45 protein-coding genes and 1 riboswitch (1 of these 46 cut by a window edge) are annotated in these 56344 nt (G+C 67.0%); of the genes, 19 read left to right on the top strand and 26 right to left on the bottom strand.

Annotation, left to right across the window (positions count from 1 at the left end; all coding sequences use genetic code 11):
• Positions 1 to 350 carry the 5' portion of a LysR family transcriptional regulator gene (locus ACF8ML_RS19875; RefSeq protein ID WP_047326704.1) on the bottom strand. 562 nt of this gene lie to the left of the window's left edge, so 350 of the gene's 912 nt are visible here — the first part of the coding sequence; its start codon is at positions 348 to 350; the stop codon falls past the left edge of the window.
• Between the two features lie 151 nt (positions 351 to 501).
• Between ACF8ML_RS19875 and ACF8ML_RS19870 the strand changes: the two genes are divergently transcribed.
• Together ACF8ML_RS19870 and ACF8ML_RS19865 are read left to right on the top strand one after the other, a co-directional pair.
• The gene (locus ACF8ML_RS19870; protein ID WP_392407740.1) at positions 502 to 1503 is read left to right on the top strand and encodes a Bug family tripartite tricarboxylate transporter substrate binding protein; all 1002 of its coding nucleotides are present in this window, start codon (positions 502 to 504) and stop codon (positions 1501 to 1503) included.
• On the top strand, positions 1500 to 2792 hold the full coding sequence (locus ACF8ML_RS19865) for a hypothetical protein (RefSeq protein WP_392407739.1): 1293 nt from the start codon (positions 1500 to 1502) through the stop codon (positions 2790 to 2792). Before ACF8ML_RS19870 ends, ACF8ML_RS19865 begins: the two co-directional genes overlap by 4 nt.
• Positions 2793 to 2839: 47 nt before the next feature.
• Here the strand turns inward: ACF8ML_RS19865 and ACF8ML_RS19860 are convergent, their stop codons facing one another.
• Genes ACF8ML_RS19860 through ACF8ML_RS19845 form a run of 4 tightly spaced genes read right to left on the bottom strand, consistent with a single transcriptional unit; the run spans position 2840 to position 8938 of the window.
• Positions 2840 to 7438 (bottom strand): IPTL-CTERM sorting domain-containing protein, encoded by a 4599-nt coding sequence (locus ACF8ML_RS19860; RefSeq protein ID WP_392407737.1) that lies wholly within the window; start codon positions 7436 to 7438, stop codon positions 2840 to 2842.
• A gap of 8 nt (positions 7439 to 7446) precedes the next feature.
• On the bottom strand, positions 7447 to 7968 hold the full coding sequence (locus ACF8ML_RS19855; RefSeq protein WP_392407736.1) for a phage tail protein: 522 nt from the start codon (positions 7966 to 7968) through the stop codon (positions 7447 to 7449).
• 5 nt (positions 7969 to 7973) lie between these two features.
• The gene (locus ACF8ML_RS19850; protein ID WP_016451310.1) at positions 7974 to 8465 is read right to left on the bottom strand and encodes a phage tail protein; all 492 of its coding nucleotides are present in this window, start codon (positions 8463 to 8465) and stop codon (positions 7974 to 7976) included.
• Positions 8465 to 8938, bottom strand: a complete 474-nt coding sequence (locus tag ACF8ML_RS19845; protein WP_016447529.1) for a phage tail protein — start codon at positions 8936 to 8938, stop codon at positions 8465 to 8467. Before ACF8ML_RS19845 ends, ACF8ML_RS19850 begins: the two co-directional genes overlap by 1 nt.
• A 137-nt stretch (positions 8939 to 9075) precedes the next feature.
• Here ACF8ML_RS19845 and ACF8ML_RS19840 point away from each other — a divergent pair, with 137 nt between their 5' ends.
• The gene (locus ACF8ML_RS19840) at positions 9076 to 9447 is read left to right on the top strand and encodes a DUF6916 family protein (RefSeq protein WP_267177929.1); all 372 of its coding nucleotides are present in this window, start codon (positions 9076 to 9078) and stop codon (positions 9445 to 9447) included.
• Here the strand turns inward: ACF8ML_RS19840 and ACF8ML_RS19835 are convergent.
• From ACF8ML_RS19835 to ACF8ML_RS19810, 6 genes are all read right to left on the bottom strand, one after another.
• Positions 9434 to 9958: a GNAT family N-acetyltransferase gene (locus ACF8ML_RS19835; RefSeq protein WP_392407734.1), complete on the bottom strand. Its 525-nt coding sequence runs from the start codon at positions 9956 to 9958 to the stop codon at positions 9434 to 9436. The two genes, ACF8ML_RS19840 and ACF8ML_RS19835, sit on opposite strands and share 14 nt — an antisense overlap.
• Positions 9948 to 10307, bottom strand: coding sequence for a DUF6916 family protein (locus tag ACF8ML_RS19830; protein WP_133072408.1), 360 nt, complete (start codon positions 10305 to 10307; stop codon positions 9948 to 9950). The genes ACF8ML_RS19835 and ACF8ML_RS19830 overlap by 11 nt, the downstream gene beginning before the upstream one ends.
• Before the next feature lie 94 nt (positions 10308 to 10401).
• A complete protein-coding gene (locus ACF8ML_RS19825) occupies positions 10402 to 11331 on the bottom strand; it encodes a dihydrodipicolinate synthase family protein (RefSeq protein WP_392407733.1) in 930 nt (309 codons plus the stop codon).
• A gap of 11 nt (positions 11332 to 11342) precedes the next feature.
• Positions 11343 to 12515: an L-rhamnonate dehydratase gene (locus tag ACF8ML_RS19820; protein WP_016447524.1), complete on the bottom strand. Its 1173-nt coding sequence runs from the start codon at positions 12513 to 12515 to the stop codon at positions 11343 to 11345.
• A 28-nt stretch (positions 12516 to 12543) separates the two neighbouring features.
• Positions 12544 to 13572, bottom strand: a complete 1029-nt coding sequence (locus ACF8ML_RS19815) for a 4-hydroxythreonine-4-phosphate dehydrogenase PdxA (RefSeq protein ID WP_392407732.1) — start codon at positions 13570 to 13572, stop codon at positions 12544 to 12546.
• Positions 13573 to 13579: 7 nt separating this feature from the next.
• A complete protein-coding gene (locus ACF8ML_RS19810; RefSeq protein ID WP_392407731.1) occupies positions 13580 to 14551 on the bottom strand; it encodes a Bug family tripartite tricarboxylate transporter substrate binding protein in 972 nt (323 codons plus the stop codon).
• Positions 14552 to 14665: 114 nt separating this feature from the next.
• Here ACF8ML_RS19810 and ACF8ML_RS19805 point away from each other — a divergent pair, with 114 nt between their 5' ends.
• Positions 14666 to 15622 carry a LysR family transcriptional regulator gene (locus ACF8ML_RS19805; protein ID WP_047473884.1) on the top strand — a complete coding sequence of 319 codons (957 nt, stop codon included), beginning with the start codon at positions 14666 to 14668 and terminating at the stop codon, positions 15620 to 15622.
• Here ACF8ML_RS19805 and ACF8ML_RS19800 read toward each other — a convergent pair.
• A complete protein-coding gene (locus ACF8ML_RS19800) occupies positions 15619 to 16548 on the bottom strand; it encodes a LysR family transcriptional regulator (protein ID WP_154833813.1) in 930 nt (309 codons plus the stop codon). The genes ACF8ML_RS19805 and ACF8ML_RS19800 overlap by 4 nt on opposite strands.
• Before the next feature lie 126 nt (positions 16549 to 16674).
• On the opposite strand from ACF8ML_RS19800, the gene ACF8ML_RS19795 reads away from it, so the two are divergent.
• The 3 genes from ACF8ML_RS19795 to ACF8ML_RS19785 all read left to right on the top strand — a co-directional run bounded on the left by ACF8ML_RS19795 (position 16675) and on the right by ACF8ML_RS19785 (position 22737).
• Entirely contained in the window at positions 16675 to 17457 is a 783-nt protein-coding gene (locus ACF8ML_RS19795) for a putative hydro-lyase (RefSeq protein WP_154833814.1), read from the top strand.
• 233 nt (positions 17458 to 17690) lie between these two features.
• Entirely contained in the window at positions 17691 to 21323 is a 3633-nt protein-coding gene (locus ACF8ML_RS19790; protein WP_392407730.1) for a hydantoinase B/oxoprolinase family protein, read from the top strand.
• A 124-nt stretch (positions 21324 to 21447) separates the two neighbouring features.
• Positions 21448 to 22737 (top strand): MFS transporter, encoded by a 1290-nt coding sequence (locus tag ACF8ML_RS19785; RefSeq protein ID WP_017406734.1) that lies wholly within the window; start codon positions 21448 to 21450, stop codon positions 22735 to 22737.
• A 28-nt stretch (positions 22738 to 22765) separates the two neighbouring features.
• Here ACF8ML_RS19785 and ACF8ML_RS19780 read toward each other — a convergent pair whose 3' ends face one another.
• Positions 22766 to 23275, bottom strand: coding sequence for a DUF1993 domain-containing protein (locus ACF8ML_RS19780; RefSeq protein ID WP_310041351.1), 510 nt, complete (start codon positions 23273 to 23275; stop codon positions 22766 to 22768).
• A 116-nt stretch (positions 23276 to 23391) separates the two neighbouring features.
• Between ACF8ML_RS19780 and hxpB the strand changes: the two genes are divergently transcribed.
• The 4 genes from hxpB to ACF8ML_RS19760 all read left to right on the top strand — a co-directional run bounded on the left by hxpB (position 23392) and on the right by ACF8ML_RS19760 (position 28791).
• The gene (hxpB, locus tag ACF8ML_RS19775; RefSeq protein WP_310041352.1) at positions 23392 to 24087 is read left to right on the top strand and encodes a hexitol phosphatase HxpB; all 696 of its coding nucleotides are present in this window, start codon (positions 23392 to 23394) and stop codon (positions 24085 to 24087) included.
• Between the two features lie 162 nt (positions 24088 to 24249).
• Entirely contained in the window at positions 24250 to 24870 is a 621-nt protein-coding gene (locus tag ACF8ML_RS19770; protein WP_016451324.1) for an RNA polymerase sigma factor, read from the top strand.
• Positions 24867 to 25901 (top strand): FecR family protein, encoded by a 1035-nt coding sequence (locus ACF8ML_RS19765; protein ID WP_392407729.1) that lies wholly within the window; start codon positions 24867 to 24869, stop codon positions 25899 to 25901. The genes ACF8ML_RS19770 and ACF8ML_RS19765 overlap by 4 nt, the downstream gene beginning before the upstream one ends.
• Positions 25902 to 26172: 271 nt before the next feature.
• Positions 26173 to 28791 carry a TonB-dependent siderophore receptor gene (locus tag ACF8ML_RS19760; protein WP_392407728.1) on the top strand — a complete coding sequence of 873 codons (2619 nt, stop codon included), beginning with the start codon at positions 26173 to 26175 and terminating at the stop codon, positions 28789 to 28791.
• Positions 28792 to 28987: 196 nt separating this feature from the next.
• Here ACF8ML_RS19760 and ACF8ML_RS19755 read toward each other — a convergent pair whose 3' ends face one another.
• From ACF8ML_RS19755 to ACF8ML_RS19745, 3 genes are all read right to left on the bottom strand, one after another.
• Positions 28988 to 30070, bottom strand: coding sequence for a metallophosphoesterase (locus ACF8ML_RS19755; protein WP_392407727.1), 1083 nt, complete (start codon positions 30068 to 30070; stop codon positions 28988 to 28990).
• Between the two features lie 95 nt (positions 30071 to 30165).
• Positions 30166 to 30666: a dihydrofolate reductase gene (locus ACF8ML_RS19750; protein ID WP_017406729.1), complete on the bottom strand. Its 501-nt coding sequence runs from the start codon at positions 30664 to 30666 to the stop codon at positions 30166 to 30168.
• 21 nt (positions 30667 to 30687) lie between these two features.
• Positions 30688 to 31512, bottom strand: a complete 825-nt coding sequence (locus tag ACF8ML_RS19745; protein ID WP_034400291.1) for a thymidylate synthase — start codon at positions 31510 to 31512, stop codon at positions 30688 to 30690.
• 176 nt (positions 31513 to 31688) lie between these two features.
• On the opposite strand from ACF8ML_RS19745, the gene ACF8ML_RS19740 reads away from it, so the two are divergent.
• Complete coding sequence (locus tag ACF8ML_RS19740; RefSeq protein WP_016447509.1) at positions 31689 to 32270, top strand: hypothetical protein; 582 nt, start codon at positions 31689 to 31691, stop codon at positions 32268 to 32270.
• Between the two features lie 78 nt (positions 32271 to 32348).
• Here the strand turns inward: ACF8ML_RS19740 and ACF8ML_RS19735 are convergent, their stop codons facing one another.
• Both ACF8ML_RS19735 and ACF8ML_RS19730 read right to left on the bottom strand, forming a co-directional pair.
• On the bottom strand, positions 32349 to 33779 hold the full coding sequence (locus ACF8ML_RS19735) for an FAD-binding oxidoreductase (protein WP_017406726.1): 1431 nt from the start codon (positions 33777 to 33779) through the stop codon (positions 32349 to 32351).
• A 44-nt stretch (positions 33780 to 33823) separates the two neighbouring features.
• Positions 33824 to 34222: a DUF2069 domain-containing protein gene (locus ACF8ML_RS19730; RefSeq protein WP_016451330.1), complete on the bottom strand. Its 399-nt coding sequence runs from the start codon at positions 34220 to 34222 to the stop codon at positions 33824 to 33826.
• A gap of 101 nt (positions 34223 to 34323) precedes the next feature.
• Here ACF8ML_RS19730 and ACF8ML_RS19725 point away from each other — a divergent pair, with 101 nt between their 5' ends.
• Positions 34324 to 35676: a YihY family inner membrane protein gene (locus tag ACF8ML_RS19725; RefSeq protein ID WP_374007220.1), complete on the top strand. Its 1353-nt coding sequence runs from the start codon at positions 34324 to 34326 to the stop codon at positions 35674 to 35676.
• Here ACF8ML_RS19725 and ACF8ML_RS19720 read toward each other — a convergent pair.
• Positions 35673 to 36026 carry an Mpo1-like protein gene (locus ACF8ML_RS19720; protein ID WP_016447505.1) on the bottom strand — a complete coding sequence of 118 codons (354 nt, stop codon included), beginning with the start codon at positions 36024 to 36026 and terminating at the stop codon, positions 35673 to 35675. The genes ACF8ML_RS19725 and ACF8ML_RS19720 overlap by 4 nt on opposite strands.
• A gap of 216 nt (positions 36027 to 36242) precedes the next feature.
• On the opposite strand from ACF8ML_RS19720, the gene ACF8ML_RS19715 reads away from it, so the two are divergent.
• A complete protein-coding gene (locus ACF8ML_RS19715) occupies positions 36243 to 37064 on the top strand; it encodes an alpha/beta fold hydrolase (RefSeq protein WP_392407726.1) in 822 nt (273 codons plus the stop codon).
• A 13-nt stretch (positions 37065 to 37077) separates the two neighbouring features.
• On the opposite strand, the gene ACF8ML_RS19710 is transcribed toward ACF8ML_RS19715, so the two are convergent.
• Entirely contained in the window at positions 37078 to 39510 is a 2433-nt protein-coding gene (locus ACF8ML_RS19710; protein WP_392407724.1) for an acetamidase/formamidase family protein, read from the bottom strand.
• Between the two features lie 160 nt (positions 39511 to 39670).
• On the opposite strand from ACF8ML_RS19710, the gene ACF8ML_RS19705 reads away from it, so the two are divergent.
• Positions 39671 to 41146, top strand: a complete 1476-nt coding sequence (locus tag ACF8ML_RS19705) for an acetamidase/formamidase family protein (RefSeq protein WP_034367320.1) — start codon at positions 39671 to 39673, stop codon at positions 41144 to 41146.
• Positions 41147 to 41194: 48 nt separating this feature from the next.
• Here the strand turns inward: ACF8ML_RS19705 and ACF8ML_RS19700 are convergent, their stop codons facing one another.
• Complete coding sequence (locus tag ACF8ML_RS19700; RefSeq protein WP_209671881.1) at positions 41195 to 42004, bottom strand: alpha/beta fold hydrolase; 810 nt, start codon at positions 42002 to 42004, stop codon at positions 41195 to 41197.
• A gap of 22 nt (positions 42005 to 42026) precedes the next feature.
• Complete coding sequence (locus tag ACF8ML_RS19695) at positions 42027 to 43325, bottom strand: O-acetylhomoserine aminocarboxypropyltransferase (protein WP_017406117.1); 1299 nt, start codon at positions 43323 to 43325, stop codon at positions 42027 to 42029.
• A 106-nt stretch (positions 43326 to 43431) separates the two neighbouring features.
• Here ACF8ML_RS19695 and ACF8ML_RS19690 point away from each other — a divergent pair, with 106 nt between their 5' ends.
• A complete protein-coding gene (locus tag ACF8ML_RS19690) occupies positions 43432 to 43884 on the top strand; it encodes a CBS domain-containing protein (protein ID WP_012206758.1) in 453 nt (150 codons plus the stop codon).
• Positions 43885 to 43984: 100 nt separating this feature from the next.
• On the opposite strand, the gene ACF8ML_RS19685 is transcribed toward ACF8ML_RS19690, so the two are convergent.
• Positions 43985 to 44356: a helix-turn-helix domain-containing protein gene (locus ACF8ML_RS19685; protein ID WP_231574343.1), complete on the bottom strand. Its 372-nt coding sequence runs from the start codon at positions 44354 to 44356 to the stop codon at positions 43985 to 43987.
• A gap of 325 nt (positions 44357 to 44681) precedes the next feature.
• On the opposite strand from ACF8ML_RS19685, the gene aroC reads away from it, so the two are divergent.
• Positions 44682 to 45779 carry a chorismate synthase gene (aroC, locus tag ACF8ML_RS19680; protein WP_392407723.1) on the top strand — a complete coding sequence of 366 codons (1098 nt, stop codon included), beginning with the start codon at positions 44682 to 44684 and terminating at the stop codon, positions 45777 to 45779.
• A gap of 66 nt (positions 45780 to 45845) precedes the next feature.
• Here aroC and nrdR read toward each other — a convergent pair whose 3' ends face one another.
• The 3 genes from nrdR to ACF8ML_RS19665 all read right to left on the bottom strand — a co-directional run bounded on the left by nrdR (position 45846) and on the right by ACF8ML_RS19665 (position 48838).
• Complete coding sequence (nrdR, locus tag ACF8ML_RS19675) at positions 45846 to 46301, bottom strand: transcriptional regulator NrdR (RefSeq protein ID WP_012206755.1); 456 nt, start codon at positions 46299 to 46301, stop codon at positions 45846 to 45848.
• Positions 46302 to 46323: 22 nt separating this feature from the next.
• Complete coding sequence (gene glyA, locus ACF8ML_RS19670; RefSeq protein ID WP_016447497.1) at positions 46324 to 47571, bottom strand: serine hydroxymethyltransferase; 1248 nt, start codon at positions 47569 to 47571, stop codon at positions 46324 to 46326.
• A 34-nt stretch (positions 47572 to 47605) separates the two neighbouring features.
• Positions 47606 to 47781, bottom strand: a riboswitch (ZMP/ZTP riboswitch).
• Positions 47782 to 47917: 136 nt separating this feature from the next.
• The gene (locus tag ACF8ML_RS19665) at positions 47918 to 48838 is read right to left on the bottom strand and encodes a lytic transglycosylase domain-containing protein (protein WP_016447496.1); all 921 of its coding nucleotides are present in this window, start codon (positions 48836 to 48838) and stop codon (positions 47918 to 47920) included.
• A gap of 767 nt (positions 48839 to 49605) precedes the next feature.
• On the opposite strand from ACF8ML_RS19665, the gene ACF8ML_RS19660 reads away from it, so the two are divergent.
• Together ACF8ML_RS19660 and ACF8ML_RS19655 are read left to right on the top strand one after the other, a co-directional pair.
• Positions 49606 to 53418, top strand: coding sequence for a DUF748 domain-containing protein (locus tag ACF8ML_RS19660; protein ID WP_392407722.1), 3813 nt, complete (start codon positions 49606 to 49608; stop codon positions 53416 to 53418).
• Between the two features lie 154 nt (positions 53419 to 53572).
• Positions 53573 to 56197, top strand: a complete 2625-nt coding sequence (locus tag ACF8ML_RS19655) for a DUF349 domain-containing protein (RefSeq protein WP_043792014.1) — start codon at positions 53573 to 53575, stop codon at positions 56195 to 56197.
• Positions 56198 to 56344: the final 147 nt, after the last annotated feature.

Here is a 56344-nt window from a genome sequence, read left to right as displayed (position 1 = left end):
AAGCTGCGCACCACGGCCGGGATCACGCTCAGGCCCAGGGCCGGCGTGCAGCCTATGCGCAGCGTGCCGGCGCCGGACTGGCGCAGTGCGGCCAGGTCGCGCTCTATGCGTTCGCGCCCCAGGAAATGCTGCTGCACGGTGGCGAACAGTTCCACGGCCTCGGCCGTGGGGCGCAGCCGGCCCTTGTGCATGTCGAACAGCTTGAGCCCTGCGGCCGCCTGCATCTGGGCCAGCAGCCGGCTGACCGAAGGCTGCGTGGTGTGCAGCAGCCGCGCGGCGGCCGTGGTGGTGCCGGTCTGCATGACGGCACGGAAGGCTTCGATCTCTCGGGAGCTCAGGGGTCTGGACATGGCGATTCGGTCCTGCTCGGGGTGGCTGGCAATGTATATCTTTTCTGTATAGAGGCCACGGAAAAATGCATTTTTCCAAAGATGCCCCGCTTTCTACACTGGCCTCATTGCATCGTTTGCCCAGGCGCGGCAGCGCCATCGAAAGGATTCCATGATCAAGACAAGCGCAGGCCGCAAAGCCGCCATGCTCGCTGTGGCCATCTCCGCCTCGTTGGCTGGCACGGCACCAGTCGCCGCCATCGCGCAGGATGGCTTTCCCCAGCCCGGCCGGCAGGTGCGCATCATCGTGCCGTTCACTGCAGGCGGCAGCTCCGACGTGCAGGCACGCATGCTGGCCGACCGCCTGAGCAGGCTCTGGGGCCAGCCCGTGGTGGTGGAAAACAAACCCGGCGCGGGCGGTCATCTGGGAGGCCGATATGTGGCCGATCAGCCGGCCGACGGCTACACGCTGATGGTGGGCTCCATCGGCCTGCATGCCGCCTATGGCGTATACAGCAAGCTGGCCTATGACCCCGCAAAGGATCTGCGCGTGGTGACCGTGCTGGCCGAGATGCCGCATGTGGTGGTGGCCACGCCCAGCCTTGCCGCCAGCAACCTGGCCGAGCTGACGGCGCTGGCCAAAAAGGCGCCTGGCACGGTCAACTTCGGCTCGGCCGGCGTGGGCTCGTCGGTGCACATGATGGGTGAGCTGTACAAGCTGCAGGCGGGCGCGCCCATCGTGCATGTGCCTTATCGCGGCAGCTCGGCCGCGATCAACGACCTGCTGGGCGGCCAGATCCAGCTCATGTTCGAGAACCCGCCCACGGTGCTGTCGCACATACGCGGCGGCAAGCTCAAGGCGCTGGCCGTCACGGGCAGCCAGCGACTGCCGGCCCTGCCGGACGTGCCCACGGCGGCCGAGTCCGGGCTCAAGGACTTTGTGGCCACCTCCTGGACCACGGTGGCCGTCTCCTCCAAGGTGCCCGAGGCCATCGTCAAAAAGCTCAATGACGACATCCGAAAGGTCGTGGCCACACCCGAGTTCCGCAAGGGCCTGCAAGAGCAGGGCATGAGCGCCGTCGCCAACAGCCTGCCTGAGGCGCAATCCTTCGTTGCCCGCGAAAAGCAGCGTTGGGACCGCGTGATCGCCGAAGGCCACATCTCCGCCCAATGAAACGCTCCATGACTTCGAAAACCCCCGCATCCTTCGTCCCCTGCCGCCGCCTGGGCGATGGCCGCCAGCACCACTTTTTCGGCTACTACAACAAGTCCAGCTGGGACCGCAGCAATCGCCTGGTGCTGGCGCAGCAAACGCCGTGGATGGACCAGTACCTCACGCCCCAGGCGCGGGCGTCCATCGGCTACTTCGATACCGAAAACGGCGACCGCTTCCACGCCGTGGGCGAGACCGGCGCCTGGAACTGGCAGATGGGCAGCCAACTGCAGTGGCTTGACGGGCTGGCGGGCCGCCAGCTGATCCACAACGACAGGACGGCAGATTCCGGGGGGCGCTATCCGGGGTTCGGCTCCGTGGTCATCGATGTGGACAGCGGCGCGCGGCGCACCCTGCCCATGCCTGTGTATGTGGTGGCGCCCAGCAGTGCCTGGGCGCTGTGCGTGGACTACCGGCGCCTTTACATCACGCACGAAACCATTGGCTACAGCGAAGAGGATGGTCCTTTCGCGTTGCCCTTGGCGCCCGAGGACGACGGCATCTGGCGCATGGAGGTCGCGACGGGCGAGGCAAGGCTGCTGGCCAGCTATGCGCGCCTCAAGGCATTTCATCACCGCACATCGATGGACAAGGCCATCCACTGGGTCAGCCATATCGAGGTCAACCCGTCTTCCTCGCGCATTCTTTTCCTGCACCGCTGGACCGAACGCGTCAAGGACGAAACCTGCTTTCTGCACCGCCTGATCACCATGGCGCCCGACGGCTCCGACATGCGCCTGCTCGAATGCTCGGACCATCCGCTGCCCCAGCTGGCCGACGACTTCGACCCGATGGCCGTGGGTACGTTCGACTACGAAAAGTCCGAATACCAGATCTCGCATCCGCTATGGCAGGACGACAGCCACATCATTGTGTGGGGCCCGCATGCCGGGGAGATCCACTATCACCTCTATGACGATGTGGAGGGCGGTGGCGTGCAGGTGGTGGGCGCAGGCGTGCTGGTGGAGAACGGCCACATGAGCTTCTCGCCCGTGGACACGCGCTGGCTGCTCAGCGATACCTACCCCGACGACCGAACGCACGAGCGCTTCCTGTTCCTGTACGACATGCACACGGGCGAGCGCCACGACCTGGGCAGCTTCTACGCCTCGCCCGATCTCAGCAAGGAAAACCGCTGCGACCTGCACCCGCGCTGGAGCCGTGACGGGCGCCAGGTCTGCATCGACTCCGTGCACGAGCACCAGCGGCAGATGTATGTGCTGGATGTGTCGGGGATCGTGGAGGCTTGACTCGGGTAGTCGGGGGCGCGTGAGCAGCCCCGGCTACAGCGTACGACTCAGCGCGGCTTGCGCATTCGCGTGCGGCGTCCGGCCAGGGCTGCGACGCCCAGCATCAGCGCTGCCAGCGTCCACTGGCCCCATTGCGAAAGCGTGGGAATGGCCGCGGGGCTGCCGCCGGCAGCGGCGGCCAGCACGGCCACGCCACCCGGGTCACTGATGAAGGCGTTCACATCCAGGTCGTCATCGCCGTTCCTGCCGTCCTCAATCGTTAGCGTCACGCTGTTGTCGCTGGCGTTGAACTGCGCGCCGGTGAAGTGATACCAGTGCGGCGTTGCGTTGTCGGACGTGGGGCCGTACTTCCAGTACTGTGCATTGCGGGGCAGATTGTTCGGGAACGTGAGCTTGATGCTCACCGTGGATCCCGGCGCACCGTTGTGGACAGCGAAATCGAACAGGCCCAGCGGGAACTGAAGATTGGCAGGCGGTGCATCGGCAGGTGACCTGATGTGCCCCTGCAGCGGGATGAAGCCCGCAGTCTGCGCCGGGCCTGTTCCCATGGGTGTGAAGACCCATGGGCTTCCCGCAGCAATCTCTGCTGAGACCGTCGTTCCGCCCACGGTACCGGTGATGGTGCTCAGAGAGTGGGGGGGCAGGGTGATCGTGAAGGTCTGGTTCACGGGCGTTGCCGCGGCGTACTCGGCATCGCCGGCCTGGCTGGCCTGCAGCGTGCAATCTCCCGTGCGCATCAGCCGCAGCGAGGTGCCGGTGACCACACAGGTCTGAGGAGTGAGGCTGCTGAAGCTGATCGGCAGGTTGGAGTTGGTTGCGGCGGCGTTTGCCAGCGACAGGGCCTGGGGGCTCAGATAACGCAGGGACGAGAAATCGAAGGTGATGTTCTGGATTGCCTTGCCGACTGCAATCTGTACCGAGCCGGTGGCCTGTGCATGGTTGGCATCGGCCGCCTTGGTCGCCGTCACCGTGCAGCTGCCTACGGCCGTGCCGGTGACGGTGTTGCCGAACAGCGCGCAGTTGCCAGCGCCTGCCGTCAGCGCCAGCGTGAGTGCACCGCTGCCGCTGCCGCCAGTGACGGTGACCGTGCTGGAGTCGCCTTTGGGAATGCTGGCGGGTGATGCCACCACGGACAGGGCCACCTGGCTTGCCTGTGACACCGTCACCGAAGTGCTGGCCGTGGCCTCTTCATGGTCGGCATCCGCTGCCTTGGTGGCCGTGACCGTACAGGTTCCGACACCCAGGCCGGTGAGCGTGGAGCCCGCGATGCTGCAGGGGCCCGCGACGCTCAAGCCGATGGCGCCGGTGCCCGAGCCGCCCGTGGTGCTCAGTTGCGAAATGCCGCCAAAGCTGATGGCTGCAGGACTGGCCTGCACCGACAGTGCTGTCTGTCCAGCCTTGGCCACGATGACGGTGGTGCTGGCGCTGATGGCCTGGTGGTTGATGTCGCCAGCCTTGGTGGCCGTGATGGTGCAACTGCCGGCGCCAATGGCACTCAACTGGTTGCCCGTCACCGCGCAGAACTGGGCACCACCCGTCACGGCGTAGGTGACGGCGCCGCTGCCCGAACCCCCAGTGGTCGCCAGGGTTGCCGTGGCGCCGAAGGTTAGGGTCGAAGGCGTGGACTGCACGCTCAGGGTGACCTGGGCTGCAGGGGTCACGGTCACCACGGTGGTGGCCAGCGTGTCCTGGTAGTTGGCATCGCCCAGCTTGGTGGCGGTCACTGTGCAGGAGCCCGTGCCTTCCGCAGTGAGCGTGTTGCCGTTGACGGAGCAAAAGGCGGCTCCATCCGTGATGGAAAAGCCCACGGCGCCGGCCCCTGCGCCGCCACTGGTTGACAGCGCGGCCGTGCTGAAGGCCGCCAGCGTGCTGGGCGTTGCCGTCGCCGTCAGCGCAGGCTGCTGGGCCTTGATCACCGAGATGTCCACGGTGGTCGTGGCGGCCAGGTAGCTGGCGTCTCCCGCCTTGGTCGCCGTCACGGTGCAATCGCCCACAGCCGTGGCTGTGACCGTGTTGCCTGTCAGGGTGCAATAGGCCGCGCCTGCAGTTACGGCGTAGCTGATGGCGCCTTCGCCAGAGCCGCCGTTGGCGCTCAGCGTGGTGGTGCCGGCATAGGGCAGGGTCTGCAGTGCTGCACTTGCCGTCAGTGCAGCCTGCGGGCTCTTGTCATTGGTCAGCGAGAACGAGGTGCTGGCCGCCCCTGCCTGCGCGGTCACGGTATAGCTGCCGGCGAACAGGTTGGCCGTGGCACTCAGCGATGCGATGCCCTGGTCGTTGGTCGTGACCGAGGTTCTTGTGGCAAAGGTGGTGGATGGCCCCGATGCGGCAGGCGCATTGAAGTCCACCATGATGCCGGCAAGCGGCTGGTCGTCGATGTCGGTGACCTTGACCGACAACGGCGTGGCAAAAGGCTGCTGGATGCGGGTGGACTGTTGAGAGCCAGTGAGCACCGCCATGGCCGCAGGTGGGCCGAAAGGATCGATGCGAAATACCAGACCATTCGAAAGGCTCTCGTTTGCGCTGAGAGCGCTGTTCGCAGGGTTGGTCAGGCCGTTGGTGCCCGATGTGGTGGTGGCGCCGCCCACGGAAAGAAGGGTCCTGCCCTGCACATTGGTTGCGGCCAGGCTGCGCATGGCCTCGTTTTCCGAGGTGCCCAGGAACCCTGCATAGTTCCAGTTGTTCGGATCGCTGGTTGCGATGCTGACCAGGAAGCCGTCCTGCTTGCCTCCTGGCGTGGTGGACAGGCCGCTTTGTGCCTTGACGGGAAAGCCTGCGCCATTGCTGGTGCTGCCCGTGGCGAACCACTGCACGCCGTCGCCGGCCAGCCCTTCCACGCTGTCGTAGCCATTGCCACCCAGGTAGGTGGCGTCCAGCACCTGGTCTCCTGATGCATTCAGACGCAGCACAAAGCCGTCCATGCCGGTGCTGCGCGCGGTCTGCGGCCCTAGGCCCTTGCGCAGTCCGCCGTTGTCGGCAGGAAAGTTGTCTGACCCGGTCTCCCCGCCCACGAGCAGTGAGCCGTCATACATCAGGTTCAGTGCCAGTGCACGGTCCGCACCGGCCCCCGAGCCTGTCAGCAGCGTGAAGTAGTCGAAGGCGCTGCCGTCGGCCCGGATCTTGGCTACGAAGCCGTCTGATCCATCGATGGCGCGCGAATTGATTTGTGTCCTGAGGCCCGTGGCGCCCGGCATCCCCGAGACAGAGTCGGTAGCGCCAGCCACATAGGCCGCGCCGGTGCCGTCCACGGCAATGGCATATCCGATGTCGGCGCCGCCGTCGCCGCCGATGTATCCGGCGTACTCCAGCCCGCTGCCTGAAGCGTCGATGCGGGCCACGAAGGCATCCCGCATTTCTGACTGCGCAGGGCCGGAGCCGTGGTTGAGCTGCGGCCCGTTCACGGCAGGAAAGCCTTTGCCTTCCGTGAATCCGGTCACATAGACCCGGCCAAGGGTGTCCAGAGCCAGGGCATTGGCCTGATCGTCACCCGTTCCACCAATCAGGCCCGAATACAGAATGCCGGCACCGTCTGGTGCCAGGCGCATGACGAAGGCATCCCTATCCGTCGTGCTCTTGCTGCGCCGAAAGCGTTGGTTGGCATCTGTGCCAAGCAGGGGGAAGCCGGTGGATTCCGTGCTGCCCGCCAGGTGGATGCGGTTTTGTATGTCCACGGCCAGGCCGTTGCAGGCGTCGTCTTCCGATCCGCCCACATAAGTGACGCTCATGGGGACACCCTTGGGATCGAATCTGACGACGAAGGCATCCTCGCCACCTTTGCTGCTGCCCGCGTTGGGCAGGTCGGACGATTGCGTCACGCCACAGGCGTAGGTGTTGCCGTCGCTGTCTCGCGCCACGGCGTTGACCTGGTCGGCCGAGTTGCCTCCGACCAGGCCCGAGTAGCCGGTCCAGGCCGGATCGATGACCAGCGGCAGGCCTTTGTCATGGCTGCCCAGCTCAAAGCCCACGCGCCAGGTGGTGGCGTCCACCTGCTCCAGCCGATAGCGGGCGGGCACGTCCACGCGGCCATTGCCCCGGGGTTGGTAGACCAGCGGTGCATCGTCGGTGAAAAGGTCGTTGCCTATGCTCCACTGCAGCGCTCCCGTGGGCAGGATGCGTGCATCCGTCGCACCTTCCACGCGCAGCCAGACCTGTGCGGCATCGGCACCAGGAGCCAGTTCAAACTGGTACTTCAGACCGCCGGGCTCGCCCTGGAAAACGGCATCAATGCCGGGCCAGACACTGCGGTAGCCCAAGGCACCGAAGCTGCGCAGGCCCGTGCGCCATTGCGCGGCTTCGCCGACCAGCCAGTGGTAGAGCGTGGGCGAAGGGTGCAGGCCCTGCGGGGCCGACATCGATGCGTTCTCGAAGCTGTAGCGCAGGCGCGAATCCGGGCGCAGGCTCAGGCTCCGGGCCACGCCGGATGCGGCCACCGACCGGCCTTGCACGCCGTTGATCTGGCCGGGCAGGTCGATGCTCATGCCTTGCGCATCGAAACTGATGCGCTTGCCTGCGGCCATGGCGCGAAAGCCGGCACCGGGTATCTCTATGAAGCGGTTGTCCCTGCCGGAGAATTCGCGTTGGACCAGGGGATCGGCCTGGACCCCCGTGATCAGGGCCAACATGGTCAGGGCCGCAATGGAACTGCGCATAGGTGTACTCAGCTCCGTGCGGGGAAGATGCCCTGCAAGGCGATGATGAAGTTCATGACCAGGTAGGGCGGAAGATTGTTGTGTGGCTGGCTGCCGCCCGCAGGTTGAGGGGGGGCCATGGTGACCGCAGAGGTGTTGGAGGCTGGCGCGATGTAGGGGCGCGTCGGTGCGGTGCCCAGGACGGCGCCTGCCGGGCTTGCTACAGCGGGATCCGCAGGCGTGCCCGCTCGGGCCAGATGGCTGTGGACGGGAATTTCCGATGCCTGCAGCGTCACGGTTTCAACACCGCCGGATTCGCCCAGATCGCGCAGTGACAGTCCAGGTCCTTGGCCCGGGTGCATGGGCATGCGGCCCTGCAAGTCGGGAAGCGCGAAGTTGGACTTGCCATTTCCACCGTATGTCGTTCCCAGCAGGGAAAACAGCGCTGTGCTCTGAGAAATCGGCATGAGCTGACCATCGCAAAAGGCCCAGCCCTGGGGTGCGAAGTTGAATCCGCCAATGCGGATTTCGGCGACGAAGGGATCGGACATGGTCTTCAGGTCGGAGAAGGAAAGAGGCCTTGCATGGCCATGCAAAAGCTCAGTGCCAGATAGGGCGGCATATTGAGGTGTGGCTGGCCGCCGCCCACATTGGCCAGCAGGGCTGGCATGGTCGTATCACCGCTTTGCGCATAGTGGCCGCGCGCCGCTGCAGGCAGGTTGCCGTTGCCCGATGTCGCCTGGCCCGTAGTGCCGGAAGCGGCCATGGCGTGGCTATGCTGCGGTATCTCTGACAGGGTCAGGGTGTGGGTTTGCTCGCCTGCTCTCTCTCCCTGCGTATGGCCGGCTCCCATGTGCATGGGCATGCGGCCGCGCAGGTCGGGCAGTGCAAAGTTGGTCTGCCCGTCGCCACCGTAGGTGGTGCCCAGCAGCGAGAACAGTGCCTGGTTCTGGTTGATGGGCAGCAACTGCCCATTGCAAAGAGCCCAGCCTTTGGGGGCGAAGTTGAAGGAGAAGACGCGAACCTCTCCGAGAAAGGGGGTAGACATCAGGTGGGGGAGGGATAGATGCCGAACAGCGAGATGATGAAGTTCACGCAAAGGAAGGGCGGCATATTGGTATGCGGCTGCGACCCTCCTACCGAACTCACCATCGATGCAGCCATGGGCGTGGCGGGGACGCCGTTCACAAAGGCCTTGTGATCCCTGTGCTTGGCAAACACTGCGTCGGCGGGCGAGGCCAGAAAGCCTGTGCCCGAGGACGCGGGAACGCCGTGCGTGTGGGCTGGAATCTGATTGACGGTCAGCGTGACGTCTTCGACTCCAGCGGCCTGAGCCAGCGGGAATCCGTTGCCTGCGTGCAGGGGGATGCGGCCACGCATGTCTGGCAGGGCGAAGGTGCTTTGGCCATCACCGCCGTATGTCGTGCCGATCAGAGTGAAAAGGGTTTCGTATTCCGAGATGGGCATTTGCTGCCCTTCGCAGAACATCCAGCCTGCCGGCGCGAAGTTGCCGGCAAACATGCGGATTTCCCCAACAAAGGGTTGAGCCATGACAGGGTGGGGTTAGTAAACGTTAATAATTGCAAAATAGTTTAGTATGGCAACCTGTTTCGCAGCAAAAATATTTTGCTTCTGTTGCTTGGGCAGGAAGGGCCACGATGAAGACAGGACGCCGTGCTTTCATGCAGGTTGCAGGGGCCTTTCCCGCTGCAGCGGCTGCTTCCAGCATTCCGATGGGCGTCAGCGCTGTGGCCATGGAGTTGCGCCGCAGCCACTTTCAGCCGCTGCTTGGCCACAATTTCTCGGTCGCCGGGGAAGCGGCTGAGTTACGTTTGGTTGCGCTGAGCGCGCTGCCGCACGCTCTGCAGAGTGACCGGTCTTTCAGCGCCCTGTTTGAGTTGTCCCGCCCAGGTGCCTTGCCACAGAACACCTGGGAAATCGCTCACCCGGCTCTGGGACGCCACGCTGTCTTCCTGAGTCCCAGCGACGCGCAAGGCGGTCTGCTGGAAGCCGTGTTCAACCGCGGCTGAGCGCCGCGGTCCTGCGCATGCGCAGGTAGATGCCTTCCTGGTCCTGCTCGACAAAGCCCAGGCGCGTATACAGGCGCCGGGCTGGATTGTTGGCTTCCACGAACAGCTGCATGTCGCGCCCTTCTTGATCTGCCCAGCCGGCCAGCCATTGCATGAGGGCCGTGCCCAGTCCCTGGCCTTGAACAGCGGCGTCGAGCGAGATGTCCATCACTCCCAGCGACCCGGGTGCGAGATTGAGGTAAAGCCGGCCTATAGGCAGACCTGCCCTCTCGATCACGAAAAACGCGCCGTGTGCGTAGTGCTTGCGGTAGTGCTGGTCCTGCAAAGCGAACTGCGAATCGCAGAAGGCATGCTTTTCGGCTTCGCTCCAGGGCACGGGCGCCAGTTCGGCAGCGCGTACCTGGCGGTACAGGGCGCGGAGAAAAGCGTAGTCGGCTTCTTCGGCCAGGCGCAGCCGCACATCCTCCAGATACAGCGGCGGCAGCTCGGGCACGAACGGCTCAGACGGCATGGGAAAAGCAGGCCTCGTAATCGACATGGCCTGCCGACTGCGCAATGGGCGTGATGAAGATGGCGTAGTCACCGAGCTGCGCATGGCGCACGCGGTAAGTGCGCTGCGGCAGCTGCGGCTGGCGCGGACCGCGAAACACCAGGGAGAACTGCAGCATGCCGGGCGTGTCGGCCGATGTCTGCGTTGCGCTGAGCACTTGCATGTCGATGCCGATGGTGTGCTCGCCCTCCGCCATGAAGAAGCTCACGGTCTGCTGGGCCAGGGACTGGGCGTCGTTCCAGGACAGGGCTCTGGCATACAGCGCGTCGTCCAGTTCGACGTTGGACGGGGACAAAGAGGTTGCGGACATGGGCGGCAGTCTGATCGGTGGGGCTGGCAGGCACAGAGCGGCAGCATAGCCCATGCACAGGCGGCGGTTTTCTTCTGCTGAGACCTCAACTGCCTCAACCCCCCCAGCGCAGCACCAGCGGATCGAGCCGCCGTGCAATGTCCAGCAACTGGCGGCGCACCTCGGGGTGCATGGGCGGCCAGGGCGCGCGCGGCGCGTCGCAGGCGATCACGCCGCCGGCCTTCATCAGCGCCTTGGCGGCCAGGAAGCCGGCCTGGCGGTTTTCGTGGTTGATCAGCGGCAGCCAGCGCTGGTAGAGGGCGAATGCGGTGTCGGGGTCGCCGTTTCTGTGCGCTTCGATGATGGGGCGTATGCCGTCGGCAAAGCCGCCGCCCGTCATGGAGCCCGTGGCGCCGGCCTCCAGGTCGGCCAGCAGGGTGATGCCTTCCTCGCCGTCCCAGGGGCCTTCGATGGCCTCGCCGCCCAGGGCGATGAGTTCGCGCAGTTTGCCGGCGGCGCCTGCGGTTTCCATCTTGAAGTAGCAGACCTGCTCGATCTCGCGGGCCATGCGCGCGAGGAAGGCGGGGGACAGCGGCGTGCCTGCGGCGGGCGCGTCCTGCACCATGATGGGAATGGCGATGGCATCGGACACGGCCTGGAAGAAGCCCTGGATCTGGGGCTCGCCGAAGCGGAAGGTGGCGCCGTGGTAGGGCGGCATGACCATCACCATGGCCGCGCCCATGTCCTGCGCGCGGCGGCTTCGCTCGGCGCACACGCGCGATGAGGTGTGCGTGGTGGTGACGATCACGGGCACACGGCCCGCCACATGTTCCAGCGCCGTGCGCGTGAGGGTCTCGCGCTCGTCATCGGCCAGCAGGAACTGCTCGGAGAAGTTGGCCAGGATGCACAGGCCATCCACGCCCGAGTCGATCATGAAGTCCAGGCAGCGCTTCTGGCTGGCCAGGTCCAGCGTGCCGTCCTCGTGGAAGGTGGTGGGTACCACGGGGAAGATGCCGCTGTAGCGCGGCCGAGAAATTCCGGGCATGGCGTGCTCCCTCATTCGACGATGCGGAACTGGTCCAGGTACTCGGTCTTGAGCGTGAGGCCCAGGCCCGGCACATCGTCCCTGAGCTGCAGGAAGCCGTTCTCGGCCACGGGTTCGCCGTCGAAGATGTACCAGAACAGCTCGTTGCCCACTTCCACGTCGAAGATGGGAAAGTACTCGGCCATGGGCGAGGCCAGCGTGCTCATGGTCAGGTGGTAGTTGTGCATCTGGCCCGCATGCGGGATGACGGGCACGCTGAACGCCTCGCACAGTGCATTGATCTTGTGCGCGGCCGTGATGCCGCCCACGCGGTTGGTGTCGTACTGCACGACGCTGACGGCCTTTTTGTCGAGCAGCTGCTTGAAGCCGTAGAGGCTGAACTCGTGCTCGCCGCCCGAGATCGGAATGCCGCTGAGCCGGCTGAGTTCGGCGTAGCCGTCGATGTCGTCGGCGATCACGGGCTCCTCCAGCCAGCGCGGCTCGAACTTCTCCAGCTTGGGCAGCATGCGCCTGGCGTACTCCAGGTTCCAGCCCATGTAGCACTCCAGCATCAGGTCGCAGTCGTAGCCTATGACTTCGCGCACGGCCTCGACCGAGCGCAGGTTCTCGCGCACGCCTTCCTGCAGATGGGCCGGGCCGTAGCCGAAGCGCATCTTGAAGGCCTTGAAGCCCTGGTCCAGGAATTTTTGCGCCTCTTGCTGCATGGCCTTGAGATCGGTGCGGTAGAGCTTGCTGTAGTAGCAGGGAATCCTTTCCTTGGTGCGCCCGCCCAGCAGCTTGAACACAGGCTTGTTCACGCTCTTGCCCAGGATGTCCCAGATGGCCAGGTCCACGGCCGAGATGGCGGCCATGGTCACGCCCTTGCGGCCCCAGGCGTGCGTGGCGCGGTACATGCGCTGCCACAGGTATTCGTAGTCCCACGGGTCGTGGCCGATGACCAGGGGCGCCAGGTACTCGTCGATGATGGCCTTGGCGATGCGCGGCGCCAGCGCCACGTTGCCCAGGCCGACGATGCCGTCATCGGTCTCGATCTCCACCACCGTCCAGGAATGGAAGCGGAAGGTGGACATGGTCTCCTGAGGCGCATAGAGCAGGTCCATGGCGTTGGAGCAGAAGTTGCCCTGGGGCGGCACGGTCTTGCCTTGCCATTCGTAGACGCGGGCGCGAACGGATTTGATTTTCATGATGGTGAGGGCGGGGGAGTGAAGTCAGTCAGCACAGGCGCGCGGCGCCCATGCGGCAGGCGATCAGGAAGGCCTGCCAGGTGGCCTCCACGCTGGCCCGGCCCTGGCCCGCGATGTCATAGGCCGTGCCGTGGGCCGGCGTGGTGATGGGGATCGGCAGGCCGCCCTGCACGGTCACGCCGCGCGAGAAGCCCAGCAGCTTGATGGCGATCTGGCCCTGGTCGTGGTACATGGTCACGATGGCCTGGTACTCGCCGGCCTGGGCCTTCAGGAAGATGGTGTCGGCCGGGAAGGGGCCGTGGAACGGGTCGGGCGTGGGCCAGTCGCGGGCCTGCAGCGCGCGCACGGCCGGCGCGATGATGTCGATTTCCTCGCGCCCGCAGGTGCCGCCGTCGCCGTTGTGCGGGTTGAAGCCCGCAATCGCCACCTTGGGGGCAGCCATGCCGCTGGCCAGCAGCGCGCGGTAGATCAGCTCGGCCGCCTGGGCGATGCGCTCCTGGCTCAGATGGCTGGCCACGTCCCTGAGCGGCACATGGGACGAAATGCGCGAGGTCCACAGATCGCCCAGCGTGTTGAATTCGCAGAAATAGCCGCTCACACCCAGGTACTCGGCAAAGTGGTGCAGCTCGTCCTCATGGCGCAGGCCGCCCAGCTTCATGGCCTGCTTGTTGAGCGGCGCAAAGCAGATGGCGTCGATCTGGCCGGCCTGGGCCGCGTCCATGCACCGGTCCAGCACCTGCAGCACCGAGCGCCCGCCTGCGGCTTCGGCACGACCCTGGTGCACGGCATCGGGGGCCACCGTGTCCAGGGCCAGGAAGGCGGGCAGTGCAGTATCGGTGCGGCCCCGTGCAAGGGCCATGCTGGCGATGGGCGCGGTGGCCACCTGCAGGCCCGCGATGTGTTGGCCCTGCTGCCACAGCCAGGGGTCGCCGGCCAGCACGATGTTGGCCTTTTGCATGGCCTCGGGCCGCGCCAGCAGGCGTGCGATCAGTTCGGCGCCTATGCCGGCGGGATCGCCCAGGGTCAGGGCGACGACGGGAAGTTCGGATGCGGGCATGTGCGGCTCAGTCGATCTTGATGTGGTTCTTGCGGATGATTTCGCCAAAGCGCTGGTACTCGGCGTTGTGCAAGGCAATGAACTCCGCCTGGCCCATGGGCTGCAGCTCGGCGCCCATGGCCTCCAGGCGCGTGCGCGTCTCGGGCAGGGCCAGCACCTTGTTGACTTCGTCGTGCACCCGGGCCTGCACGGCGCGGGGTGTGGCTGCTGGCATGTAGATGCCGTACCAGGCGCCTATCTCCACGCCCGGCAGGCCGGCCTCGGCCAGCGTCGGCACCTGGGGCAGCTGGGCGTTGCGGCGCGGTGACGTCACGCCCAGCGGGCGCAGCTTGCCGGCCTTGATCTGGCCGATCACCGAAGGCATGGTGTCGAAGCTCATCTGCACCTGGCCGCTGACCAGGTCCACCAGGGCGGCGGCGCTGCCCTTGTAGGGCACGTGGGTCAGTTCAATGCCGGCCGCGTCCTTGAACATCTCGGCCGCGATGTGCTGGGTGCTGCCCGTGCCGCTGCTGGCGAAGTTGATCCTGCCGGGCTCCTTGCGGGCCAGGGCGACCAGTTCCTGCACCGAGTTCGCGGGCAGGTTGTTTCCCACCACCAGCACATTGGGCACTGCGCCCACATAGGCCACGGGCACCAGGTCGCGGTTGCTGTCGTAGCCCAGCTTGAGCAGGTGCGGGGCAATGGCATGGGCCGTGACTACGCCCATCACCATGGTGTGCCCGTCCGTGGACTTGGCCGTCATGTCCACGGCCAGGGTGTTGGAGACGCCGGGGCGGTTTTCCACGATCACCGGCTGGCGCAGCAGCGGCGCCAGCCGGTCGGCCACCGCGCGGGCCATGGCGTCGGTGCCGCCGCCCGGGGCCGAGCCCACCAGCATGCGCACAGGCCGCGTGGGCCAGTCGGGCGGGGTTGGCGGGGTTTGAGCGGTGGCGAGCGAGGGCAGCAGGGCGGCTGCGGCCAGCAGGATGCGGCGTTGCATGTCTTGTCTCCGGTGCTTTTGTTGTGGGTCCATGCTAGGCAGGCAATTGATTGCCGTAAACTGAAAATTGCTGATGAATAGATAACTCCAGGCAATCAATTCAAAGGGACTTCCATGGGCTCCATCGACCGCAGGGACAGCACGCCGCAACTGCTCAACCGCCTGCGCATGCGGCAGGTGGCGCTGATGCTGGCCATAGAGGAGCAGGGCACGCTGCGCGGCGCTGCAGCCCGGCTGGGCCTGAGCCAGCCGGCGGCCACCAAGATGCTGCATGAGCTGGAAGGCGCGCTGGGCCTGCCGCTGTTCGAGCGCGTGGGCCGCGGCCTGCAACTGAACGCCGCCGGCGAGCGCGTGACGGGCTACTTCCGCCACCTGCGCGGCGGCATGGAGGCGCTGAACCGCGAGCTGCAGGAACTGCGCGAAGGCAGCGCGGGGCGGCTGGCCGTGGGCAGCATCATGGCGGCGTCGCCGGGCCGCCTCACGCAGGCGCTGCTGGCGCTCAAGCGCCAGTGGCCGCTGTTGTCCATCGAGGTGGCCGTGGACACCAGCGACCGGCTGCTGGCGCAGTTGCAGGACGGGGTGCTGGAGGTGGTGGTGGGCCGTCCGGCCGGGCCGTCCGACGCGGATCACCGGTTTTGCTCGCTCGATGATGAGGCCCTGTCCATCATCGCGGGCTGCGGCCATCCGCTGGCGCGTGCCCGCAGCGTGAGCTTTGCGCAGTTGCAGGCCCATGGCTGGGTGCTGCAGCCGCCGGGCAGTCCCATGCGCGCGCTGATCGACCAGGAGTTCCAGGCCCACGGCCTGCCGCTGCCGCGCGGCCTGATCGAGACGGGCTCCATCCTCACCACCATGAACCTGGTGCGCAACTCCGATCTGGTGGCCGTGATACCGCAGGCCGTGGCCCGCGACCATGCCGAGCACGGCATGGTCCGCATCCTGCCCTACCGCATGCGCCGCAACCTGCAGTCCTACGGCAGCCTGGTGCGCCGCGACCGGCCGCTGAGCCAGGCGGCCGCCAGCTTTCTGGCGCTGCTGCACGGGCAGGAGCCGCCGCCGGCATCCGCGCCCTAGCCGATGTACCGCGCCAGATGCGGGCTGACCCGCTTGCAGTAGCTCTTGCAGACGCGGCGCAGCACCTGGGCAGTGTCGGTGACGCCGGGCGGCGGGCTCTTGGGGTACCAGGTGGTGATGCGAAAGGAGGGCGGCGTGGGCAGCTCCAGCTCCACCAGCTCCCCGCTTGCCAGCTGCGGCGCCACCAGCATGCCGTGCATGATGGCGACGCCCAGGCCCTCGCGCACCAGCGAGACCAGGGCCGCCAGCGAGGGCGATCCCGAGATGCGCAGATCGCTGGAGACCATGCCGCTTTGCACGGCCAGCTGCTGTGCCATGGCCACGGCCTGCTCGTAGGGGCCGGTGCCGCGCATCTGTGTCAGCAATTGCTTGCCCAGCGCCTTGTGCAGACCATCCTTCCTGGGCACCAGGCCCCGCCTGGCAATCCAGTGCACGGGCACTTCCAGCAGGTTCTCGACCACGGCGAACTGGGGGTCCACGCCGCAGCCGGTGCGCACGATCAGGTCCAGGTCGCGCCGCATCATCTGCTCCGACAGGTGGGTGCTCAGATCGACGGTCAGGTCCAGCTCGATGTGCGGCAGGCTGGCGCCCATCGCCTTGACGAATTCGGGCAGGAAGGTGTGTACCGCCGTCTCCAGCACGCCGACCCGCAGGCGGCAGCCGATGGCGTCGTCGGACCTGGCGGCACGCTCCAGGGTGCGTGCGGCTTCGATGACGGCCTCCGCATGCCGCAGCAAGCGGGCGCCGGCGTCGGTGATCTGCAGCGTCTTGCGGTCCCAGTGGAACAGGGTCACGCCCAGGTCCGACTCCAGCCCGCGTATGCGCATGGAGACGGCACCGGGGCTGGCGTGGACCAGTTCGGCCACGCGGCGCACGCTGCCGATGCGTGCCAGCAGCACAAAGGTTTCCAGAAAGCGGATGTTCATGGGTGTCTGCGCGGGCTGCAGTGGCTGTTCAGTTTTTCTGGGAGAGGCTGCGCACAATTCCTGAGTGGACCGGTGGCCTGCTGCTTTTTACATTGGGAGGCATCTCCACTCAATAGAGGCTCACCCATGACGCACTGGACCCATCCGACCGAGTTCCGACAGGAGGTGCGCGCCGGCCGCTTTCGCGAGCAGACGGCAGGGCAGTGCCCCGGCTACACCCAGGGCAACCTGGCGATATTGCCGCGCGAGTGCAGCGAGGAGTTCCTGCGGTTTGCTCGCCTCAACCCCAAGTCCTGCCCGCTGATCGGCGTGACCGAGCCCGGCAGCAGCCGCGTGCCCGAACTGGGCGATATCGATCTGAAGACCGACCTGCCCTCGTACTGGGTGTTTCGCGATGGTCACAGGGCCGAGCAGGTGAATGACCTCACGGAGCTGTGGCGCGACGACCTGGTGGGCTTTGTCATCGGCTGCTCCTACTCCTTCGAGGACGCGCTGCGCGAGGCGGGCGTGCCCGTGCGCCACATCGATGAAGGCCGGGGCGCGCCCATGTTCATCACCGACATTGCCAACGGCCAGGCGGGCCGGTTCGGTGGCCGGATGGTGGTCAGCATGCGGCCCATGACGGCCGCCCAGGCCATCCGTGCGATCCAGGTGACTTCGCGCTTTCCCAGCGTGCATGGGGCGCCCGTGCACCTGGGCGATCCCGCGCAGATAGGCATTGCCGACATCGACAGGCCGGACTTCGGCGAGCCCATGGCGCTCAGGCCGGGAGAGATTCCCGTGTTCTGGGCCTGCGGCGTGACGCCCCAGCAGGCCATACGCTCGGCGGCCCTGCCATTCGCCATCACGCACGAGCCGGGCCACATGCTGGTGACGGAGTTGCGCAACAGCCATCTGGCCGCGTTCTGACGGCCTGCCTGCCTGGCTTGGGGCCCGCTTCGGCGGGCCTTTTTCTTTGCGTCGCTGGCCGGCAAGGGGCCGCTCCTGTTCAGTTTTCGTGAACAGAGGGGGCGAAAACTTCTCGATGGACGCGGTCCAGGGGCACTTTTAGATTGGACGCCAGTGGTGGGCACCGGCGGAGGGCCGTGCTCCAGGCCACGGTTTTCCTGACTTCAACTTCGAGACAAACGGGTTCCGACACCATGCAAGAACGCTCCACTCCCCATGACAGGCGCTGGCAATTCTGGATAGACCGTGGCGGTACATTCACCGACATCGTGGGCAAGCGGCCCGATGGCAGCCTGGCCACGCACAAGCTGCTGTCGGAAAACCCCGAGCAGTACCGTGATGCGGCCGTGGCCGGCATCCGCCACCTGCTGGGCCTCAAGCCCGGCGAGCCGGTCACGCCGGACCTTGTGGAGTGCGTGAAGATGGGCACCACGGTGGCCACCAATGCGCTGCTGGAGCGCAAGGGCGAGCCCACGCTGCTGGTGACCACGCGGGGCTTTCGTGATGCGCTGCGCATCGCCTACCAGAACCGTCCGCGACTGTTCGACCGCCATATCCAGTTGCCCGAACTGCTCTACAGCGAGGTGGTCGAGGCCGTGGAACGTGTGGATGCCCATGGGAAGGTGCTGCGCGAGCTGGACGGGCTGCACCTGCACACGGCGTTGGCCGCAGCCCATGCGCGCGGCTTGCGCAGCGTGGCCATCGTCTTCATGCATGGCTACCGCCATACGCGGCATGAGCAGATGGCGGCGCGCATTGCGCGGCAGTTGGGTTTCACGCAGGTCAGCACTTCGCACGAGACCAGTCCGCTGATGAAGTTCGTGAGCCGGGGCGATACCACGGTGGTCGATGCCTACCTGTCTCCCATCCTGCGCCGCTATGTGCAGCAGGTGGCTGCAGAGATGCCGGGAGTGCGGCTGTTCTTCATGCAGTCTTGCGGAGGGCTGTCCGACGCGGGCAGTTTTCAGGGCAAGGACGCCATCCTGAGCGGGCCGGCCGGAGGCATCGTGGGCATGGCGCGCACGGCGGGCCTGGCCGGGCACGACAGGGTCATCGGTTTCGACATGGGTGGCACATCCACCGACGTCAGCCACTATGCAGGCGCCTTCGAGCGCGAGTTCGAGACCCAGGTGGCCGGCGTGCGCATGCGCGCGCCGATGATGAGCATCCACACCGTGGCCGCCGGCGGCGGCTCGGTGCTGGCCTATGACGGCTCGCGCTTTCGCGTGGGACCCGAGAGCGCGGGTGCCCATCCCGGCCCGGCGAGCTATCGCCGCGGCGGCCCCCTGGCCGTGACCGATGCGAACGTGATGGTCGGCAAGGTCCAGCCGCGCTACTTTCCCAGCGTGTTTGGGCCTGCCGCCAACGAGCGACTGGACGGCGAGGCCGTGCGTGTCCGCTTCGAGGAACTGGCGCAGCAGACGGGGCGCACTCCCGAGGACGTGGCCGAGGGCTTCATCCGCATCGCCGTGCAGCAGATGGCCAACGCCATCAAGAAGATCAGCGTGGCGCGCGGCTATGACGTCACGCGCTATACGCTGCAGTGCTTCGGCGGCGCGGGCGGCCAGCATGCCTGCCTGGTGGCCGATGCGCTGGGCATGTCCCGCGTGTTCGTGCATCCGCTGGCCGGCGTGCTCAGCGCCTATGGCATGGGCCTGGCGGACCAGACCGTGATCCGCGAGCAGGCCATGGAGCTGGCGCTGACTGCCGAGGCCCTGCCGCTGATCGCCGAATGCCTGGATGCGCTGGGCACGGGCGCGCAGGCGGAGCTGGAGCGCCGGCAGGTCGGCGCAGGCCCTGTGCAGGTGCGGCACAACGTGCATGTGCGCTACGAGGGCTCCGATTCCGCCTTGGTCGTGCCCTTTGGCTCCCTGCCGGGCATTCAGTCGGCTTTCGAGTCGGCCTACCGCCAGCGTTTCGCCTTTCTGATGGCGGGCAAGGGCCTGGTGGTGGAAGCCGTGTCGGTCGAAGCCGTGATTGCGGGCGATGCGCCCGGCGAGCCGCTGCTGCCGGAGCATCCGCCGCGCGAGCATCCGCGCCGCGAAACCGTGCGCATGTACTCCGGCGGCGCCTGGCATGGCGCGGCCCTGGTGGTGCGCGAGGACCTGCGGCCCGGCGACGTCATTGCCGGCCCGGCCATCATCGCCGAGCGCAACGCCACCACCGTGATCGAGCCTGGCTGGTCGGCCAGGCTCACCGGGCTGGATCACCTGGTGCTGGACCGGGTGGTGCCGCGCAAGGTCGAGTACGCGGCCGGCACGACGGTGGACCCTGTGCTGCTGGAGGTCTTCAACAACCTGTTCATGAACATCGCCGAGCAGATGGGCCTGCAGCTGCAGAACACCGCCTATTCGGTGAACATCAAGGAGCGGCTGGATTTCAGCTGCGCGCTGTTCGATGCCCGGGGCCATCTCATCGCCAACGCGCCGCACATGCCTGTGCACCTGGGCTCCATGGGCGAAAGCATCCAGACGGTGATCCGCAGGAACGCCGGGCGCATGGCCCAGGGCGATGTCTACGTGCTCAACGACCCCTACCAGGGTGGCACCCATCTGCCGGACATCACCGTCATCACGCCGGTCCATATCGCCGGCGAGGCATCTCCGACCTTCTACGTCGGCAGCCGGGGCCACCATGCCGATGTGGGCGGCATCACGCCGGGCTCCATGCCGCCGTTTTCCACGCGCATCGAGGAAGAGGGCGTGCAGATCGACAACTTCAAGCTGGTCGATCGCGGCGTGCTGCGCGCCCAGGAGATGGTCGAGCTGCTGCAAAGCGGCGAGTACCCAAGCCGCAACCCGCAGCAGAACCTGGCCGACCTGAAGGCCCAGATCGCGGCCAATGAAAAAGGCGTGCAGGAGCTGCACAAGATGGTGGCGCAGTTCGGCCTGCCCGTGGTGCAGGCCTACATGGGCCATGTGCAGGACAACGCAGAGGAGTCGGTGCGCCGCGTCATCACGCGGCTCAGGGACGGGCAGTTCACGCTGGAACTGGACAACGGTGCGCAGATCCGCGTGGCCGTCACCGTCGATACGGCCGAGCGCAGTGCCGTCATCGATTTCTCGGGCACCAGCGTCCAGCAGACCAACAACTTCAATGCGCCGCGCGCCGTGTGCATGGCGGCCGTGCTCTATGTGTTCCGCACGCTGGTGGACGACGACATCCCGCTCAACGCGGGCTGCCTCAAGCCTTTGAAAGTCATCATCCCCCAGGGCTGCATGCTCAACCCCAACCCGCCCGCTTCGGTGGTAGCGGGCAATGTGGAGACCTCCACCTGCATCACCAACGCGCTGTTCGGCGCGCTGGGCGTGATGGCGGGCAGCCAGCCCACCATGAACAACTTCACCTTCGGCAATGCGCACCACCAGTACTACGAAACCATTGCCGGCGGCAGCGGCGCGGGCGCGGTGCTGGACGCCGAGGGCCGGGTGGAGCGCGGCTTCAACGGCACCAGCGTCGTCCAGACGCACATGACCAATTCGCGCCTGACCGATCCGGAGGTGCTGGAGTTCCGCTTCCCCGTGATGCTGGACAGCTATGAGATCCGCGACGGCTCGGGCGGCGGCGGGCGCTGGCACGGCGGCAACGGCGGCGTGCGGCGCGTGCGCTTCCTGGAGCCCATGACGGCCAGCATCCTGTCCAACGGGCGCCTGAATCCGGCCTTCGGCATGGCAGGTGGCCAGCCGGGGCAGCCGGGCATCAACCGTGTGCTGCGTGCCGACGGTCAGGTGGAGGAACTGGACCACATCGGCGCCGTGCACATGCAGCCGGGCGACATCTTCGAAGTCTGCACGCCGGGGGGCGGCGGCTACGGAACGGCGGCCTGACACGCCGCCAGCAGGGGGCATGGCGCGGGCGGGGGAGGGCCGCCCGGCCAGGCCCGGATCACAACCGATGGAGTGCCATTGAATGCAAGACGCTTCGCGCAGCCGAAGTGCAAGGAGACAACAAATGACAAGCCTTGACAACGCAAGGACCCTGGCCGCAGAGCAGCCCCGGGGCCACTGGCTGGGCCAGCTCGAGCCCAAGGAAAAGCGGGCGCTGACGGCCTCGTTCGGCGGCTATGCCGTGGACGCCTTCGACTACTACACGCTGCCCCTGGTCACCCCGATCCTGCTGTCGCTGTGGGGCATGAGCAAGACCGAGGTCGGCCTGATCGGCACCTCGACGCTGGTGGCCTCGGCCATCGGCGGATGGATGGCCGGCATCCTGGCGGACCGCTACGGGCGCGTGCGTGTGCTGCAGTGGACCATCCTCGTGTTCGCGCTTTTCACCTTCGCCTGCGGCCTGGCGCAGACGCCGGGCCAGTTGCTGCTGGCCCGCACGCTGCAGGGGCTGGGCTTTGGCGGCGAATGGGCCGTGGGCTCGGTGCTGATCGCCGAGACCATACGGCCGGCTTTCCGTGGCAAGGCGGTGGGGCTGGTGCAAAGCAGCTGGGCTATAGGCTGGGGGGCGGCCGTGCTGGTGTCCATGGCGCTGTTCTCGTTTCTGCCGCCCGAGATCTCATGGCGGGCCATGTTCCTGCTGGGCCTGCTGCCGGCCCTGTTGATCCTGTTCATCCGCCGTTCCGTCAAGGACCCCGAGGTCTACCTGAAGACCCGCGCCGCCGTGGGCCGGGGCGAGCGCAGCGGGCACTTCCTGGACATCTTCAAGGGCGGCATGCTCAAGACCACGGTGCTGGCCAGCCTGATGTTCACCGGCATGCAGGGCGGCTACTACGCCATTGCCGTGTGGCTGCCCACCTTCCTGAAGAACGAGCGCCACCTGACGGTGCTGGGCTCGGGCGGCTACCAGTTCATGTTCATCTTCGGCGCCTTTGCAGGCTACCTGTGCGGTGCCTACGCCTCCGACCGGCTGGGCCGGCGCCTGGCCTTCACGCTGTTCGCCATCGGCGCCGGCAGCCTGGCCTATGCCTATACGCTGCTGCCCATCACCGATGCCTGGATGCTGGTGCTGGGCTTTCCGCTGGGCTTTTTCATGTCGGGCATCTTCAGCGGCGCCGGAGCCTTCCTGGCCGAGCTGTTCCCCAACGAACTGCGAGGCTCCGGCCAGGGCTTTTGCTACAACTTCGGCCGCGGCATCGGGGCCACCTTCCCTGCGCTGGTGGGCGTGCTCAGCGACCGGCTGGGCCTGTCGCTGGGCATGGCCATCGGCATCTGCGCCACGGCGGGCTACGTGATGGTGGTGTTGTTTGCCATGTGCCTGCCGGAGACGCGAGGCCGGGATCTGGCCGCGCAGTGAAGCGCTGGCCAGACCGGCCCCGGCACGCTCAGTAGCTGCCCATGTAGTCGCGCTTGCCGACCTCGACGCCGTTGTGGCGCAGCAGGGCATAGGCGGTGGTCACATGGAAGAAGAACTGCGGCAGGCCGTAGTGCAGCAGGTAGGCGCTGGCGGTCAGCTTCTTTTCCTTGGGCGTGCCGGGGCGCAGCACGATCTCGCGGGACTCGCTTTGCGCGAACTGCTCGGGTGCGAACGAGCCCACATGGTCCAGCGCCTTGGTGATCAGCGCCTGCAGTTCGGCAAAGCTGGTCTGCGTGTCGGGCCACGAAGGCACCTCGGCGCCGGCCAGGCGCGAGGCGATGCCCTTGGCGAAGTCCGCAGCAATCTGCACCTGGCGCACCAGCGGGAACATGTCGGGGAACAGGCGGGCCTGCAGCAGGGCGTCGGGATCGATGTTCTTCTGCGCGGCGTGTTCCTCGGCCTTTTTGAGCACGTCGGACAGGGCCTTCAGCATCTGCTGCAGGACGGGAATGGAGGCGGTGTACAGGGGGCTGGTCATTGCGGGCTCGCTAAGGATTGTGAAGGGCTGGCAATCGCATGCATCTGCATCCATCGCCAGCCGGCACAGGCTAACAGCAACTGCTTTCACTTGCCGCCTGCGCTAGCATGCGCGCCATGCAAATCCCTGAAGCCGCTCCCTCGTTCGCAGGCCTTGGCCAGGCCGGATTCGGCGCCGCCATCTTCGACATGGACGGCCTGCTCATAGACTCCGAGCCCTTCTGGAAGCGTGCCGAACGAGAGTCCTTTGCCGAGGTCGGCATCGACATCACGGCCGAGATGTCCCGCGTGACGGCGCCCATGACCACGGCGCAGGTTGCCGCGCACTGGTATGCCCACCGGCCCTGGCAGGGGCCCAGCCAGCGCGAGCTGGAGAGCCGCGTGGTCGCGCGCGTGGCGGCCCTGGTCAGCGCGCATGGGCAGGCCCTGCCCGGCGTGCGCGAAACACTGGGCGCCTGCCGCGCACTGGGCTGGCGCGTGGCGCTGGCCTCGAACTCTCCTTTGTCTTTGTGCCACCACACCCTGGATGCGCTGGGCCTGCGGCCGGCGTTCGACGCCATCGTCTCGGCCGAGCAGGTGGTGCGCGGCAAGCCCGCGCCCGACATCTACCACTTCGCGGCGCAACGCCTGGGCGTGCCGGCCGGGCGCTGCCTGGTGTTCGAGGACTCGGTCTCGGGAACACATGCGGCGCGGCAGGCCGGCATGACCGTCATCGCCGTGCCGTCCGAGGACCAGTGCTTCGACGGGGCGCAGCCTGCGCCGAACTGGGTGGTGCCCACGCTGGTGGCGCTGCATGGGGCAGCGGGCCGGTAAGGCATCCGCAGCACCCGCATCGCATGGCGCGTGCCGGCCGAAAGGGTGTTGATGAGAACCATTCTCAGTACAATCGCCGCCCGTGCCGTTCTTCTTCGTCCTGTCCGTTTCCCATGCTGGCTTGCCTGCCCGCGTCCAGACCGCTGTGCCGGGAGCCTGCCCGTGAGCGCGCGCGTGCCTGGCGCGGACGATGATGCCGCCCCCTCGCTGCTGGCCCGCGTGTATGCGCGCTGGCACCAGCCTCTGCGCCGCCTGCTGGGCCGGCAGATGCGCAACCGCGAGGATGCCGAGGATGCGGTGCAGGAGGTCTTCGTGCGCTATGCGGCCTCGGGCAAGGCCCTGCCGCCCGAGGAGCAGGAGCCCTATCTGCGCGTGATCGCCCGCCATGTATCGCACGATGCCTGGCGCCGCTCGGAGGGCGCGCCGGGGCGCGAATCGGTCTCGCTGGATGAACACATGGAGCTGGCGCAGCAACTGCCGGCCGGCGAAGGCTCGGACCCCCTGCAGGCGGCGCACCACCGCGAGCGCCTGTGCCGGCTGGAGCAGGCCATGGCCGAGCTGCCCGAGCGTCGCCGCGAGGCCTTCGTGCTGCACAGCATCGACGGGCTCACGCAGACCGAGGTGGCGCAGCGCATGGGCATTTCGCGCCGCATGGTGCACAACCATGTGACGCTGGCCATGGCCTATTGCGAGCTGCGCGTGCAGTACGGCAGCGCCGAAGACATGCGCCTGATGCAGGGCCTGCTGGCGCAGGCCGCGACGGACGGGGAGGGCCGGGAATGACGCTGACCCCGCAACGCCTGCGACTGCACGCCCGCGCCGCCGACTACTTCGCCCGCCGCCGTGAAGCCGACTGGACCGGCGCCGACGAGCGCGAACTCGACGCCTGGCTGGCCGCCGACCCGCAGCACCGCAGCATCTTCGAGAGCCTGGGGCGCACGGTGCTGGACCTGCAGCAGTTGCCCAGGCCGGTGCTGGCCTGCGACGCGGCTGCTGCGCCGCAAGCCAGGGCGAGCGGGCCGCGTGCGCAGACACAGGCCCACTTGCCCGCGCCGGCACGTCAGCGCACACGCCGCGGCCTGATGCCGGCGTTGCTGTCGGTGGCTCTGGTCACGACGCTGGCCCTGGGCGGCGGCTGGTATGCCTGGGACAACCACGCAAGCCATGTGATCGAGATGGCCACCGGCCCCGGCGAGGTGCGCGAGGCCGAACTGCCCGATGGCACGCGGGTCACGCTGAATTTTTCCTCCAGGCTGCAGGTGCGCTACTACCCGCGCCGCCGCGAGACGGTGCTGGACCAGGGCGAGGCCTTCTTCCAGGTCGCCGCCGACCGCTCGCGGCCCTTCACCGTGGACAGCGGCGCCAGCCAGGTCCGCGTGGTGGGCACGGCCTTCAATGTGCGCGCCGGGCCGCCAGCGCTGGTGGTCAAGGTGCTGGAGGGCAAGGTGGAACTGCGTCCCGACCGCCATGCTGCGGACGGCAGGCGCCTGCTGCTGGGCGCGGGTGCCGGCATGTCCGTCGATGCCCGCGACGGCACGCAGCATCCGCTGGCGGCCGGCGCGGACACGGTGGGCGACTGGCGCAGCGGCCAGATGGTGTTCCAGCAGGCAACGCTGGCCGAGGTCGCCGCCGATCTGTCGCGCTACCTGGGCCAGCCCGTACGGGTGGACGGCGATGCGCGGCTGGCCGCGCTGTCCGTGTCCGGCGTGGCGCTGACCGGCAAGCCCGAGGTGTTTCTGCGCTCGTTGCCGCACTTGTTGCCGGTGCGTGTGCAGGCCGAAGCGCAGGGCGGCTGGCGGATCTCGGCGCATTGAGTGTATTGTCTATTTGTAAATTAATGTAAACAACCCGCTTTCTCGGTTCGTCCACGTTCCCACTTTGGCGCGGTAGCGGGTTTTACCTTCATGGAGGCCGGGTTTTCTCGCGCCTCCATGGTTGCCAGCCAGGCCGCTGCCCAGTGCACAGCTCAGCCAACAACCGCGACGGCCGCGCACGCGCGTGGCGGGTGGACGCTCGACTGTCTGCCTGCCACCCACCGCGCACACCGCGACAGCGGGCAATGGACACAGTGCAGCAGGAGCAGGGATGCAAGCAGGAAAAGAACACGGCAGCGCCGCCATGGGCGCGGGCATTTGGGGAGGAGAGTTTCAGCACCGGGGCAGGCCATGGCGGCGGGCAAGGATGCCGTCGCTGGTGGCCGCAGCCCTGGTTGCGCTGGCGCAGCCTGCGGTGCAGGCGCAGCAGCCATCGTCCGTGCAGGCGGGGCAGGCGGGGCAGGCAGGGGAGCTGGCCTTCAGCATCGCGCCCCAGCCGCTGGCCGGCGCGCTGCGCCAGTTCACGCAGCAGGCCCAGCACCAGGTGCTGTTCGATCCGCAGATCGTTGCAGGCCGCACTTCGCCGGCCTTGCAGGGCCGCTTCACGCCGCGCCAGGCGCTGGACCGGCTGCTGGCCGGCACCGGCGTGACCGTGATCGATGCCGTACCGGGCGCCTACACGCTGAAGGCCCCGGCCAGGGAGCCGTCGCCGGCAGCCGATGCTGCGCTGGGCACGGTGCTGGTCACGGCCCAGGCGCACGCTGGCGATACCACGGAGGGTTCGGGCTCCTATGCGGCCTCGCGCGTGTCGCTGGGCAAGGGGCAGAGCGTGCGCGAGACGCCGCAGTCCATCTCCGTGGTCACGCGCCAGCGCATCGAGGACCAGGGCCTGGTCTCCGTGGGCGACGTGATGCAGCAGACCACGGGCGTGACGGTGGACTACGCGGGCTCGGGTGGCCTGGGCGGCACGGCCAACAGCTTTTACGCGCGGGGCTTCCAGATCAGCAATGTCCAGATCGACGGAGCGGCGGTGGACGCCTTCAGCCAGGGCACCTTCGACCCCAACATGGCCATGTACGACAGCGTGCAGGTGATCCGCGGCGCGGACGGCCTGTACAGCGGCAATGGCGAGCCCGGCGGCTCCATCAACCTGGTGAGAAAGCGCCCCACGGCACAGCCGCAGGTGCTGGCCTCGGCCTCGGTGGGCAGCTGGAACCAGCGCCGGGCCGAAGTCGATGTGGCCGGCCCGCTGGCCGCCGATGGCCGGGTGCGCGGCCGCGCCGTGCTGGCGCACAGCGACCGCGAGTTCTTCTATGACTACGCCGATGCGCGCAACACCTTGCTCTACGGCATTGTGGAAGCCGATCTCACGCCTGCGACCAAGCTGACCCTGGGCGGCAGCTACGACAAGTCGGCCAGCCTGCCCTGGCGCAGCGGCCTGCCGCGCGCGGCCAATGGCGACGATCTGCACCTGCCGCGCAGCACGGCGCTGATGGCGGGCTGGGGCCACTACGACAGAACCAACAAGGAACTGTTTGCGCAGCTGGAGCAACGGCTGCAAGGCGACTGGCGCGTCCGTGCCCATGCCAACTACGTCAAGGTCGACAGCGACAGCCGTCTGGCGGACATGTCCGGGGCGGTGGACCCCTCGACCGGCCTGGGCGCGGCGCTCAGCGGGTTCTCCAACGATTTCTATTCCACCAAGAAGGCGCTGGATGCCAACGTCAGCGGAACGTTCTCCCTGCTGGGGCGCAGGCACCGGCTGCTTTTGGGCGCGGACTGGGTCAAGATCCGCGACACGCAGGACACCTTTCTCTCCGAGGTGGATACGCCGGCGGGGGGGATCAGTGTGTTCGGCTTCGACCCGGGCGCCATTCCCCTGCCCAGCTTCGTCTGGAAGACGCGCAGCTTCGCGGGCTATGGCGCCACGCAGAAAGGCCTGTACGGCCGGCTCAACCTGAGCCTGACGGACCGCCTGACCGCCATCGTCGGCGCGCGCCGCGCCAGCTACGACACGCAGACGCCCTGGCTGCGCTTCGACCGGGCCGGCAATCTCACCAGCCGCATCGTGTCGTCCTATGGCGAGAGCGGCATCTTCACGCCCTACGGTGGCCTGGTCTACGACATCGACGACCGCTGGACTGCCTACGGCAGCGTCGCCGAGATCCACAAGTCCCAGGCCGACAAGCTGGGCGGGCCCTTTCCCGGCACGCCGCTGGACCCCATCAAGGGCCGCAATTTCGAGCTGGGCGCCAAGGGCGAGTTCAACGAGGGCCGGCTGATGGCCTCCATGGCCCTGTACCGCATAGAGCGCAATGGCGAGGCCGTGGCCGATCCCTCCTACCCCAACACCGACATCGGCGACGCGGGCCTGAACTGCTGCTGGCTGAGCAAGGGCAAGGTGGTCAGCCAGGGCGTGGAAGGCGAGATCTCGGGCGAGCTGGCGCGCGGCTGGCAGCTGTTTGCCGGCTACACCTTCAACCGCAACCACAACAAGACGCCGGGCATCGAAGGCATCTACCACTCCGTCACGCCCAAGCATCTGTTCAAGCTGTGGAGCACCTACCGCCTGCCCGGCGAGCTGTCGCAATGGACGATTGGCGGTGGTGCCAATATCCAGAGCGCGCATTTCGTCAGCGGCTCGGCCAATGCCTTCAATCCTGACACGGGCAAGTTCGACGGTGCGGCCGTGCCCTTCAAGTTCAGCCAGGGCGGCTATGCCGTGTGGAATGCCAGCGTGCAGTACCGCATCAACCGCAACTGGCAGGCCGTGCTCAACCTGAACAACCTGTTCGACAAGGTCTACTACCGCACGGTGGGCACCAGCGGCGGCAACAACTGGTATGGCGAGCCACGCAATGTGATGCTGACGCTGCGCGGAACGTTCTGAGGCACCCCTGAGCGGCTGCGCCGCTTCCCCCTCTCTTCGGAGGGGGCCGGACACCATCTGGGCGTGGCGCCCAACGCCAGCAACCTGCTGGACAGGCGCTGCTACGTGCCTTCGTTCAACACGGTGTCGGGCAACAACTGCTACGGCGCACCGCGCTCGCTGCTGCTGACGCTAAGCGCCGCGTATCTGGCGCGTGCTATGCGGCAGCGGCCGCCGCAACGCCGAACTCCTCGCTGTCCGCCTGGGCACCGTCGTCGAACACCAGGCGGCGCTCAGGCCAGCGCATGGCGGCAAGCTTGAAGCGCTGCTGCGGGTCCTCGCCCGCCAGGCGGGCATTCCAGCGGCCGCCGACCGAGTAGTCCACGCAAAACACATTGCCGCGCCGGCCGTGCCAGGACAGTGGGCCCGTCTGGCCGAACAGGTTCTCGGCCTGGGCGCCGTGGAAGGACGGGCCGCCCCGGTTCAGGCGCCGCCAGTAGTGGCCCACGACCACGGCCTGGGCATCCTCATATTCGTTCCACCAGGCCACGCGCTCGACGAAGCGCCACTTGCCGCCCGCGTAGAAGGGATTGCGGCATTCGCGCTCCACGCCCGAGGTCAGCACCTTCAGCGGATTGACCATGGCCTTGGCCAGTTCGCTTTCGCTGTGCGCGGGCAGGAAGGGCGGCAGCCAGTTGCGGTCTTCCAGGTCATGCGGCCATTGCCGGCGTTCGGCGCGCATGCGTTCGGCCACTTTGTTGACCTGGGCCTGCTGGGCGGCCACGGCCTCGAAGTGGTCATAGGCGCTGCGCGCGCTGCCCGGTGGCAGCTCGCGCGCCATGGCGATCTGCTGCGGGCGCCAGGCCGCGTGGACCACGCGCAGGTCCTCGCGCTCCATGGCAATGGGCAGCCGCTCCAGCAAGGCCAGGGTGTCGGGGATATCGCACAGCGGCATGCGTGCGAACGGGGCGTACTTGGGTGTGTCGGAGGCCACGCGGCTGTCGAAGAACCAGCCGGAGCCGTCCTTGGCATCCTCGCGCAGCAGGTTGATTTCGTGGTTGCCGAGCACGGCCAGCGCATGGCCCGACTCCAGCATGGGCACCACGCGGGCCAGCACGCCCGGGCTGTCGGGACCCCGGTCGCAGAAGTCGCCCACGAAGACCAGGCGCCTGCCCTGGGGGTGGCGGCCCAGCGCGTCGTAGCCCATGTGCCCCAGTAGATGCTCCAGCGCTTCGGCTTCGCCATGGATGTCGCCGACGATGTCGAGCGGACCGGGGGGCAGGGGCTGGACGAGGCTCATGGCGGAAAGATGCAAAAGACGGCGCAGGCTTGGAAAACCGACATTATTTGCACAGACCCGCCGTGCCCGCCAGCCCCGTTTGCGACAGGACCGTGTCAGCGCCGTTGCAGGCGCACAAAGCTGTAGGGCAGGCCATTGGCTGCCACATGGCGGCTGCGCGAGGCCTCCTGCCACTCGGGGCCCGGCGTGGGCGCGAAGGCGTCGCCTTCGTAGTCGCGTTCGATTTCAGTCACCTCGATGCTGTCGGCCAGCGGCAGGGCCTGGGCGTAGATCTGGGCACCGCCCATGACCCACACGTCGGCGGATGCCTGGCGGCCCAGCGCCAGGGCCTGCTCGAGGCTGGTGGCATGCAGCACGCCGGGGGCGGCTGGCTCGGGTGCCCAGTCCGCCTGGCGCGTGACCACGATGTTGGTGCGCCCGGGCAGCGGCCTGAAGCGGGCCGGCAGCGAGTCCCAGGTCTTGCGGCCCATGACCACGGCCGAGCCCTGGGTCAATTGCTTGAAGTGCGCCAGGTCCTCGGGCAGGTGCCAGGGCATGGCATTGTCCTTGCCGATGACGCCGTTGGCGGCGCGTGCGTAGATGAGATGGATGGCCATCGGGCGGGTCTTTCTGCTGCCTCAGACGGCCACGGGGGCCTTGATGGGCTCGTGGTGCTGGTAGCCGACGACCTCGAAGTCCTCGTACTCGTAGCCGAAGATGGAGTCGGGCCGGCGCTTGATCTGCAGCGTCGGGTAGGCGAAGGGCTGGCGCGCCAGCTGGGTCTCGACCTGGGTGAAGTGGTTGTTGTAGATGTGGCAGTCGCCACCGGTCCAGACGAAGTCGCCCACCTCCAGGTCGCATTGCTGGGCCAGCATGTGGGTCAGCAGCGCGTAGCTGGCGATGTTGAAGGGAACGCCCAGGAAGATGTCCGCGCTGCGCTGGTACAGCTGGCAGCTGAGCTTGCCGTCGGCCACGTAGAACTGGAAGAAGGCGTGGCAGGGCATGAGCGCCATCTGCGGCAGGTCCGCCACGTTCCAGGCGCTGACGATGATGCGGCGGCTGTCCGGGTTGCTCTTGAGCTGCTTGACCACTTCGGCGATCTGGTCGATGTGGCCGCCGTCCGGCGTCGGCCAGTTGCGCCATTGCACGCCATAGACCGGGCCCAGGTCGCCGTCCTCGCGGGCCCATTCGTCCCAGATGGTGCAGCCGCGCTCCTGCAGCCAGCGCACATTGCTGTCGCCGCGCAGGAACCACAGCAGTTCCAGGATGATGGACTTGAGGTGCACCTTCTTGGTGGTGACCAGCGGAAAGCCTTCGGACAGGTCGAAGCGCATCTGGTGGCCGAACACGCTGCGCGTGCCCGTGCCGGTACGGTCGGTCTTGGACACGCCGTGCTCGTACACATGGCGCATGAAATCTTCGTACTGGGAGCGGGCTGGGCGGGGCGCTGGAGTCGTGTTCATCTTCCGGATTATCCCTTGATGAATACGGCGCCTTGTCCGACGGTATCCATGCCCCTTGAAACAAGGTCTGGCGCCCCGGGTGCGAAAATGCCCGCAGACTGGTGCCGGTGCATTGCCCAGGCTTTCGCACCGGCGTCACCGCTTTTTTCGCATCCGCTTTGACAAGGAGCTTGCGCATGTCTTCCATGCTCTCCCCCTGGCAGGCCGCCGTTGCATTGGGTGTCGCCATGCTGGCGCTGACAGCCTGCGATCCGCGTTCTCCCTCCGTCCCGACTCCCAAGGCCGCGCAGTCCGTCGCACTCGATGTGGCTGCGCCAGCCCCGGAATTGGTGCTGGCGTTTCCCGCGCGCACGCGCATGCCCTCCACCGCCAAGGCGGGGGAGCCCGGCCTGGACAGCCTGGCCGAGTACGTGGGCAAGTATCCCTACGACGGTACCAACTACCTGGAGCAGGGCGTGCTGGCCGACCGGCTCAAGGCGCTGCTGGGCACCAGCTACCCGACCCTGCTGAGCAATATGCGTACCGTGGGCCCGCTGACCAAGGAAGGAGATGTCTGGAGCATCGTCGGCCTGCGCCCGCACCAAGGCGGCGAGGAAATGGGCGCCATCGTGATCGATCCCGCCCGCAATGCCCTGCGCGTGTGGCTGCTCACCGGCGGCAAACAGTCCGACTTCTCCGATGCGGCCGGCGCCGATATCGCCTGGCCCGAACAGGTCAACAAGACGATGGCCAATATCGAGGCCAAACCGGTTTCCTGACAAGGCAGGCACGGGCCGCTCCTGGCTCAGGACGGCGCGTGCAAACCCGGCGCTGCCCCAGAAGGGGCGGCGTTGCGCTCAGGAGGCTTGCCTTGGCAGGATGCAGCCCGGGTTCATCAGTCCCTGCGGGTCCAGCGCCTGCTTGATGGCGCGCATCATGCCCAGCGCCACGGGGGACTGGTACTTCTGCAGCTTGTCCACCTTGAGCGCACCCACGCCGTGCTCGGCCGAGAACGAGCCGCCGAATTCGGCCACGGCTTCATAGACGAGGTGGTTGACCAGGTGCTCTCGCTCGTTGAGGAAGGCCTTGGCGTCACCGCCCTCGGGCGCCTGCACGTTGTAGTGCAGGTTGCCGTCGCCCAGGTGGCCGAAGTTGACCAGGCGCACGCCAGGGATCTCGCGTTGCAGCACGGCATCGGTGTGCTCGACGAAGGCGGGGATGCGCGATGCGGCGATGGAGATGTCGTGCTTGATGTTCAGGCCTTCCTCAGCCTGGGCCAGCGGAATGCTTTCGCGGATGTGCCACAGCTCATGGGCCTGCGACAGGCTTTCGGCCACCACAGCGTCGAGCACGCAGCCGTCCTCGAAGGCCAGCTCCAGCAGCGCCTCGAAACGCTCGCGCGCATGCTGCTCGGACTCGCTGTCCGAATTCTCGACCAGCACGTAGTAGGGCGGCGCGCCGATCAGCCCGGCAAAGGGCACGCGCAGCTGGGGCATGTGCTTGATCACCAGCGACAGAGCGAACTGGCCCATGACCTCGAAGCCCGTCAGGCCCGCGCCCAGGTACTGGTGCGCCATGCCCAGCAGGCGCACGGCCGCTTCCATGGAGGGCACGGCGGCGAAGGCCGTGAGCTGGGCCGCAGGCTGGGGGAACAGCTTCATGGTGGCGGCGGTGATGATGCCCAGCGTGCCTTCGCTGCCGATGAACAGGTCGCGCAGGTCGTAGCCGGTGTTGTCCTTGCGCAGGCCCTTGAGGCCGTCCCAGATCTCGCCCTGCGGGGTGACCACTTCCAGACCCAGGCACAGCTCGCGCGTGTTGCCGTAGCGCACCACCTGGGTGCCGCCCGCGTTCGTTCCCAGGTTGCCGCCAATGGTGCAGCTGCCTTCGGCGGCCAGCGACAGCGGGAACAGCAGGCCCTCTTTCTCGGCAAGCTCCTGCAGGCTTTGCAGGATGCAGCCGGCCTCGACGGTGAAGCTCAGGTTGTCGCGGTCGATGTTGCGCACGGCATTCATGCGCGTGAGGCTGAGCACGACCTGCGTGCCGCTGTCGTCCGGCGTGGAGCCCACCGACAGGCCGGTGTTTCCGCCCTGCGGGATGATGCTGGTGCCTGCGGCCGCGCATTCGCGCACCACGGCAGCCACCTCGGCCGTGCTGGCCGGGCGTACCACGGCCAGGGACTTGCCGCGCACGCGGCGGCGCCAGTCCTGTTCATAGGCCACGAGGTCGCCCTCGGTGAGGACATGGGCTTCGCCGACGATCTGGCGCAGGCGTTCAAGCAGTGCAGTCATGTTGCAACTTCTTTCAAAGACGTGAAGGCATGAAAACGGGGGGCTCAGCCGCCGGCCGCCTGGGCCGCGCGGCGCGCGCTGCGCTGGCGCCAGCGCACATGCAGGGCGCAGGCGGTGAACAGCATCAGGCACAGGAAAACTTCGAGCAGCGCCAGCCAGCGCCCGGGCGCGGGGTCGCTCCAGGCGCGCACCACGCCCTCGGTGAAATAGATCCACACCAGCAGGCTGACCCAGCGGTAGGTGTACATGCGGTGCTTGAGCAGGCCGATCAGCGGAATCGCCAGCGGCAGGGCCTTGAGCACCAGCCAGGAGCCTCCGGGCCGCATGGGCGCCAGCCACAGTTCCCAGGCCAGGCTCAGCACGATCAGGCCCATGAGGCTGGAGACCGCCAGCCAGCGGGTGGCGGCGACATCGGCGCCGGGGCGAGAAATGGAATCAGTCATCGGGGTGGCATCATATCGGCCATGGTCTTGACCTTTGAACATGTGATTGCTTGGATGGCCGCGCCCGCTGCAGACATGCGCCTTGCGGCGGAGATGGGGCGATGAGCGGCGGCCCCGAAAAGGAGCCCGTCGATGGCCTGGAGGATGGCGCCCTGGCGCTGCCCGTTCCTGCCCGGGAGCGCAGCCTATCCCTGGCCGAGCCGCCCGAGCCTGCGGTGCCGCGATCGTGGCGCGAACGCTGGCGCTGCTTTCCATGGCGCAATACCGCACACACGCTGCGCGAACGCTTTCGCGAGGACCGGCTGGGCGTCACCGCCAGCAGCCTGACCTTCACCACGGTGCTGGCCCTGGTGCCTTTCTTCACGGTGGCGCTGGCGCTGTTCACGGCGTTTCCCATCTTCTCCCGCGTGCAGATCGTGCTGGAGCGCTGGCTGATCGACAGCCTGATCCCCGAGACCATCGCGCGCCAGGTGCTGGGCTATCTGACGCAGTTCGCCTCCAAGGCCAGCCAGCTGGGCATGGCCGGTTTTTCCATTCTGGTGATCACGGCGGTCGCGCTGATCCTCACCATAGACCGCACGCTCAACAACATCTGGCGCGTGCGCCAGCTGCGGCCGCTGGGCCAGCGCGTGCTGATCTACTGGGCGGCGATCACGCTGGGCCCCCTGGTGCTGGGCCTGAGCCTGGTGCTGTCGTCCTATGTGATGTCGGCCTCGCGCGGGCTGGTCAATGCGCTGCCCGAAGGCTTGCGCTTCATCTTCGATTCCATCGAGTTCCTGGCACTGGCCGCAGGCATGGCGGGCCTGTACCACTACGTGCCCAACACGGCGGTGCGCTGGCGCCATGCCTGGGTGGGCGGCCTGTTCGTGGCCACCTGCATGGAGCTGGCGAAGAAGGCGCTGGGCCTGTACCTGGCCTCGGTGCCTACCTATTCGGTCATCTACGGCACCTTCGCCACGCTGCCCATCCTGCTGATCTGGATCTACATGGCCTGGGTCATCGTGCTGCTGGGCGCCGTGGTCACGGCCTACCTGCCCATCGTGATGGCGGGCGTGCAGCGCATGCCGGGCCAGCAGGGCTGGCAGTTCGAGATGGCCGTGGAGATCCTGCAGTACCTCGCACAGGAGCGCGAGTCGCCCGCCAAGGGCTTGTACGCCAGCGATCTGGCGCGGCGCCTGCGGGTGGACTGGCAGCAGATCGATCCGGTGCTGCAGGCGCTGTCGGTGCTGGACTGGGTGGGCACGGTGCAGGCCCCCGGCACTGTGGCGGCCAGCGAAGGCCCCGAGCCCCGCTACATGCTGCTGGTGGAGCCCCATCGCACGCCGCTGCAGCCGCTGGTGCAGCGTCTGCTGCTGGCGCCGTCGCCGGCCGTGCAGCCACTGTGGGATCGCACGGGGCTGGCAGGCATGACGCTGGCCGATCTGCTGGAGCAAAGGCCGCAGGCTCCGGTCTAGAGCGGGATGCGGCCCGTCAGGATGTCGCGCCACATCACCCAGTCGCCGCGAAAGCTGTAGAGCGGGCGCTTGAAGCTGGCGGGCCGGTTCTTCTCGAAGCCGAAATGCCCTATCCAGGCAAAGCCGTAGCCAAACAGCAGGCCGCCCAGCAGGAACCAGAAATTGCCGGTCAGAAACAGCGCGAACAGGCACAGCAGCGCCAGCGTGGAGCCCACGAAGTGCAGGCGCCGGCAGGTGCGGTTGCTGTGCTCCTGCAGGTAGAACGGATAGAACTCGGCAAAGCTCTTGAACTGGCGCGGGTCCACGGCAGCCTGTGCGGCGCCGGGCAGGGGAGCGGAAGCGTGTGACATGGCAGGCCTTCGCAAGCATGGGGTAGGGTCAACTTATACGCTGCTGCCTTGCCGCTCACCATCGGAGGAACCCGCGCGCCCAGGTTCGCAAAAGCTGCCCCGAGAGAGACAAAAGCTGCCGCATTCCGCCCTGCGCGTCGCCACGGTGTCGCCCTCTGGCGGCATGCGGGCGCATGATGTCTGCCGGGCCGGCGCTGACCGGCATGGAGTTTTTCGATGCCTTCCTCCTGCATGACCGACATCCCCGCATCCCTGAGCGAAACCCGCATTTCCACGCCCCAGGGCAGCATCTACGTCAGGCGCTGGCAGGCGCCGGCGGCCGGCGAAGAGTCCCTGGCCCGCGCGCCCATCGTGCTGCTGCACGACTCGCTGGGTTCGGTGGCGCTGTGGCGTGATTTCCCGCAGCAACTGGCCGAGGCCACGCGCCGCGATGTGCTGGCCTACGACCGGCTGGGCTTTGGCCAGTCCGACCCCTATCCGGGCACGCTGGGGCCGGGCTTTGTGGCCCGGGAGGCAGAGACCGTGTTTCCGGCAGTGCACCAGGGGCTGGGCCTTGGGGATTTCATCGTGCTGGGCCACAGCGTGGGCGGCGGCATGGCCGCCATGGTGGCGGCCCGATACGGCGCGCAGTGCAAGGCGGTGGTCACGGAGTCCGCCCAGGCCTTCGTGGAAGATCGCACCTTGCAGGGCATTCGTGCGGCCCAAGAGGATTTCGCCCGGCCCGGCCAGCTGGCGCGCCTGGAGAAATACCACGGCGACAAGGCCGCCTGGGTGCTGTCTGCCTGGGTGGACACCTGGCTGTCGCAGCCATTTGCCGACTACCGGCTGGACGAGGCGCTGGAGCGCGTGCGCTGCCCGGTGCTGGCCATCCACGGCGAGCATGACGAGTTCGGCTCCCTGGTCCACCCCGAGCGCATCCGCGACCGGGCGCGCGGCCCTGTGGAGGTGGAGATCGTGGCCGGTGGCGGCCACGTCCCCCACCGCGAGCAGCCCGAGCGCATCGCCCAGCGCATCGCCCGCTTCCTGGCACGGGTCTGATCCCGGGTGGGCTTCAGTGGCCCGCCTGGGCGGACGCCGAGAGCTCCGGCGGAAACAGCTTCTTCTTGATCACGGCGTGCACGCCCCAGTTGCCGTCCACCACCTGCGTCACGGCGAAGTCCACGGCCACGGAGATCAGTGATACGGCCTCGTCCTCGTCCAGCCCGTGGGCCAGCATCAGATAGCGCCTTGCCTTGTGGAAAGCGTCACGCATGGCGCCTTCCAGCGATGACTTGCGATAGACCTGGGACTGCGCCTGGCTGCCCAGTTCGGCCAGGTGGTCGGTGAAGCTGAAGCCCTGTATCACCCATTCGGAGCCGGTCTCCAGGAAAGGGTGGTCCAGCTCTGCAAGGAAGCGGTTGTCCAGCGCGGCGCGCTTGTGCACCCGCAGCTCGAAGCTGCCGGTCAGCGAGCATTCGATGGCCGTGCCGCACAGTTCCGAGTCGCCTTGGGATGCATGCGGGTCTCCCACCGAAAACAGTGCGCCTGGCACCGATACGGGCAGGAAGAGGGTGGCTCCCTTGCCCGCGCGCCAATTGTCCAGGTTGCCGCCGAAGTAGCTCGGCGGTATGGAGTCGATCAGGCCGGCCTCTCGCGGTGCCACGGCCAGCATGCCGAAATGCGGACGCAGCGGCACGCGTGCCTTGTCCAGCACACCAAAGCGCCGGGTGATGCTGGCGGGGTCCACGGGCACGCCCGGGTAGTCGATGGTCGGATGGACCACGCCGAAGGGGTCGGTCTGCGGCGTCCAGCGGTAGTTGTAGACGGCGCGGGCCGTGGGCTCCTCGGGCAGTGCGTGGTCGATTTCGTAGATGGTGACCACTTCGCGCTGGCGGGGCTCCGTGATCTGGTCGCGGTAGTGAAAGCCCCACCAGGCGGCGGCGTTGCTGCCGAAGACACGGCCGTGGTGGGCGGGGCTGCAGCTGGGGCGTGGCTGCACGTCGAGGATGCGTATCTCCAGCAGGTCGCCAGGTTCGGCCTCATGCACATAGACGGGGCCGGTGCAGATGTGCACGCCGAAGCCCTCGCCTGCGCCGCGGCCGTAGATCGAGGCATCCATCGGGCCCGCGCCGCGCCGGTCCACGGCCTTCTGGGCTGCGGTCCAGTGGAACACGCTTTCGGCGCCCGGATCGCCTTCGATCATGCGTTCCCAGTCGTCCGAGGCATGCTGGGTCAGCGTCTCCATGGTCACCACGTCACCCGAGCGCACCGAAAGCACGGGCTTGAGTGAACGGCTCAGGTAGCCCCAGTGCACGGTCTTGTCGGAGACCGGAAGGTAGTAGTGCTGGGGCGACGCACCACCATTGTCTGCGTGCGCCGAGCGCTTGGGCACAAGGGCCAGCGCCTGGGCGTAGCGTGCATGGTCGCGCAGCAGGGCCTGGAACGGGCTGTGTGCCAGGCGCGCTGCGGCCGGTTCTGCACCCTGCGCAACGCTCTCGGCGGGCGAGGGGCGTCCGCGCTGGCCGGGCGGCGCATCCTGCACGCGCGCCGGACTGGCGCGATAGGCCTTGGGGGACAGGCCATAGCGGGCCGTGAAGGCACGGCTGAAGTTGGCGGCATCGCCAAAGCCCCAGCGAAAGCACAGCTCGGCAATGGAGCAATGCTGCAGCGAGCGGTTGCTCAGGTCCATGCGGCAGCGCTCCAGCCGGCGTTCGCGCAGGTAGGTGCTGAAGCTGGTGGCCGCTCCCTTGAACAGCTTTTGCAGATAGCGCGTGGACAGCCCCTCGGCTTCGGCGATGGCATCGATGGACAGCTCGGCATCGCCCAGCCGGGTTTCGATGGCGCGGCAGATGCGGCGCAGATGGCCAAGCTGCACGGCGCTGGGCGGCTCGGTCGCCTCGGCCTGCTCCTGGTCGGGATTGCCGGCGCGCGGTGTCAGGCAGGTGACCAGCATGTCGGTGAGCGTGGCCTCCACCGACAGCAGATCGTCCTGTGCCAGTGTGTCGATCTGCTCTGCCAGTGAGGCCGCCATTGCCATGCACATGGCCCCCACACCGCCTGTCCCGCCGATGTGCTTGGCCTCGGGCGGGCACGAGCGCAGAAGGCGGAGCAGAAAGCTCGAGGACTCCAGCCGCGCAAGCAGCAGGCGGCCGTCGCCGGGCAACTGCAGCTGCCAGTCCCGGTCTGACTCCAGCAGCAGCGCGGAGCCGGCCTTGAGCGGGAACGCGGCGTCCTCGACCACCGCATCGGCGCTGCCTTGCAGCAAGGCGCACAGCAGCAGGCCCGGGCCGCGCGGCCGCTTGGCCACGGCCCGCAGCGTCAGTGGCGAGGTGGCCAGCGTAATGAATACCGATCCCAGTGGCGAGCTGCGCAGCGCCAGGTGGGTGGCCGGTGGCGTGGGCGCTTCGCCATGGATGTCTGCCCTGGACAGCGCCTCATTGAGCGCAGCCTGCCGCAAGGCATCGGGAAATGCGTGGGTGGAAAAGCGTCTTGGATCGTCGTGCATCAGGGGCGAACTATGAACTGCCGCGTACTGCCTGTCCAAGCCCGGCGCACCGGATGGCAGCCGCGACAAGTTTTTGTGCGCGCAGGAACAACCGGCCTGGACATGCTCGCCTGGACACTGGCGCTGCCGGCACCGATCCACAACAGCAGGAGTATTTTCGATGACCATCCCCCACCAAGAACATATCTGCGGCCCGGGCTGCCAGCACGGTGCTTCGCCAGCCGATGAGACGCTGATCCGCGAGGAATTCCAGGTTGCACGCCGTTCCTTCCTGCGCGACGCCATGGTGGTCGGTGGCGGCGCGGTCTCGGCCGGCGCCATCAGCGGTGCGATGGCACCGTCCCGGGCCTTTGCCCAGGGCGCGCCCGGCGCCCGGGCCGGCCAGGGCATGGCCAGCCACTACTACATTCCCGCCTCTGCCAGTACCGTGCTCTGGGGCTACTTCAGCAGATCGGCCAAGCCGGTGGTCGAAGTCGAATCGGGCGACTACGTGACCATGGAGACGCTGACCCACCACGCCAATGACGATGCCGAACGCATGGTCCGGGGCGACCCGGGCGCCGAGAGCGTGTTCCACTGGGACAGCCAGCGCAAGAACGTCGATCGCCGGGGTGCCGGTCCCATGGATGCCAAGAACGGCGCAGGTGGGGGCCAGGGCGTGCACATCTGCACGGGGCCGGTACGCATCAAGGGCGCCCAGCCCGGCGATGTGCTGGAAGTACGCATCATTGATGTGGTGCCGCGCCCCTCGGGCAACCCGCAGTTCAAGGGCCGGACCTTCGGCAGCAATGCGGCGGCGAACTGGGGCTTTCACTATGGCGACACGCTCACCGAGCCCCGAAAGCGCGAGGTGGTCACCATCTACGAGGTGGATGCGACCGGCGAGCGCAACTGGGCCCGCGCCGTCTACAACTACCGCTGGACGCCGCAGACCGACCCCTTCGGCGTGGTCCACCCGACCATCGACTATCCGGGCGTGCCCGTGGACCACCGCACGATCAGCAAGAACGAAAACGTGCTGCGCAATATCCGCGTTCCCGTGCGCCCGCATTTCGGCACCATCGGCGTGGCGCCGGCCGAGGTGGAGATGGCCAGCTCCATTCCGCCCAACCACACGGGCGGCAACATCGACAACTGGCGCATCGGCAAGGGGGCGACCATGTATTTCCCCGTGGCCGTGCCAGGGGCCAACTTCACCGTGGGCGATCCGCATGCCTCGCAGGGGGACTCCGAGCTGTGCGGCACGGCCATCGAGTGCTCGCTGACCGGCACCTTCCAGTTGATCCTGCACAAGAAGGCGGACCTGCCTGGAACGCCGCTGGCCGAACTGGCCTATCCGCTGCTCGAAACCCAGGACGAATGGCTGCTGCACGGCTTCAGCTACGCCAACTACCTGGCGGAGCTGGGGCCGGATGCGCAAAACCAGATCTTCAAGAAGTCTTCCGTGGACCTGGCTCTGCGCGACGCCTATCACAAGATGCGCCACTTCCTCATGACCACCCAGGGGCTGGGAGAGGACGAGGCCATCTCGCTGATGTCGATCGCCGTGGACTTCGGCATCACCCAGGTGGTGGATGGCAACTGGGGCGTGCACGCGCTCGTGAAAAAGAGCATCTTCCCCGCGCGCGGGGCGTGAGTGCGTGAGTGAGTGCGTGCCTGCCCTGCGGGCAGGACCCGGCCGGTCTCAGCGCGCCAGGAAATCCCGGATGGCGAACAGCGTCTGGTCGGGCGCCTCGGTCATCTGGTTGTGGCCGCTGGGCAGGTGCACGATGCTGACCTGGCGCTGCGCGCCCCGGGCCGCCTCGATCAGGCCCTTGGCGGCCTTGGGCGGCGTCATCTGGTCCTGCTCGCCCAGGGCGAACAGGACCGGGCATTGCAGCGCCGCCATGGCCGCCTCGCCGCCCGCGTAGCTGTCGCAGGCCTTGAAGCCGGCGTGCAGCAGGTTGGTGCGGTCATTGCTGGCCAGCACGCGCCGGCCCAGCGCCATGCCGGCGCCGAACACCCAGCTGCCTGCGCCGCTGGGTGGCGCCAGCGTGCCGCGCGAGAACACATTCACCATGTGGATGGCCTGCTCGGGCGTGCTGAGCGCGGAGTCCAGCAAAGCAGGCGAGACCTTCATCGGGTAGGCCGTGCCCACCAGCACCAGGTGGCTGACGCGCGCGCCCAGCTGCGCGGCCGCTTCCATGGCGATCAGGCTGCCCCAGCTGTGGCCTACCAGCGCGGCCTTCTCGATGCCTGCCGCATCCATGAGCTGGCCGATGAAATCCGCCGCCGCCTCCACGCTGGCCGGCGCATCGCCTGCGCTGCGGCAGTGGCCCGGCAGGTCTATGGCCAGCACGTTCCAGCCGTGGTTGGCCAGGTAACGGCTTTGCAGTGCCCAGACGCTGTGGTCGCACAGCACGCCGTGGATGAGGATGGCCGTAGGCTGTGCGGGATTGAAGGCCTTGCCGCCGGTATAGGCGTAGATGGCGTGGCCGTGAACATCGATCTTCATTGTTGGTGTCTCCCTTGCCGATTCACGCGGCCTTCTCGGCCGCCTTGAGGGCGCGCTTGAGGTCGTCGATCAGGTCGTCTGCGTCTTCCAGCCCGATGGACAGGCGGATCGTGCCCTGGCCGATGCCGGCCTGGGCCAGCGCCTCGTCGCTCATGCGGAAGTGCGTGGTGCTGGCAGGGTGGATGACCAGGCTGCGGCAGTCGCCCACGTTGGCCAGGTGGCTGAAGACCTTGAGCGTCTCGATGAACTTGCGGCCCTGGTTGCGGTTGCCCTTGATGTCGAAGCTGAACACCGAGCCTGCGCCGCGCGGCAGCAGCTTCTTGGCGAGCTGGTGCGAGGGATGGGTATCGAGCAGCGGGTGGCCCACGCGGCCCACCAGCGGATGGCTGGCCAGGAATTGCACCACCTTCTCGGTGTTGCGGATATGGCGCTCCATGCGCAGCGGCAGCGTCTCTATGCCCTGCAGGATCAGCCAGGCCGTGTGCGGGCTCATGCAGGCGCCGAAGTCGCGCAGGCCTTCGCGGCGTGCGCGCAGAAGGAAGGCGCCAGTGCTGCTTTCCTCGCTGAACACCATGTTGTGGAAGCCGTCGTAGGGCTCGGTCAGCTCCGGGAAGCGCCCCGACTTTTCCCAGTCGAAGCTGCCGCCATCCACCACGATGCCCCCGACCACGGTGCCGTGGCCCGACAGGAACTTGGTGGCCGAGTGGTAGACGATGTCCGCGCCATGCTCCAACGGCTTCATCAGCCAGGGCGAGGTCAGCGTGGAGTCCACCAGCAGCGGCACGCCGGCCTCATGCGCGATGGCGCTGATGGTGGGAATGTCGAGCACGTCCAGGCCCGGGTTGCCCACGGTCTCGCCGAAGAACAGCTTGGTATTGGGCCGCACGGCGGCGCGCCAGCCGTCGATGTCGCCGGGCTTGACGAAGGTGGTCTCTATGCCGAAGCGCGCCAGCGTGTAGTGCAGCAGGTTCTGCGAGCCGCCGTACAGCGCCGTGCTGGCCACGATGTGGCTGCCCGCGCCCATGAGCGTGGCCACCGACAGGTGCAGCGCCGCCTGGCCGCTGGCCACGGCGATGGCGCCCACGCCCCCTTCCAGGGCCGAGACGCGCTGCTCCAGTACGGCGTTCGTGGGATTGGAGATGCGGCTGTAGACGTGGCCGGGGCGCTCCAGATTGAACAAAGAGGCCGCATGGTCGCTGGACTCGAAGACGAACGAGGTCGTGAGGTGGATGGGCGTCGCGCGCGCACCGGTGGCGGGGTCGGGCTGTGCGCCCGCGTGCAGCGCCAGAGTGTCAAAGCCGGGATCCGAGTAGCCGGGCATTCCTGTCTCCATGGTTGTCAAGGCAAGCGGGCATTGTGGGCTATATTTCCCGGCAGACATGGGCTTGCCGCAACCACGGCGACACAGACAATCTTGGAGATACGGCATGAAAGTAAGTGACATCCTGCGCGTCAAGGGCAACACCCTCTACACGGTGTCGCCGGACGAAAGCCTGGCCAGCGCGGTGCAGGTGATGTCCGAGCGCGATATAGGCTCCCTCGTGGTCATGGAGCACGGCGACGTGGTCGGCATGCTGACCTTCCGCGAAGTGATCCAGGGCTTTGTCAAGCACGGCGGCGTGGGCGAGACGCTGGTGCGCTCGGCCATGGACGACGCTCCCATGACCTGCACCATGGAAACCGACATGGACGAGGTGCGCCGCATGATGCTGGACCGCCATGCGCGCTACATGCCGGTCATGGACAAGCGCATGCTGATGGGCGTGATCAGCCTGTACGACGTGGCCAAGGCCGTGGTGGACAGCCAGAACTTCGAGAACCGCATGCTCAAGGCCTATATCCGCGACTGGCCCGAAGGCGAGCGCCAGGGCGCGGACTGATCATCCGGTCGCGGCAAGACTGTCCCTGCCCATGCAGCAAGGCCTGTGACCGCAGAACGCGGCGCAGGCCTTGGCTTTTTACGGCCGGGCGCAAGCCCGTTCAATGCACGCTGCTGCGCCGGGGCTTGAGCAAGGCGCTGGGCGGCACGGCATAGGCCTGCCTGAAGACGCGGCTGAAGTGCGAGAAGCTGGTGAAGCCGCAGGCCATCGCCACATCGGTCACGCGCCGCGCATTGTCGGCCTGCAGCAGCAGGTGGGCCTGGGCCAGGCGCTCGTTCCAGAGCCAGCGGCTGGGAGTCAGTCCCTCGGTGGCGAACAGACGCGCCAGGCTGCGCAGCGACATGCCCAGGCCCTGGGCCACCTGCAGCGGCTTGAGCTCGGGGTCATCCAGCCGGGCCCGCATGTACTGCTTGGCCTGGGCAAGCCGGTTGCGGGTTCTGAAATCATCGGGCCTGGCTGAGACCAGCAGCATGGTCATCAGGGTGGGGTGAAGATTCTGGTCACCGGCATCCTGTTGAAGGATGGGTGAGGGCGGTGGAGTGCTGCTCGCAGGATCGCTGCGATCCTGGCGTTGCGTTGAGCCGGAAGAGGTCTGCATTTCACGAATCTCCCGCAAGTTGCGGCTGGTGCCTGAGGGATGGTCCGCAGGCGGTTGAAGAACAATGTTCTGCAATTCTAGCTATCAATATTTGTAATTTGATAGTTTTATTGTTTCTTTGCAGGAGATGGCAGCCTGCGCAATGCACCGCTGCAGCGGGAGCGGCGCCTGGGGGCGACCCGGGCATAATCATCGGCCTATGAGCGGCAACACCTTCGGAACCCTATTCACTGTCACCAACTTCGGCGAATCGCATGGCCCGGCCATCGGCTGCGTCATCGACGGTTGCCCGCCTGGCATGGCACTGAGCGAGGCGGACATCCAGCACGACCTGGACCGCCGCCGCCCCGGCACCAGCAAGTTCGTGACGCAGCGCAACGAGCCGGACGCGGTGGAAATCCTCTCGGGTGTCTACGAAGGCCGCACCACGGGCACGCCGATCGCTTTGCTGATCCGCAATACCGACCAGCGCAGCAAGGACTACTCCAACATTGCGCAAAGCTTTCGTCCCGGCCATGCCGACTACGCCTACTTCCAGAAGTACGGCATCCGTGATCCGCGCGGCGGCGGCCGCTCCTCCGCACGGCTGACGGCGCCCACGGTGGCGGCCGGCGCCGTGGCCAAGAAGTGGCTCAAGGAAAAATTCGGCACCGAGTTTCGCGCCTGCATGACCCAGGTGGGCGAGCTGTCGCTGCCCTTCGAGAGCTGGGAGCATGTGCGCAACAATCCCTTCTTTGCGCCGGTGGCCGATGTGTCCCGCTACGAGGAATACATGGATGCGCTGCGCAAGTCGGGCGACTCCTGCGGCGCCGCGCTGCGCGTGCAGGCCAGTGGCATGCCGGTGGGCCTGGGCCAGCCGCTGTATGACCGCCTCGATGCCGACGTCGCCTACGCCATGATGGGCCTGAACGCCGTCAAGGCCGTGGAGATCGGTGCGGGCTTCAACAGCGTGGTCCAGCGCGGCACCACGCACGGCGACTCGCTGAGCCCCGAAGGCTTTCGCAGCAACAACGCCGGTGGCATCGTGGGCGGCATCAGCACGGGCCAGGATCTGGAGGTGCGCATCGCCATCAAGCCCACCAGCTCCATCATCACGCCGCGCGAGTCCATCGACACCCAGGGCCAGAGCACCGAAGTCATCACCAAGGGTCGCCATGACCCCTGCGTGGGCATCCGCGCCGCGCCCATCGCCGAAGCGTTGCTGGCCCTGGTGGTGATGGACCACGCCCTGCGCCACCGCGCCCAGTGCGGCGACGTCGATTCAGGCCTGGCGCCGATTCCTGCCGCGGCGCCCTGAAAGCGCTGCCAGGACGCCAAAAAGAAAGCCGCCCAAGGGCGGCTTTCTTGTGTCCTTCCGGCCTGATCAGCCGGGATTGCGGACTTCATCCATGACGTTCTTGAAGTCGTCCACGTCCTCGAAGCTGCGGTAGACGCTGGCGTAGCGGATGTAGCCGACCTTGTCGAGCAGCTTGAGCTCGCGCATCACCATCTCGCCCAGGCGGCTGGAGAGCACTTCGCGCTCGCCCAGGTTGCGCAGCCGTTCCTCGATGCGCTCGATGGCGGCATCGATCTGCTCCGTGCTCACGGGACGCTTGCGCAGCGCAATCTTGAACGAACCCAGCAGCTTGGCGCGCTCGTACTCGATGCGCCGCCCGTCCTTTTTGACGATGGCGGGGAAGCTGACCTCGGGCCGCTCATAGGTGGTGAAGCGCTTGTCGCAGCCGCCGCATTGGCGGCGGCGGCGGATGAAGCCCCCATCCTCGGCCTCACGGGTCTCCACGACCTGGGTGTCCGGGTGGCTGCAGAACGGGCACTTCATGGCAGGCCTCTATGCGCTCAAATCAGGCGCCGTAGACCGGGAAGCGGGCCGTCAGCTCGGCCACCTGGGCGCGCACGCGGGCCAGGTTGGCTTCGTCGCTGGGGTTCTCCAGCACGTCGGCCAGCAGGTTGGCCGTCAGGCGGGCTTCCTCTTCCTTGAAGCCGCGCGTGGTCATGGCGGGCGTGCCCACGCGGATGCCGCTGGTGACCATCGGCTTTTCGGGGTCGTTGGGGATGGAGTTCTTGTTGATCGTCATGTGGGCGGCACCCAGTGCGGCTTCTGCCGCCTTGCCGGTGATGCCCTTGGCGCGCAGGTCCACCAGCATGACGTGGCTTTCCGTGCGGCCGGAGACGATGCGCAGGCCGCGGGCCGTCAGCGTTTCGGCGACGACCTTGGCATTCTTCACGACCTGCTCCTGGTAGGCCTTGAACTCGGGAGACAGTGCTTCCTTGAAGGCCACGGCCTTGCCGGCGATGACGTGCATCAGCGGGCCGCCTTGCAGGCCGGGGAAGATGGCGCTGTTGATGGCCTTCTCATGCTCGGCCTTCATCAGGATCACGCCGCCGCGCGGGCCGCGCAGGCTCTTGTGCGTGGTGGTGGTGACCACGTCGGCGTGGGGCACGGGGTTGGGGTACACGCCCGCGGCGATCAGGCCGGCGTAGTGGGCCATGTCCACCCAGAAGATGGCGCCGACTTCCTTTGCGATCTTGGCGAAGCGCTCGAAGTCGATGGCCAGGGCGTAGGCCGATGCGCCGGCCACGATGATGCGGGGCTTGTGCTCGCGCGCCAGCGCTTCCATCTTGTCGTAGTCGATGGCTTCTTCGGCGTTCAGGCCGTAGGAGACCACGTTGAACCACTTGCCCGACATGTTCAGCGGCATGCCGTGCGTCAGGTGGCCGCCTTCGGCCAGGCTCATGCCCATGATGGTGTCGCCGGGCTTGGCAAAGGCCATCAGCACGGCCTGGTTGGCCTGGGAGCCGGAGTTGGGCTGAACGTTGGCGGCTTCGGCGCCGAACAGCTTCTTGACGCGGTCGATGGCGAGCTGCTCGACCACATCGACGTTTTCGCAGCCGCCGTAGTAGCGCTTGCCTGGATAGCCTTCTGCGTACTTGTTGGTGAGCTGGGAGCCCTGGGCTTCCATCACGGCGGGCGAGCAGTAGTTCTCGCTGGCGATCAGCTCGATATGTTCTTGTTGACGCAGGTTCTCGGCCTGGATGGCGGCAAAGACTTCGGCGTCGACCTTCTCGACGGTATTGGTGCGTTGAAACATGGCAGTCCTGTGAACTTGAAATTCCCTTGAGGCCAAGGGCTGCCCAGGCGAACGGCGGAACACTCCAGATCCCGCGTGCGCATGGAGGCTGGGCGGTACGCTCCCCGGTGGTTCACAGAAGGTGGTTCTTTTCAGGCCTTCTGCTGGTTTCCACGTCAGCGGCAGCGGTGCGTGAAGCGGCTGCGCCTATCGCCAGTTGCGTACCCCGCTAGTGTAGCTGAGCTGATGGAGCCGAAGACAGGCGAGGGGCGTTGGCGAAGCCGCCTGCCTGGCAGATCAGCGGGTGCAGGCAGGCATGAAAAAAGCTGGCCTTAGCCAGCTTCATGCGCCATGTCGGTGGTTCCGGTTACAGCGCCGGCTCCTGTGTCTGCAGGGCCACCTGTTCGGTGCGCGCGGACATGCTGCTCGAGCTGACCGGCACTGCCGGGGTGCCAGCGGACGCAGCCGAGGCCGCAGGTCCGGCTGCCTCGGCCGTGGATGTGGCCGGCTTGGTGGCTGCGATCTGGACGGCCTGCTTGGGCTGCTCGATCTTGGCGGTCATCAGCGGCACGGCACGCAGGCCGGCGGCCATGCGCAGGCGCTGGTGCTCGGCCAGCACCTTGGCGGCATAGCCGCCGTCGGTGGGCAGGTTGGCCGCGCCCACGTAGTAGCGCAGGCCACCTTCGATGGAGCCGGCGCGCTCAATGCACTCCTTGAGCACGCGCACGCCCACGCGCAGATTGCTGACGGGGTCGAACGCGGCGTTCTGGCCGCCGAAGTTCTCGTACTTGTCGGTATGCACCGTGGTCATCACCTGCATCAGGCCCTGCGCGCCGACAGCACTTTGCGCGAACGGATTGAAGCTGGACTCGATGGCCATGATGGCCAGGATCAGCGTCGGGTCCAGGCGGTTGACCTTGCCCAGGTCGTAGGCCTCGCTGACCAGTGCCGCGATGGGCTCGGGCGCCACGCGGTACTTCTTGCTGAGCCAGAAGGCCACGGCCGCCTGATCCTTGGGCAGGTTCTTCGGGTTGGTCGCCGTCGCGCGGTCGCTGGCCGCGAGTTCGACGGGCGCACCCAGCTCGGCCATCTGGCGAGCGGTCAGCCAGGAGCGCAGCTGGCTCTCTCCGGCATCGCGCAGGTCGGGACGGGCGAACAAGGTAATGGCCAGGAAGGCCACAGCCAAGCCCAGAAGGGCGAAGCTGTTGTGGATGATGGCAAGAAAACCGTTGGCCACATCGATGGCGAACGTTCGCGCGGCGGCGAAAAATTTTCCTGACGCTGGCATAGCTTTTTCCTTTCTAGGGGCACCAACCCGAAACGGCCTTCGCCGAAGCGAAGGCCGGTGAGGCTGACACCCTGGATTGGGTGCTGCGGATCCGGGAGGCTGGCGCTTGGTGCACCATTGCGTTGTAGGCCTGCGGGATCTGCTCAGTCGTGAGGCAGCAGAAACAAAAAACGCTCTATTCGAGCGCTGGCGGATTCTAGGAGTTCACCAAATACACGGTCAACACTATGAAGTGCGTTTGTTAGATCAATGAATAATAACAAACCATGGATGCAAACACAGTTTCTGAGTGTTTGAGAGCAGGTTGCGTGCTACCGATGTGGGGCGCTTGCGGCGGTTGTACAGGGCTTCATGAAATTGCAATGAAATGCAAAAGCACTGGCAGGCCTGGCCTGCGTCCTTCTATATTGGAGGCGACTGCTCCTGCAGTCGTCTCGCCAAGGTGGAAGACGGGTAAAAGTGGTGTTCGATGGTTCGGGCACAGTCGTTCAAGTCTTCTTCCGCGGCCTTCCTGGAAGCAATCTCTTGCTTCCGAGCAGCAAGGACCATCCTCTCCTTGACTGCGGAAAACGGCCAGGACTTGTGCCTGCCGTAAAGCCCGGAAGCCGGTTCAAGGCTTCCGGGCTTTATCGTTCCAGGGTGACTGCAACGTCAAGAAATGTGCGGTGATGCGGGTTGAGGTCTTGCTGCCAGCCCAATTTCTGATGCAATGCAGCCACCGCTGCGTCCTCTGTCCAGGATGGCGCCGTACTAGTTATTAGAGCCCCATGCAATTTCTCTTCAAGCACCGCTGGCTGCGCAGGCTGGCCATCGCCTTTGCAGCGTTTCTTTTGCTGTGGCTGCTGCTGTGGGCGCTGGTGCCCGTTGTCGCCAAAAGCCAGCTGGAAAAGCAGGTATCGGCCAAGCTGGGTCGCCAGGTCCATGTGGGGGCAGTGGAGTTCCGGCCCTGGTCGCTGGAGCTGACCCTGCGTGATCTGCGCATTGCCAAAAGCCAGACGGCGGGCGCAGGGCAGGAAGAACCCGCGCCGTCGTCGCCACAGCTGCAGGTCGACCGCATCTATGTGAATGCCAGTATCCAGTCCCTCTTCAGGCTGGCGCCTGTCCTGGATGCCATCGAGGTCGATGCGCCGGTGCTGCGCCTCACGCAGCAGAGCCTGGGGCACTTCGATGTGGATGATGTGCTGGCCCGGCTGGCCGAGCCCAGCGATACGCCGCCGGCCAAGCCCTTGGGCTTTGCGCTGTACAACATTGCGCTGCGCGACGGCCGCGTGCAATTGCAGGACGATGTCCAGCAGCGTGAGCACATGCTGGATCAGCTGCAGCTGAAGCTGCCGTTCATCAGCAATCTGGAGTCCAAGCGCGAGATCAAGGTGCTGCCGCACCTGTCCTTCGCGCTCAATGGCAGCCGCTTTGAATCCAGTGCCCAGAGCACGCCTTTCACCGACCAGCGCCAGACGGCCGTCGATCTGAGCTGGCAGGGCGTGGACCTGACGCCTTACCTGGGCTATGTGCCCGCCAATGCTCCCGTCAAGCCGCGCTCCGGCGTGCTGGATACCAATCTGCACATCTCCTTTGAGCAGGCCGAGCAGGCCGTGGTGCGGATCACCGGCGAGGTCAGCCTGTCCGGTGCCGAGTTGCTTGACCGCGATGAGGCGCCCCTGCTGCGTTTCGAGCGCCTGGCGGCCGTGCTCAAGAACGTGCAGCCCCTGCAGTCGGTGGTGGAGCTGGAGTCCGTGCAGTGGAGCGCTCCAGAGATTTTCGCGGCCCGTGATGCGCAAGGCCGCATCAACTGGATGGCGATGGGCAGTCGCTCTGCCTCCGATTCCAGGCCGGCAGTGGAAAAGCCTGCCTCCGATGCGCCCCAGCCCTGGAGGGTGAGCCTGGACAGGCTGGCCATTTCCGATGCCACGGTGCATTGGCGCGATGCGTCGCCCGGCGCAGGCCAGTCGGGTGCGGCGCTGCAGGCGCGCCAGCTGTCATTGGAAGTGCGCGATGTCCGCTGGCCGCTGGAGCAGCCTTTGCAATTTGATGCCGGCATGCAGGTGCAGTCTGCAGCGGCAGGAGAGGGCGCAAAACCTGCCGAACTGAGGCTGAGCGGCGCCATGACCGACAGGCAGGGGCAACTGGCCGTCTCCGCGCGGCAATTGCCTCTGCAACTGGCGGCGCCGTATCTCTCTGCCCATCTCAAGCCGGAGCTGACCGGTCTGCTGAGCACCGACGCCGGCCTGGGCTGGAGCGGCTCCGCCATGGTGGTGCAGGTGGCCGAGCTGGGCGTGGAGCAGTTGAGTCTCAAGGACAAGGCCGCGCCGGTCGACATCGCGCGCCTGCAGCTGGAGCAGGTGCAGGTCAATCTGGCCAGCCAGCAGGTTTCCGTGGGGCGCCTGGCGCTGCAAAAGCCGCAGCTGGGCGTGTCGCGCGACGCCCAGGGCCGGTGGATGTATGAGCAATGGCTGCCACCCGCAACCTCGGCACCTGCGACGCCGGACCCCGCCAAGGACAAGCCCAGGCCCTGGGGTCTGAGGCTGCAGGCCGTGGAAGTGGACGGTGGCGCCGTTGCGCTGCGTGACGAAGCGCCCGTGCGCAACGCCGATTCGGCGCGCACCGTGTCCCTGGATCTGAGTTCACTGCGCCTGCGCTTGGGCGCCATCGAGCCGCTGGCGGCCAAGTCCGCTCCCACGCCGCTGGAGCTGTCCGCCCAGGTCGGCTCGGGCCGGCGTGTCCAGGCAGGATCGCTGAGCCTGCGCGGCGATCTGGGACTGGCGCCACTGTCGCTTCAGGGCAGGCTGCAGGCGCGCAGCCTGCCGCTGCACGCGCTGGAGCCCTACTTTGCCGACATGCTCAATGTGGAGCTGGTGCGCGCCGATGGCAATTTCCTGGGTCAGCTGCGCTTTGCCAGCCAGCCTGCCGGCCCCGAGCTGATGGTGCAGGGCGATGTCGAACTGGTGGATCTGCGCATGCGCTCCGCGCTGGCCTCGCCCGTGCAAGCCGGGGGTGAGGCTGCGGGGCAGGGCGTACCCAGCACGGCCGCAGGCGCCGTGGCAGCCGTGCTCAGCGAATCCACGGCCGACCGGGCCAAGGCTCGATCGGCTGCCTTGGGCCTGGGCCTGCGCGATGAACTCGTCGCCTGGAAAACCTTGGCCGTGCGTGGCCTGGACCTGCAGATGCAGCCCGCCCAGCCGCTGCGCCTGAGCGTGCGCGAGACGGCGCTCAGCGACTTCTTTGCACGCGTGATCGTGCAGCGCAATGGCCGCATCAATCTGCAGGACATCGTCAAGTCGGCCCAGTCTCAGCAGTCCCTGGAGCAAAACACCGCGCCGGCTGCGGATGGCGCGGCGGCTCCTGCCGAGCCCGTCCCGCCGAAGGCCGCTTCCGGGCCTGCACCGGTCATCAAGATAGGCCCCATCGTGCTGACGGGCGGCAAGGTGCAGTTCTCCGACTACTTCATCCAGCCCAACTACTCGGCTGACCTCAGCGAGCTGGCCGGCCGCCTGAGCGCCTTCTCGTCCGAACAGCCGGCCGGGGAGCAGGGGCCGCAACTGGCGGATGTGGAGCTGCGCGGCCGCGCCCAGGGCACGGCTTCGCTGGAGATCACCGGCCAGGTCAATCCGCTGGCCAAGCCGCTGGCCCTGGACATACGCGCCCAGATGCGCGATCTGGAGCTGCCGCCGCTGTCGCCGTACTCCATCAAGTACGCGGGCCATGGCATCGAGCGCGGCAAGCTCAGCATGGATGTCAGCTACAAGATCGAGCCCGATGGTCAGCTCACGGCGCGCAACAAGCTGGTGCTGCACCAGCTCACCTTCGGCGAAGCCGTCGAAGGTGCGCCGGCCTCGCTGCCCGTGCGCCTGGCCGTGGCATTGCTGGCCGACCGCAACGGCGTCATCGACCTGGACCTGCCGGTCAGCGGCTCGCTCAACGACCCGCAATTCAGGTTGGCGCCAGTCATCTTCAAGATCATCGGCAACCTGATCATGAAGGCCGTCACCTCGCCGTTCTCGCTGCTGTCGGGCGCATTTGGCGGCAGCAGCGAGTCGGGCGTGGTGGCCTTTGCGCCGGGCCGATCCCAGATCGATGCCAAGGCCCGCGAAAGCCTGGACAAGGTGGTCGCCTCCCTCAAGGAGCGCCCGGCCCTCAGGCTCACCGTGATCGGCGAGGCGCGCGAGGCCCAGGACAAGGAGGCCTGGAAGCAGGCCGAACTCGACCGCCTGTTGCTGGCCCAGAAACGCCGCCAGGTGCTGCGCGAGGGCAAATCGGCAGAATCGGTGACCGAGTTGCCTGCTGCCGAAGTGCCGGCTTTGACCAAGGCGCTTTACAGCCGTGCCGACTTTGCCAAGCCGCGCAATGTCATCGGCATGGCCAAGGACTTGCCCACCGACCAGATGCGCAGCCTGCTGCTGGAGCAGATCACCGTGCCCGACGATGCCATGCGCGAGCTGGCGCTGGCGCGCGGCGTGGCCGTTCGCGACTATCTGGCGCAGCAGCAGTTGCCGCTCGAGCGCCTGTTTCTCGGGGCCCCGAAACTGGATTCCGACGACCAGGAATGGAGCCCGCGCGCCCAGCTCAGCCTGTCCGCACAGTAGCCCGGTTTTGGCTCCGCTTCAAATAACGGCGAGAATATGGTTTTCCCGGCCCGGCTAGCATGCCCGCATGCAGCCCGGCCGGCCGCGTCTGGCGGCCCGCAGCAGCCAGGCATTCAACGATTGATTCATGTCTTCTCTTTCCCCCCGCAGCACCATGTCCGATGCACCTGAAGTGAGCCCTGCTTCTGCCAAGAATCCTGAACAACACCCCTTGGATGTGCTCACGGGCGGTGCCTTCTCCGCCGAAACCTCGGGTGATCGCGCCTCGCGCATCCGCGACTGGCTGGCAACCCAGCCTTCGGTCGAGCAATTGCAGGACGTCCTCAAGGAGCTGAGCGCGCGCGACAAGAGCGCGGCCCGCGCCGTGCGTGAGCGTCTGGATGAAATCCGCCGCACCAAAGACCAGGAAAAGATCGCAGTGGAATGGGCTGAAAAGGCCCAGGCACTGCTGGTCGCATCGCCCTTCAATGCCGCCGACGCCATCGCCTGGCAGCGCGACGCCGCCAAGGCAGGCGCCCCGCTGTCGCGTGAGCCGCTGTCGCAGTACAAGGCCCAACTGGCCGAGCGCGTCAAGGCCATCGAGGAACTGCAGCATCGCGTGCAGGTCCAGCGCGAAGTGGCTGTCTTGCTGGCCCAGCGCATCGAAGTCCTGTCCACCAAGCCATGGCGCGACGCCCAGGCTGTCCTCGACAACCTGCGCGCCGACGTGGCCCGCTGGCAGGAGCAGGCCGGCGAGCTCACCGGCGATGCCAACTGGGCCAGCGTGGATGGACGCTTCCCGCCCCAGCTGGAAGCCGCCAGCGCACAGCTGATCCTTGTCTGGGATGCCTTCCAGTCTGCCCTTGCGCTGACCGAGGCCGCCGCAGCGGACGAAGCAGCCCCGCTGCCCACCGTGCCCGTGTGGGCCGATGAACTGCGTGTGGCGCGTGGCCTGCCTCCCGAGGCAGCGGCCGCCGAGCCGTCCAAGCCAGCGCCTGCCGGCCGCAGCGCAGCGCAGCCCAAGGCCAAGACGTCGCCTGAGCAGGTGGCTGCCGCCAGCGCTGCCCTGACCCAGGCGCTGGAACAGCTCCAGGCCGAGACGGCTGCTGGCGAAAGCAAGGCTGGCTCCGCTGCCGTGCAAGCCGTGCGTGCCGCCATCAAGGCCCATGGTCGTCTGGTGGACGACGCACTGGTCACCAAGGTGCACGAGGCCCTCTTGGCAGCAGGCGAAGCCGAAGGCTGGCCGCGCCAGAACGCAGACAAGCTGCGTGAGGAGCTGGTTGCCAAGGCGGAAGCTCTGCTGAACCGTCCCGAAGGCCAGGCGCTGGGCGGTCGCAAGATCCAGGAATCCCTGCGCAGCCTGCGTGAGCAGTGGAAGCTGGCCGACCAGGGCAGCGCGGCCAACCACGCTCTCTGGAAGAAGTTTGACGAAGCCTGCAACGCGGCCCACAAGGTGGTCGAGTCCTGGCACGACAAGCTGCGCACGGAAACCACCCAGTCCAAGGCACAGCGCCTGGCGCTGATCGAAGAGATCAAGGCCTGGGCAGCGCAGCAGGCCGCCAGCGAAGATCTCAAGGGTGCGGCCCGCGCATTGCGCCAGTTCGCTGAACGCTGGCGCGAGAGCGGTCATATCGGTGAAAAACTGTTTGCCGAGCTGCAGCCCCAGTTCAAGCAGGCCATGGCCCTGGCCGAGGCTCCGCTGCACGCTGCGCAAAAGGCCAGCCTGCAGCGCCGCCACGCCATGATCGACGAGGCCACGGCGCTGGGCGCCGCACCCAGCCTGCGCATCGATGCCGTCAAGGCGCTGCAGCAGCGCTGGCAGGCCGAGGCGCAGGCCGTGCCGCTGGATCGCAAGCACGAGCAAAAGCTGTGGGACGCCTTCCGCAAGCCCCTGGACGAGGCTTTCAACCGCAAGGGCAGCGAGCGTGGTTCCCGGGCCGCAGCCGTGCAGCTCAGCGACCATGACCGCCGCGTACTGGAGGCTTCGCAGGCCGTGGAAGCTGCCAACACATCGGGTGACGTGCAGCAAATCCGCGCTGCGGTGGAGGCTCTGGAGCAGGCGCTGCGCGGCCGTGCCGATGCCTCCGTCAACGCTGCCCAGCCGGAACAGGCGCCAGTGGCTGCGGCCGGCTCGGAAGAATCGCAAGCGAAGCCGGCGCCGGTGCGCCCCGTGGTTGCCGTGCGCGGGGATGATCGTCCCGGCATGAAGAAGGAAGAGGGTGGTGCGCGCGCTGCCCGTCCTGGCGACCGCCGCGACGGTGGCCGTGGCCGCGATGGAAGGGACGGACGCGACAACCGTGACAATGGCCGCTTTGGCCGCGAACCGCGTGAAGAGCGCGGTCCGCGCCTGGCCGATCCGGCCTTCCGTGCCCAGCGTGAAGCCATGGAGCATGCGCAGGACGCTCTGCGCAAGCTCGCGGCCCAGGCCCATGGCGAAGCGCTGACCCAGCTGATGGCGGCCTGGGAATCGCGTGACGCTACGCAGATTCCGGCGGCCCAGCAGCTCGGCGGTCGCGTGTCTGCGCAAGTGCGCAATGCCTGGTCGCAGGCACTGGCCCAGGCGCCCAAGGGTGATGCGGGTGAAGCCCTGCTGCGCCTTGAAATGGCTGCCGACGTGCCCACGCCTGCAGAGCATCTGAGCGCCCGCCGTGCCCTGCAGCTGCAACTGCTGACGCGCCGCAACGATCCGGCCCCGCAGGAAACCTGGGGCAGCGATGCCGCGCGGGTGCTGGCATCGGCACGCGATGACGCCACCGCACGCCGCCTGCAGAACGTGCTCAAGCAACTGCTGCGCAAGTGACGGGGTGGGGTTGAGACCCTCATCGTCAAGAAAGGGAGCCGTCGGCTCCCTTTTTTTGACCCTGCCGATACCTGATGGTGCTTGGGATGGAGGCATCCGTGTACGCACCCAAGCAAAAAGGCCGTTGCATGTGCAACGGCCTTTTCA

Origin of the sequence: Delftia sp. WSY_10 (assembly GCF_043104705.1) — a bacterium.
GTDB lineage: Bacteria > Pseudomonadota > Gammaproteobacteria > Burkholderiales > Burkholderiaceae_C > Comamonas > Comamonas tsuruhatensis.
The sequence above is the reverse complement of the archived record's forward strand: the minus strand, read 5'-3'. Positions and strand labels throughout refer to the sequence as shown.

What these genes read in the sequence shown, in the direction of transcription:
- ACF8ML_RS19810 (WP_392407731.1), bottom strand. Translation starts at nt 14,551, where the DNA reads ATGCAACGCCGCATCCTGCTGGCCGCAGCCGCCCTGCTGCCCTCGCTC.
- ACF8ML_RS19870 (WP_392407740.1), top strand. Translation starts at nt 502, where the DNA reads ATGATCAAGACAAGCGCAGGCCGCAAAGCCGCCATGCTCGCTGTGGCC.
- ACF8ML_RS19830 (WP_133072408.1), bottom strand. Translation starts at nt 10,307, where the DNA reads ATGTCCGCAACCTCTTTGTCCCCGTCCAACGTCGAACTGGACGACGCG.
- glyA (WP_016447497.1), bottom strand. Translation starts at nt 47,571, where the DNA reads ATGTTTCAACGCACCAATACCGTCGAGAAGGTCGACGCCGAAGTCTTT.
- ACF8ML_RS19740 (WP_016447509.1), top strand. Translation starts at nt 31,689, where the DNA reads ATGTCTTCCATGCTCTCCCCCTGGCAGGCCGCCGTTGCATTGGGTGTC.
- ACF8ML_RS19840 (WP_267177929.1), top strand. Translation starts at nt 9,076, where the DNA reads ATGAAGACAGGACGCCGTGCTTTCATGCAGGTTGCAGGGGCCTTTCCC.
- nrdR (WP_012206755.1), bottom strand. Translation starts at nt 46,301, where the DNA reads ATGAAGTGCCCGTTCTGCAGCCACCCGGACACCCAGGTCGTGGAGACC.
- hxpB (WP_310041352.1), top strand. Translation starts at nt 23,392, where the DNA reads ATGCAAATCCCTGAAGCCGCTCCCTCGTTCGCAGGCCTTGGCCAGGCC.
- ACF8ML_RS19835 (WP_392407734.1), bottom strand. Translation starts at nt 9,958, where the DNA reads ATGCCGTCTGAGCCGTTCGTGCCCGAGCTGCCGCCGCTGTATCTGGAG.
- ACF8ML_RS19815 (WP_392407732.1), bottom strand. Translation starts at nt 13,572, where the DNA reads ATGCCCGCATCCGAACTTCCCGTCGTCGCCCTGACCCTGGGCGATCCC.
- ACF8ML_RS19665 (WP_016447496.1), bottom strand. Translation starts at nt 48,838, where the DNA reads ATGCCAGCGTCAGGAAAATTTTTCGCCGCCGCGCGAACGTTCGCCATC.
- ACF8ML_RS19795 (WP_154833814.1), top strand. Translation starts at nt 16,675, where the DNA reads ATGACGCACTGGACCCATCCGACCGAGTTCCGACAGGAGGTGCGCGCC.
- ACF8ML_RS19695 (WP_017406117.1), bottom strand. Translation starts at nt 43,325, where the DNA reads ATGCCCGGCTACTCGGATCCCGGCTTTGACACTCTGGCGCTGCACGCG.
- ACF8ML_RS19655 (WP_043792014.1), top strand. Translation starts at nt 53,573, where the DNA reads ATGTCCGATGCACCTGAAGTGAGCCCTGCTTCTGCCAAGAATCCTGAA.
- ACF8ML_RS19660 (WP_392407722.1), top strand. Translation starts at nt 49,606, where the DNA reads ATGCAATTTCTCTTCAAGCACCGCTGGCTGCGCAGGCTGGCCATCGCC.
- ACF8ML_RS19715 (WP_392407726.1), top strand. Translation starts at nt 36,243, where the DNA reads ATGCCTTCCTCCTGCATGACCGACATCCCCGCATCCCTGAGCGAAACC.
- ACF8ML_RS19800 (WP_154833813.1), bottom strand. Translation starts at nt 16,548, where the DNA reads ATGAACATCCGCTTTCTGGAAACCTTTGTGCTGCTGGCACGCATCGGC.
- ACF8ML_RS19805 (WP_047473884.1), top strand. Translation starts at nt 14,666, where the DNA reads ATGGGCTCCATCGACCGCAGGGACAGCACGCCGCAACTGCTCAACCGC.
- aroC (WP_392407723.1), top strand. Translation starts at nt 44,682, where the DNA reads ATGAGCGGCAACACCTTCGGAACCCTATTCACTGTCACCAACTTCGGC.
- ACF8ML_RS19845 (WP_016447529.1), bottom strand. Translation starts at nt 8,938, where the DNA reads ATGTTTGCCGGCAACTTCGCGCCGGCAGGCTGGATGTTCTGCGAAGGG.
- ACF8ML_RS19860 (WP_392407737.1), bottom strand. Translation starts at nt 7,438, where the DNA reads ATGCGCAGTTCCATTGCGGCCCTGACCATGTTGGCCCTGATCACGGGG.
- ACF8ML_RS19700 (WP_209671881.1), bottom strand. Translation starts at nt 42,004, where the DNA reads ATGAAGATCGATGTTCACGGCCACGCCATCTACGCCTATACCGGCGGC.
- ACF8ML_RS19710 (WP_392407724.1), bottom strand. Translation starts at nt 39,510, where the DNA reads ATGCACGACGATCCAAGACGCTTTTCCACCCACGCATTTCCCGATGCC.
- ACF8ML_RS19825 (WP_392407733.1), bottom strand. Translation starts at nt 11,331, where the DNA reads ATGCCCGGAATTTCTCGGCCGCGCTACAGCGGCATCTTCCCCGTGGTA.
- ACF8ML_RS19725 (WP_374007220.1), top strand. Translation starts at nt 34,324, where the DNA reads ATGAGCGGCGGCCCCGAAAAGGAGCCCGTCGATGGCCTGGAGGATGGC.
- ACF8ML_RS19730 (WP_016451330.1), bottom strand. Translation starts at nt 34,222, where the DNA reads ATGACTGATTCCATTTCTCGCCCCGGCGCCGATGTCGCCGCCACCCGC.
- ACF8ML_RS19755 (WP_392407727.1), bottom strand. Translation starts at nt 30,070, where the DNA reads ATGAGCCTCGTCCAGCCCCTGCCCCCCGGTCCGCTCGACATCGTCGGC.
- ACF8ML_RS19745 (WP_034400291.1), bottom strand. Translation starts at nt 31,512, where the DNA reads ATGAACACGACTCCAGCGCCCCGCCCAGCCCGCTCCCAGTACGAAGAT.
- ACF8ML_RS19780 (WP_310041351.1), bottom strand. Translation starts at nt 23,275, where the DNA reads ATGACCAGCCCCCTGTACACCGCCTCCATTCCCGTCCTGCAGCAGATG.
- ACF8ML_RS19765 (WP_392407729.1), top strand. Translation starts at nt 24,867, where the DNA reads ATGACGCTGACCCCGCAACGCCTGCGACTGCACGCCCGCGCCGCCGAC.
- ACF8ML_RS19820 (WP_016447524.1), bottom strand. Translation starts at nt 12,515, where the DNA reads ATGAAAATCAAATCCGTTCGCGCCCGCGTCTACGAATGGCAAGGCAAG.
- ACF8ML_RS19865 (WP_392407739.1), top strand. Translation starts at nt 1,500, where the DNA reads ATGAAACGCTCCATGACTTCGAAAACCCCCGCATCCTTCGTCCCCTGC.
- ACF8ML_RS19705 (WP_034367320.1), top strand. Translation starts at nt 39,671, where the DNA reads ATGACCATCCCCCACCAAGAACATATCTGCGGCCCGGGCTGCCAGCAC.
- ACF8ML_RS19690 (WP_012206758.1), top strand. Translation starts at nt 43,432, where the DNA reads ATGAAAGTAAGTGACATCCTGCGCGTCAAGGGCAACACCCTCTACACG.
- ACF8ML_RS19790 (WP_392407730.1), top strand. Translation starts at nt 17,691, where the DNA reads ATGCAAGAACGCTCCACTCCCCATGACAGGCGCTGGCAATTCTGGATA.
- ACF8ML_RS19850 (WP_016451310.1), bottom strand. Translation starts at nt 8,465, where the DNA reads ATGTCTACCCCCTTTCTCGGAGAGGTTCGCGTCTTCTCCTTCAACTTC.
- ACF8ML_RS19720 (WP_016447505.1), bottom strand. Translation starts at nt 36,026, where the DNA reads ATGTCACACGCTTCCGCTCCCCTGCCCGGCGCCGCACAGGCTGCCGTG.
- ACF8ML_RS19855 (WP_392407736.1), bottom strand. Translation starts at nt 7,968, where the DNA reads ATGTCCGATCCCTTCGTCGCCGAAATCCGCATTGGCGGATTCAACTTC.
- ACF8ML_RS19750 (WP_017406729.1), bottom strand. Translation starts at nt 30,666, where the DNA reads ATGGCCATCCATCTCATCTACGCACGCGCCGCCAACGGCGTCATCGGC.
- ACF8ML_RS19735 (WP_017406726.1), bottom strand. Translation starts at nt 33,779, where the DNA reads ATGACTGCACTGCTTGAACGCCTGCGCCAGATCGTCGGCGAAGCCCAT.
- ACF8ML_RS19785 (WP_017406734.1), top strand. Translation starts at nt 21,448, where the DNA reads ATGACAAGCCTTGACAACGCAAGGACCCTGGCCGCAGAGCAGCCCCGG.
- ACF8ML_RS19685 (WP_231574343.1), bottom strand. Translation starts at nt 44,356, where the DNA reads ATGCTGCTGGTCTCAGCCAGGCCCGATGATTTCAGAACCCGCAACCGG.
- ACF8ML_RS19760 (WP_392407728.1), top strand. Translation starts at nt 26,173, where the DNA reads ATGCAAGCAGGAAAAGAACACGGCAGCGCCGCCATGGGCGCGGGCATT.